46 protein-coding genes and 1 riboswitch are annotated in these 57,671 nt (G+C 40.4%); of the genes, 38 read left to right on the top strand and 8 right to left on the bottom strand.

Annotation, left to right across the window (positions count from 1 at the left end; all coding sequences use genetic code 11):
• Window positions 1-30 precede the first annotated feature (30 nt).
• From V7161_RS00330 to V7161_RS00295, 8 genes are all read left to right on the top strand, one after another.
• On the top strand, window positions 31-930 hold the full coding sequence (locus V7161_RS00330) for an ROK family protein (RefSeq protein ID WP_335441770.1): 900 nt from the start codon (window positions 31-33) through the stop codon (window positions 928-930).
• Between the two features lie 25 nt (window positions 931-955).
• Complete coding sequence (locus V7161_RS00325; protein WP_335441769.1) at window positions 956-2,122, top strand: SIS domain-containing protein; 1,167 nt, start codon at window positions 956-958, stop codon at window positions 2,120-2,122.
• A 52-nt stretch (window positions 2,123-2,174) separates the two neighbouring features.
• Entirely contained in the window at window positions 2,175-3,353 is a 1,179-nt protein-coding gene (gene nagA / locus V7161_RS00320; protein WP_335441768.1) for an N-acetylglucosamine-6-phosphate deacetylase, read from the top strand.
• Window positions 3,350-4,285, top strand: a complete 936-nt coding sequence (gene lacC, locus V7161_RS00315; protein ID WP_335441767.1) for a tagatose-6-phosphate kinase — start codon at window positions 3,350-3,352, stop codon at window positions 4,283-4,285. The genes nagA and lacC overlap by 4 nt, the downstream gene beginning before the upstream one ends.
• 15 nt (window positions 4,286-4,300) lie before the next feature.
• Window positions 4,301-5,287 (top strand): tagatose-bisphosphate aldolase, encoded by a 987-nt coding sequence (gene lacD, locus V7161_RS00310; protein ID WP_335441766.1) that lies wholly within the window; start codon window positions 4,301-4,303, stop codon window positions 5,285-5,287.
• A 235-nt stretch (window positions 5,288-5,522) separates the two neighbouring features.
• Window positions 5,523-9,881, top strand: coding sequence for an endo-alpha-N-acetylgalactosaminidase family protein (locus V7161_RS00305; protein ID WP_335441765.1), 4,359 nt, complete (start codon window positions 5,523-5,525; stop codon window positions 9,879-9,881).
• A gap of 345 nt (window positions 9,882-10,226) precedes the next feature.
• Complete coding sequence (locus V7161_RS00300; RefSeq protein WP_335441764.1) at window positions 10,227-12,983, top strand: dynamin family protein; 2,757 nt, start codon at window positions 10,227-10,229, stop codon at window positions 12,981-12,983.
• A 357-nt stretch (window positions 12,984-13,340) separates the two neighbouring features.
• Window positions 13,341-14,567 (top strand): RtcB family protein, encoded by a 1,227-nt coding sequence (locus tag V7161_RS00295; RefSeq protein WP_335441763.1) that lies wholly within the window; start codon window positions 13,341-13,343, stop codon window positions 14,565-14,567.
• Window positions 14,568-14,601: 34 nt separating this feature from the next.
• Here the strand turns inward: V7161_RS00295 and V7161_RS00290 are convergent, their stop codons facing one another.
• Together V7161_RS00290 and V7161_RS00285 are read right to left on the bottom strand one after the other, a co-directional pair.
• Complete coding sequence (locus tag V7161_RS00290) at window positions 14,602-15,534, bottom strand: glycerophosphodiester phosphodiesterase (RefSeq protein ID WP_335441762.1); 933 nt, start codon at window positions 15,532-15,534, stop codon at window positions 14,602-14,604.
• A 15-nt stretch (window positions 15,535-15,549) separates the two neighbouring features.
• Window positions 15,550-16,512 (bottom strand): D-2-hydroxyacid dehydrogenase, encoded by a 963-nt coding sequence (locus V7161_RS00285; RefSeq protein WP_335441782.1) that lies wholly within the window; start codon window positions 16,510-16,512, stop codon window positions 15,550-15,552.
• A gap of 199 nt (window positions 16,513-16,711) precedes the next feature.
• On the opposite strand from V7161_RS00285, the gene V7161_RS00280 reads away from it, so the two are divergent.
• The 12 genes from V7161_RS00280 (at window position 16,712) to V7161_RS00225 (ending at window position 33,788) form a co-directional block, all read left to right on the top strand.
• Complete coding sequence (locus V7161_RS00280; RefSeq protein WP_335441761.1) at window positions 16,712-17,479, top strand: 3-hydroxyacyl-CoA dehydrogenase; 768 nt, start codon at window positions 16,712-16,714, stop codon at window positions 17,477-17,479.
• A 308-nt stretch (window positions 17,480-17,787) separates the two neighbouring features.
• Window positions 17,788-19,533 (top strand): sigma 54-interacting transcriptional regulator, encoded by a 1,746-nt coding sequence (locus V7161_RS00275; protein WP_335441760.1) that lies wholly within the window; start codon window positions 17,788-17,790, stop codon window positions 19,531-19,533.
• Window positions 19,534-19,686: 153 nt separating this feature from the next.
• Window positions 19,687-21,210, top strand: a complete 1,524-nt coding sequence (locus V7161_RS00270) for an acyl-CoA synthetase (RefSeq protein ID WP_335441759.1) — start codon at window positions 19,687-19,689, stop codon at window positions 21,208-21,210.
• 38 nt (window positions 21,211-21,248) lie between these two features.
• Complete coding sequence (locus V7161_RS00265; RefSeq protein WP_335441758.1) at window positions 21,249-22,394, top strand: acyl-CoA dehydrogenase family protein; 1,146 nt, start codon at window positions 21,249-21,251, stop codon at window positions 22,392-22,394.
• Window positions 22,395-22,412: 18 nt separating this feature from the next.
• Entirely contained in the window at window positions 22,413-23,570 is a 1,158-nt protein-coding gene (locus V7161_RS00260; protein ID WP_335441757.1) for a thiolase family protein, read from the top strand.
• Window positions 23,571-23,698: 128 nt separating this feature from the next.
• On the top strand, window positions 23,699-25,273 hold the full coding sequence (locus V7161_RS00255; RefSeq protein ID WP_335441756.1) for a fatty acid--CoA ligase: 1,575 nt from the start codon (window positions 23,699-23,701) through the stop codon (window positions 25,271-25,273).
• 15 nt (window positions 25,274-25,288) lie between these two features.
• Window positions 25,289-26,383, top strand: a complete 1,095-nt coding sequence (locus V7161_RS00250; protein ID WP_335441755.1) for a CaiB/BaiF CoA transferase family protein — start codon at window positions 25,289-25,291, stop codon at window positions 26,381-26,383.
• Between the two features lie 322 nt (window positions 26,384-26,705).
• Window positions 26,706-28,835 (top strand): DNA helicase RecQ, encoded by a 2,130-nt coding sequence (recQ, locus tag V7161_RS00245; RefSeq protein ID WP_335441754.1) that lies wholly within the window; start codon window positions 26,706-26,708, stop codon window positions 28,833-28,835.
• 107 nt (window positions 28,836-28,942) lie between these two features.
• Complete coding sequence (locus tag V7161_RS00240) at window positions 28,943-29,737, top strand: ABC transporter ATP-binding protein (protein WP_335441753.1); 795 nt, start codon at window positions 28,943-28,945, stop codon at window positions 29,735-29,737.
• Window positions 29,738-29,739: 2 nt separating this feature from the next.
• Window positions 29,740-31,374: a hypothetical protein gene (locus V7161_RS00235; RefSeq protein ID WP_335441752.1), complete on the top strand. Its 1,635-nt coding sequence runs from the start codon at window positions 29,740-29,742 to the stop codon at window positions 31,372-31,374.
• Between the two features lie 294 nt (window positions 31,375-31,668).
• Window positions 31,669-32,787 carry a radical SAM/CxCxxxxC motif protein YfkAB gene (gene yfkAB, locus V7161_RS00230; RefSeq protein ID WP_335441751.1) on the top strand — a complete coding sequence of 373 codons (1,119 nt, stop codon included), beginning with the start codon at window positions 31,669-31,671 and terminating at the stop codon, window positions 32,785-32,787.
• Between the two features lie 83 nt (window positions 32,788-32,870).
• Window positions 32,871-33,788 (top strand): ketopantoate reductase family protein, encoded by a 918-nt coding sequence (locus V7161_RS00225; protein ID WP_335441750.1) that lies wholly within the window; start codon window positions 32,871-32,873, stop codon window positions 33,786-33,788.
• A 42-nt stretch (window positions 33,789-33,830) separates the two neighbouring features.
• Here V7161_RS00225 and V7161_RS00220 read toward each other — a convergent pair whose 3' ends face one another.
• Complete coding sequence (locus V7161_RS00220; protein ID WP_335441749.1) at window positions 33,831-35,045, bottom strand: MFS transporter; 1,215 nt, start codon at window positions 35,043-35,045, stop codon at window positions 33,831-33,833.
• Window positions 35,046-35,239: 194 nt separating this feature from the next.
• A riboswitch (SAM riboswitch) is annotated at window positions 35,240-35,347 on the top strand.
• Window positions 35,348-35,469: 122 nt separating this feature from the next.
• Between V7161_RS00220 and V7161_RS00215 the strand changes: the two genes are divergently transcribed.
• The 8 genes from V7161_RS00215 to V7161_RS00180 all read left to right on the top strand — a co-directional run bounded on the left by V7161_RS00215 (window position 35,470) and on the right by V7161_RS00180 (window position 42,136).
• Window positions 35,470-36,585 carry a sugar ABC transporter substrate-binding protein gene (locus V7161_RS00215; RefSeq protein ID WP_335441748.1) on the top strand — a complete coding sequence of 372 codons (1,116 nt, stop codon included), beginning with the start codon at window positions 35,470-35,472 and terminating at the stop codon, window positions 36,583-36,585.
• An 83-nt stretch (window positions 36,586-36,668) separates the two neighbouring features.
• Window positions 36,669-38,153 carry a sugar ABC transporter ATP-binding protein gene (locus V7161_RS00210; protein ID WP_335441781.1) on the top strand — a complete coding sequence of 495 codons (1,485 nt, stop codon included), beginning with the start codon at window positions 36,669-36,671 and terminating at the stop codon, window positions 38,151-38,153.
• Window position 38,154: 1 nt separating this feature from the next.
• Window positions 38,155-39,156 (top strand): ABC transporter permease, encoded by a 1,002-nt coding sequence (locus V7161_RS00205; protein ID WP_335441747.1) that lies wholly within the window; start codon window positions 38,155-38,157, stop codon window positions 39,154-39,156.
• A gap of 106 nt (window positions 39,157-39,262) precedes the next feature.
• Window positions 39,263-40,006 (top strand): alpha/beta hydrolase, encoded by a 744-nt coding sequence (locus V7161_RS00200; protein WP_335441746.1) that lies wholly within the window; start codon window positions 39,263-39,265, stop codon window positions 40,004-40,006.
• 64 nt (window positions 40,007-40,070) lie between these two features.
• Window positions 40,071-40,301 (top strand): hypothetical protein, encoded by a 231-nt coding sequence (locus V7161_RS00195; RefSeq protein WP_335441745.1) that lies wholly within the window; start codon window positions 40,071-40,073, stop codon window positions 40,299-40,301.
• A 152-nt stretch (window positions 40,302-40,453) separates the two neighbouring features.
• Window positions 40,454-41,059 carry a TetR/AcrR family transcriptional regulator gene (locus tag V7161_RS00190; protein WP_335441744.1) on the top strand — a complete coding sequence of 202 codons (606 nt, stop codon included), beginning with the start codon at window positions 40,454-40,456 and terminating at the stop codon, window positions 41,057-41,059.
• A 14-nt stretch (window positions 41,060-41,073) separates the two neighbouring features.
• Window positions 41,074-41,733 (top strand): DUF2306 domain-containing protein, encoded by a 660-nt coding sequence (locus V7161_RS00185; protein ID WP_335441743.1) that lies wholly within the window; start codon window positions 41,074-41,076, stop codon window positions 41,731-41,733.
• A 64-nt stretch (window positions 41,734-41,797) separates the two neighbouring features.
• Complete coding sequence (locus V7161_RS00180) at window positions 41,798-42,136, top strand: YrdB family protein (RefSeq protein ID WP_335441742.1); 339 nt, start codon at window positions 41,798-41,800, stop codon at window positions 42,134-42,136.
• A 210-nt stretch (window positions 42,137-42,346) separates the two neighbouring features.
• On the opposite strand, the gene V7161_RS00175 is transcribed toward V7161_RS00180, so the two are convergent.
• Both V7161_RS00175 and V7161_RS00170 read right to left on the bottom strand, forming a co-directional pair.
• Entirely contained in the window at window positions 42,347-42,550 is a 204-nt protein-coding gene (locus V7161_RS00175) for a YbdD/YjiX family protein (RefSeq protein WP_335441741.1), read from the bottom strand.
• Entirely contained in the window at window positions 42,543-44,618 is a 2,076-nt protein-coding gene (locus V7161_RS00170; RefSeq protein WP_335441740.1) for a carbon starvation CstA family protein, read from the bottom strand. Before V7161_RS00170 ends, V7161_RS00175 begins: the two co-directional genes overlap by 8 nt.
• A gap of 179 nt (window positions 44,619-44,797) precedes the next feature.
• Here V7161_RS00170 and V7161_RS00165 point away from each other — a divergent pair, with 179 nt between their 5' ends.
• The 5 genes from V7161_RS00165 (at window position 44,798) to V7161_RS00145 (ending at window position 49,100) form a co-directional block, all read left to right on the top strand.
• A complete protein-coding gene (locus V7161_RS00165; RefSeq protein ID WP_335441739.1) occupies window positions 44,798-45,559 on the top strand; it encodes a threonine/serine exporter family protein in 762 nt (253 codons plus the stop codon).
• A gap of 12 nt (window positions 45,560-45,571) precedes the next feature.
• Window positions 45,572-46,018 carry a threonine/serine exporter family protein gene (locus V7161_RS00160; protein WP_289986678.1) on the top strand — a complete coding sequence of 149 codons (447 nt, stop codon included), beginning with the start codon at window positions 45,572-45,574 and terminating at the stop codon, window positions 46,016-46,018.
• A gap of 188 nt (window positions 46,019-46,206) precedes the next feature.
• Window positions 46,207-46,953, top strand: a complete 747-nt coding sequence (locus V7161_RS00155) for a C39 family peptidase (protein ID WP_335441738.1) — start codon at window positions 46,207-46,209, stop codon at window positions 46,951-46,953.
• Window positions 46,954-47,820: 867 nt separating this feature from the next.
• Entirely contained in the window at window positions 47,821-48,072 is a 252-nt protein-coding gene (locus tag V7161_RS00150; RefSeq protein WP_335441737.1) for a hypothetical protein, read from the top strand.
• Complete coding sequence (locus V7161_RS00145) at window positions 48,072-49,100, top strand: potassium channel family protein (protein WP_335441780.1); 1,029 nt, start codon at window positions 48,072-48,074, stop codon at window positions 49,098-49,100. Before V7161_RS00150 ends, V7161_RS00145 begins: the two co-directional genes overlap by 1 nt.
• A 27-nt stretch (window positions 49,101-49,127) precedes the next feature.
• On the opposite strand, the gene V7161_RS00140 is transcribed toward V7161_RS00145, so the two are convergent.
• From V7161_RS00140 to V7161_RS00130, 3 genes are read right to left on the bottom strand one after another with little or no spacing between them, the layout of a single operon-like run.
• On the bottom strand, window positions 49,128-49,514 hold the full coding sequence (locus tag V7161_RS00140) for a DUF350 domain-containing protein (protein ID WP_335441736.1): 387 nt from the start codon (window positions 49,512-49,514) through the stop codon (window positions 49,128-49,130).
• Between the two features lie 12 nt (window positions 49,515-49,526).
• On the bottom strand, window positions 49,527-50,747 hold the full coding sequence (locus tag V7161_RS00135; RefSeq protein ID WP_335441735.1) for a glutathionylspermidine synthase family protein: 1,221 nt from the start codon (window positions 50,745-50,747) through the stop codon (window positions 49,527-49,529).
• 2 nt (window positions 50,748-50,749) lie between these two features.
• Window positions 50,750-51,016 carry a hypothetical protein gene (locus tag V7161_RS00130; protein WP_263297723.1) on the bottom strand — a complete coding sequence of 89 codons (267 nt, stop codon included), beginning with the start codon at window positions 51,014-51,016 and terminating at the stop codon, window positions 50,750-50,752.
• Between the two features lie 137 nt (window positions 51,017-51,153).
• On the opposite strand from V7161_RS00130, the gene V7161_RS00125 reads away from it, so the two are divergent.
• The 5 genes from V7161_RS00125 (at window position 51,154) to cstA (ending at window position 57,487) form a co-directional block, all read left to right on the top strand.
• The gene (locus V7161_RS00125; protein WP_335441734.1) at window positions 51,154-51,600 is read left to right on the top strand and encodes a hypothetical protein; all 447 of its coding nucleotides are present in this window, start codon (window positions 51,154-51,156) and stop codon (window positions 51,598-51,600) included.
• Between the two features lie 93 nt (window positions 51,601-51,693).
• The gene (locus V7161_RS00120) at window positions 51,694-52,965 is read left to right on the top strand and encodes an ATP-binding protein (protein WP_335441733.1); all 1,272 of its coding nucleotides are present in this window, start codon (window positions 51,694-51,696) and stop codon (window positions 52,963-52,965) included.
• A 90-nt stretch (window positions 52,966-53,055) separates the two neighbouring features.
• Window positions 53,056-54,831, top strand: coding sequence for a sensor histidine kinase (locus V7161_RS00115; protein ID WP_335441732.1), 1,776 nt, complete (start codon window positions 53,056-53,058; stop codon window positions 54,829-54,831).
• Window positions 54,809-55,555: a LytR/AlgR family response regulator transcription factor gene (locus tag V7161_RS00110; protein WP_335441731.1), complete on the top strand. Its 747-nt coding sequence runs from the start codon at window positions 54,809-54,811 to the stop codon at window positions 55,553-55,555. The genes V7161_RS00115 and V7161_RS00110 overlap by 23 nt, the downstream gene beginning before the upstream one ends.
• Window positions 55,556-55,693: 138 nt before the next feature.
• On the top strand, window positions 55,694-57,487 hold the full coding sequence (gene cstA, locus V7161_RS00105; protein ID WP_335441730.1) for a carbon starvation protein CstA: 1,794 nt from the start codon (window positions 55,694-55,696) through the stop codon (window positions 57,485-57,487).
• Window positions 57,488-57,671: the final 184 nt, after the last annotated feature.

Here is a 57,671-nt window from a genome sequence, read left to right as displayed (position 1 = left end):
ACCCATCTATATAAATTTGGAGGAGTACAATTGAAAAAGGCAATTGGTATAGATATTGGCGGAACAAAGATTGCAGCGGGCATTATTTCTGAAACAGGGGAATTACTGAAACGTACAGAGGTAAAAAGTGATCCTTCTGACAAAGAAAAGATGTTTGCTAAAGTGGTAGAAGCGATAGAGCGAGTTCTTGAGGATTCTACTTATTCGTTAGCGGACATTGAAGGCATTGGTGCCGGGGTACCGGGCAAGGTGGATCGACAAAAGGGCATTGCGATTTTTCAAAATAATTTACCTTGGGCCCAGTTTCCTGTCACTGCCAGGTTACAGGAGCAATTTGGACTCGAGCGGATCACGATCGACAATGATGTTTACATGGCGGCTTATGCCGAATGGAAGGCGTCCCAGGCAAAAACCGATGAGACGTTTGTCTACGTGACGATTAGTACGGGCATCTCCTGCTCTATTATTCATAATGGTTCATTTTTCAGAGGGGCTGGATTTGCAGGAGAACTTGGATTAATTCCTGTTCTTTCGGCGTGGAAGAAATTAGAGCGGCTGGAAAAGATGTCTGCCGGACCAGCAATCGAAAAATTAGCACAAAAGGAAATGCAATCGGCATCTTTGTCGACTAAAGATGTCTTTGAACGCTATAACGAAGGGGCAAGCGGGTTTCAGCCCATTATTGATGAAATAACGGACAATTGGGTACATGGCTTGTATTCGATTTCCTGTTTACTAGACCCACATAAAGTTGTTTTCGGGGGCAGTGTGATCGTAAACAACCCTTTTCTGCTTGACATCATTAAAGAAAAACTGAAATCAATCCAAATCCCTGAACAACAGCATCTTTTAAGTCAAATGTCAATTAGTACAATGAGGCAGAATAATGGAGTGATTGGTGCTGGGTTACGGGTATTTGAAGGAATTTAACAAATTTTAAGAGGAGTGACACCATTTGTTTACTTTAAGCATGGAAAATTTAATGCCATTGGGAGCATCATTCACAACACAGGAAATCAAGCAGCAGCCTGAATTATGGGGCGAAACATTTGCATTGTATTCGAAGAAGAGACCTGAAATTGAAGCATTTTTACGGAACCTGACAGAAAAGCACAATTCTATCCGGGTCATTTTTACAGGGGCCGGAACTTCCGCGTATGTCGGTGACACCATTACCCCATATTTAAAAGAAAGAGTCGATGAGAAAAAGTGGAATCTGATAAGTGTTCCAACAACAGCAATTGTGTCAAATCCTTACCAATTTTTAAAGGCAGACATCCCAACACTATTGATTTCCTTTGCGAGAAGCGGTAACAGTCCGGAAAGCGTTGCAGCAGTGGAATTAGCAGAACAAGTGATAACGGACCTCTACCAAATTACCATTACCTGCTCAAAGGAAGGCAAGTTAGCACAACGGGCAATAGGGGATGAAAGCAACCTCTTACTGTTGATGCCAGAAAGATCTAATGATCAAGGATTTGCGATGACAGGAAGCTATACCTGTATGACCCTAACAGCGCTGCTCATCTTTGATTCCATATCTGTGGAAGAAAAATTGACCATTGTTGAAACCATCCGCCGCATGGGTGAAAGTGTAATTAACAGGGGAGCAGATATTGAAGGAATGATTGCTTCCGATTTTGAAAGGATTATTTATCTTGGCTCAGGTGGTTTTGAGGGCTTGGCAAGAGAGGCACAATTAAAAATTTTGGAGTTAACTGCCGGTGAAATTTCCACTTCCTTCGATTCATCACTTGGATTCCGCCATGGCCCTAAATCATTTGTGAACGAAAAAGCCATTGTGTTTGTGTTCGTTTCGAACCATCCGTATACACGCCAATATGATTTGGATATGTTAAATGAATTGAGACAGGATCATATCGCAGGCTATATTTGTGCAATCGCCGTGGACGGAGAGACCAATTATGCCGGTGATACGTTCTTATTCGACAGCAAGGCCCGCATCATACCGGATGCCTACTTGTCACTGCCGTATGTCATGGTTGGACAAACGCTTGCTCTATTAGCTTCGATTAAGGTCGGAAATACACCGGATACTCCTTCACCTAGTGGAACGGTTAATCGTGTTGTACAGGGTGTAACGATATACGAATACAAGTAAATCAAGGGAATAGGAATGCATGTTATTCTCATTCCTAAACAGAGGTGCAGCTATGGAACGATTTGTGTTTGCAGACAGATTTTTTCTTGAGGATGGGGTGTCAGGCCCCGGTTATTTGGAAATTAAAGAGGGGAAGTTCGGTTCTTTTTTTGTGACTTTGCCGACTGAATCGGCTGATGTCATCGATTATGCGGGAAAATGGATTGCCCCGGGTTTAGTCGACACTCACATTCATGGCTTTAAAAATCACGATATTATGAACAACGACCTTGAGGGTTTGATGGAAATTTCTGAGGGGCTGCTTTCGTGCGGCGTGACTTCTTTTTTGCCCACCACGTTAACTTCTTCTCCCCATTTATTAAACAAAGTAGTGGCGATGATTGGGGAAAATTATACAAAGGTAAAAGGTGCCAAAATAAAAGGAATCTTTTTAGAAGGTCCATTTTTTACCGAAAAACACAAAGGTGCCCAAAACACGAAGTATTTTTGTGATCCTTCAATAGAAATGCTGGAATCGTGGCAGAAGTATTCCAATCATTTTATCAAAAAGATTGCGCTTGCTCCGGAAAGGAAAGGGGCAATGGAATTTATTGAGTACGCCGTTAAGGATCAGGTTACGGTGGCACTGGCCCATAGTGATGCGACGTATGCTGTGGCGAAAGATGCAGTTGAGAAGGGGGCTTCAATTTTTGTCCATACATTCAATGGCATGAGCGGGCTGCATCATCGTGAGCCCGGTATGGTTGGCGCCGCGATGAGCCTGCCGGAAGTGTTTGCCGAAATCATTTGTGATGGCCACCATGTTCATCCTGCTGCAGCTAACATTTTAATGAATACCCGCGGCAGGAAGGAGACGGTTATGGTAACAGATTGCATGATGGCCGGCGGTATGCCGGAAGGCCGCTATCAGCTCGGAGAATTCCCTGTCGAAGTGAAGAACGGGGCTGCCCGGTTGGAGACTGGCAGTTTAGCAGGGAGTATTTTGCAATTAAAACAGGCAGTCAAAAATGCCGTTGATTGGGGAATTGCGACACCTGAGGAAGCCATCTATATGGCCAGTACAGCTCCAGCCCAAAGTATTGGGATTGATGGGGAATGCGGCATGATTGCGACCGGTTATGATGCAGACTTTATCGTTCTTACACCTGAACTCGAATTAACGGCCACGTATCTTGATGGAGTTTGCCGGTTTCAAGCTGAAAACTTTATAGGGAAAGAGGGAGTTCGATGATTTTAGCAGTCACGATGAATCCTTCCGTTGATATTTCCTATCCCATTCAAGATTTCAAACTGGATGATGTTAATCGTGTGGAAAATGTTCGTAAAACCGCAGGCGGAAAAGGATTAAATGTGGCCAGGGTCATCGAGCAGATGGGGGAAGATGTCTTGGCAACAGGTGTAATTGGCGGAACCATTGGCGATTACATTATTCAGGAATTGACGAAAAGTGATATCGAGAATCACTTTTTTAAAATTAATCAAGAATCAAGAAACTGTATCGCGATCCTCCATGATGGAAAGCAGACAGAAATCCTTGAATCCGGGCCAATCTTATCGGCGGAAGAAGGAGCAGCTTTTTTGGGAAAATATCAGGAATTGCTGTCCGAAGTTTCCCTTGTTACCATTTCGGGAAGCTTGCCATTAGGACTTGAATCAGGATTTTACCGGCAGATGGTTGAAATTGCCTGGGAGAAGGGTATTTCCGTGATTGTTGATACCTCGGGGGAGCCACTCCGCCAAGTTTTGACTCATGATGTAAAACCCTTCGCTATCAAGCCCAATATCTCTGAGTTATCCCAGCTTCTTGGCATAGAAGTAGAAGAGAGCATAAGCAGCTTAAAGCAATTGCTAAACAATGAGTTATTTCATGGAATTGAATGGATTGTCGTTTCGATGGGCGGGACCGGCGCTTTTATCAAGAATGGTGGAGACTTTTACAAGGTTACCATTCCTGCTATAAATGTCGTGAACCCTGTTGGCTCCGGTGATGCCACTGTTGCAGGATTAGCGGTTGCCCTGAAACGAAAGCAATCCGTTCAGGACATCCTGAAAACAGCTATGACGACAGGCATGCTCAATGCGATGGAAACGGAAACCGGTTATATAGATCGTGAGAAGTTCGGTCAATTATTTGAAATGGTAGAAGTTATTAAAATAGATTAATAGAGGTGATTGTCGATGTTAGAATTAACGGAAAATAAAGTGGCAGCTCTCAAGCGTTTGTCGGATGAAAATGGGATTATCGGAGCTTTGGCAATTGATCAACGCGGTTCGTTAAAGAAAATGATTGCAGCAGGAAGTTCAAGTTCCATTGGGGATGAAGGCATCATCCGCTTTAAAGAATTGGTTTCCAAAGAATTGACACCCTATTCAACTGCTATTCTATTAGATCCAGAATATGGACTGCCTGCTGCAAAGGTTCGCAGCAAGGACGCTGGTTTATTGGTTGCTTATGAAAAGACCGGATACGATGCAAAAGCAGCGGGCCGTTTACCTGATCTATTGCCAGAGTGGTCCGTTAAACGATTGAAGGACGCCGGTGCAGATGCGGTTAAATTTTTACTGTACTATGATGTGGATGAAGACAAGAAAATTAACGAATATAAGCATGTTTATATGGAACGAGTCGGGTCCGAGTGTGTGGCAGAAGACATTCCATTCTTCCTTGAAATTGTGTCTTACGATGCCAAAAATGATGATGTGAAAAGTAAAGAGTATGCAGAAGTGAAGCCGCGTAAAGTAATTGAAGCAATGAAGGAATTCTCCAAACCAAAGTATCATGTCGATGTATTAAAAGTAGAAGTTCCAGTGGATATGAAATTTGTTGAAGGCTACACGGAAGGCGAAATAGTCTATAGTAAGGAAGAGGCAGCTTCCTTCTTCAAAGAGCAAAGTGAAGCTACTGAGCTGCCGTTTATCTTCTTGAGTGCCGGAGTAAGCGCGAAACTATTCCAAGAAACACTGAAGTTTGCCAAAGAATCTGGCTCTACCTTTAATGGCGTGTTATGTGGCAGGGCAACTTGGAAAGACGGCGTCGCACCTTTTGCTGAAAATGGGGAACAAGCTGGTCGAGACTGGTTAAAAGATACCGGTATAAGGAATATTGAAGAATTGAATGTCGTGTTGAAAGAGACTGCCAGCTCTTGGTTCGCTAAAGCGAATTGACTAGAGTGCTATTTATGAAAATTGTCCAAATTGGATAGGCTTTTTAAGCGAACAGTGCCGGGTACTGTTCGTTTTTTTATGCAATTCTCTAAAAAACAATATTTCTAAAAATTTGGACAATATCTTTGTTGTGGAAGCGTTTTAATAAAAGTAAGCTAGATTACAAGTAGAGGGTGGTATTTGATGGTCAGGCATCGTCTTCTATTAAAATAGTACATTCAAAGGAGGAGAGGAATTGAGTAGGAACAATTACAGGAGATTTAGCCATACCCTGCTTGCAATTGTGTTATTTTTGCCAACGTTCTTGACGGGATTTATTCCGCCGTTACGTGCAAATGCAGAGGTGACGAATCCATGGGTTACGATTTCAGCTGGCGGAAATGAAGTAAATGAAATGGTCACCCAGCATGGGAAGGTCTATGCAAAGCTTGGAGCAGGAGCAGGAAATGACAATGGGGCCAAAGCTGCTATTTTTCAAGAAGAAAAGGCAGCAGCAAAAGAATCAGGAACGATGGAATATACCTTTATTCCAGAATTGAATGGGGCTGATACCAGATTTGGTTTCTATCCCCATTATATTGATCCTAATAACTTCGTATTTGTAGGTTATGACTCATTTGGGTGGTTCTATGAATACAAATATAAAGGCACTGGAACCTGGTTAAACACTAGACCAAGCGTATCACTACCAGAAGCAGGATCTAAACATTCTATTAAAATCGAGTATAGCGGAACCACTTTCAATGTTACATTAGATGGCCAAGATTTATTTGGGCCGGTTACTTTATCCAATGATGTAAATAACCTGCTTACAGGTAAGGAAGCGGTTAAACTTGGCGCTTTTGGAGGTAAAAACAGTCAAGTACTCATTGAATTGGGGGATGCTCTAGGAGATGTAGGACCAAACCCAGGTGATAGGGAACCTGTCGACATTACGGATAACCAACTGACAGAAGGGGATTTTAAAATTATCTCAGGTGACGGCAGCTTAACCTATAATCAAGATGGTTCAGCAACCTTCAAGGTTACTTCCACTCAAAAGAATCGAATTGTCTACAATAAAATGAATACAATTAAAAATGGTATTTTTGAAGCGGATATTACTCCAGGAACGAGCGCGATGAACCGCTTCGGTCTAATCTATCGTGTTCAAAGTCCATCTGCCTATACGTATGTGGGAACGGGAGATCAAAACAATCAGTATTTCGGAGAGATCTTTGGTCCGGCAAACAATTGGACAGCGATGACCTCAGATGTGCCATTGGAAGCCAATAAAACTTATCATCTACGCCTAAAATTCATAGATGATTCAGCAACCCTCTACATTAATGATAAAAAGGTAAATACTTTGACATTGGCAGGCGGTGTCGATAAAGCAGGTTTACTTGGATTTGAAAAAAGCCGCGGGGCTGCTAACATTACGATTTCAAACATTAAAATTAAGGAATATGCTCCACCTAAAGCGCCAAGTAATCCACCAGTTGAAGATACAATAAAATCAGACTATATGGATGTCATAATTGACCAAATATTCCCACGTGTCATCGAATACCGGGTTGGCAATAAGGTTATGGGGGGACAGAAATCTCCTGTTTACGGATTGAAAGTGAACGGTACGCTTTACTATCCTGAAGTAAGTTTTGAAAAGCTGAGCGAAAGGGAAGCACTGTATACCTTAAAAGTGAAGGATGAAGTTGAAAACCTTGATGCTGTTCTCAAAGTTTCATTAAAAGTCAACAAAAATAAAGTAATTTATACTTTTGAGGATATTACCAATGCCGGAAGTGCAAAAATTGAAACGGTGGAATTTGCTGATCTAAACTTTATCTCTGTCAATTCTTCTCAACCGAATGCGAAAGCAAAATTAACAAATCTTAGCGGTGATGTTACGAAACCGGGGGATGTTGATGTCACTGTCGATTCATCGATGGGGGGCATTGGATCATCAGAAAGCTACTATACTGGTTTCCTATCAACGGATCAATTGAGTGCAGGTGTATGGTCCAGTTCCGAAGTCAATGGCTACCGCAACCTAGTAGCTAATCGTTATCAAAATGCAGATGGCACGAAATCGATTGGGATTGGTTCAAGTTTGCTTTATTATCAAAGAGAATTTATGCCGAAACCGCAAGTAGTAAAACCTACTGTGAAAATTGCAATTGCTGACGATTTGAATCACGACAATGAAATTGACTGGCAGGACGGTGCGATTGCTTACCGTGAAATCATGCAGGACATAAAAGGATCAGAAAATGTAAACAACCTTGTTGGCACACGCATTGCCATGAATTTTGGATCACAAGCACAGCAGCCATTCTTAAAAACATTGGATAATGTTAAAAAGGTAGCACTCGCTACAGATGGATTGGGTCAGTCCGTTCTGTTAAAAGGATATGCGAATGAAGGTCATGATAGTGGGCACCCGGATTATGGCGATGCAGGTGAACGGATTGGCGGCGCTGAAGATTTAAAAACTCTTATTAGTGAAGGCCATAAGTACAATTCTGAATTTGGTGTCCATATAAATGCCCAAGAAACGTATCCTGAAGCCAAAGCTTTTAATGAGGATTTTATTGATAGTCCAAATTCCAAGGGCTGGGGTTGGTTAGATCAATCCTATACTATTAATAAATTAAAAGATTTATATTCTGGGACGCGTGCCAAAAGGCTGGATGAATTAAAAACTGCTGCACCAGGTCTTGACTTTATTTATTTGGATGTATGGTATCAAGATCAGTGGGAATCTGATCGAATTGCAGAGCAATTTATGAATAGAGGCTGGCGAGTCTCAACTGAGTTTGGTACTTCAGTGGCCAATTATTCTACTTGGCAGCACTGGGCTACAGATAAGAACTACGGTGGACCAACAAGCAAAGGAATCAACTCTGAAGTCCTTCGCTTTATAAGTAATCACCAAAAAGATTCCTGGGTGTTGAATTGGCCTGAAGCAGGCGGAACGGCTGATCACCCACTACTTGGTGGTTTTGAATTAGCCGGTTTCGAAGGATGGCAGTCGGATAAGAACTTTGACCAGTTTATCCGCATGACCTTCGATACCAATCTGCCGACTAAATTTTTACAAAAGTATTATGTTACCGATTGGACGGATGTACAAGGTGACAAAACCAAAACCAACTTGGAAAAGGAAATTAAATTGGAAGACCCAAGTAATGGGGACGAAGTTGTTGTAACTAGAAAAGACAATTCTAGAGAACGAGTGATTACACTTAATGGAAATGTGGTCCTTGATGAACATGCTTACTTAATTCCATGGGTAGAGCAAGACTTCGAGACGCCAACATCTGATTCTGAAAAACTGTACCACTGGAATTTGGAGGGCGGTACCACGACTTGGACACTTCCAGATGAATATGCAGGTGCATCGAAGGTGTATGTATACAAATTGACCGATCAAGGTCGAACCGATGTGCAGAAAGTCAAGGTCGTTAATAATCAAGTCACATTAACTGCTGAAGCAGCCACTCCATATGTTGTCGTACCGGAAAAGAAGGAGAAGGGCTTACAAGTTAAAGATTGGAGCAACGGTTCTCATATCTATGACACCGGATTTAATTCAGGAACAGTCAAAGATGAAAATTCAAAAGTTGCTGGCGACAAGGATGCCGTCAGTGTCATCAGAACGAATCAAACTGGGAATGCCCGTAATTTAAGCAGCGGTGACTATTATCTGAATATGGAAAGTCCATCAAAGAACACAACCGTTTCCCGCACCATTACAGACCTGGTGCCAGGTAAAGATTATGTGGCAGAAGTCTACGTAGAAAACAATAGTGATGTAAAAGCCGGAATCAAAGTAACCGGCGGGGAAAAGGATGTAAGCAATTACACATTACGCAGCCTGCAAAAGAATTATGTAAAAGCAGACTCACATGCTTCAAATGATGGCTATAACAGTAAAATGCAAAGGATGCAAGTAAGCTTTACGGCTACTTCTAAAAAGGCTGAACTTATTCTCAGCCGAGAGGCCGGAGAAGGAATAACCAAATTTGACGATATCCGCATCGTTCAAAAATCTTTGAATAATCAAGTATCTTCAAAGGTATTTGAGCAGGATTTTGAATCTGTCGTGCAAGGAATTTACCCATTTGTCATTGGGAATACAGAAGGTGTAGAAGACAACCGAATTCACTTGTCTGAATTGCATGCACCTTATACACAAAAAGGATGGGCTGGCAAAAAATTGGTTGATGATGTCATCACAGGAAATTGGTCAATTAAAGTCAATACTGGAAACAAAGGCTTAGTGTATCGCACCATTCCGCAGCACTTCCGCTTTGAACCAGGAGTAACCTATAAAGTATCCTTTGACTATCAAACTACTGCTAATGCTTATCGTTTTATCTCAGGCGATCAAGAAATTGATGTTCGTGATATTGCGGTTGCTAAGGGACTGAGTTTGAATAATACACTTACAGCTTCTACCGATACCAAAAGGGCTGAGTTCACTGTTACCGGTTCTGAGAACGGCCAAACATATATTGGAGTCTTCAGTGATGGAACGAGCTTGAATGGAGATACTGGGGCAGGCACGTTTATTTTAGATAACATACGAATTGAACAGGTCAGCAACTGAAGTTTGCCTAAGATTGATAGTCTATATACTATGGAAAAATAGAAAAGATAAGAGAAACCAGCGGATTAATTTAGAGTGAATCTAAGCTGGTTTCACTTTTTTATTTTGAGGCAGCTGGAAGCAGTTGTGTAGGCAAAAATATCCATAGCAAGTGATACATCCCCAACAAATCCCCTAAAGTTGTCTCCAAACTGAAATACAATTGACATCTTATTAAAAAATTCCTTTGATAAAATTGTAACAATTGGGACTTAAATTCTAACTTATATTCGAATCGTATGAGGAATAATTATGCCTCTTTACCATATGAATGACATAGAGTGGTTGCCATTGGAGGGAATTTTAATGACGTTAGAGACGCAATTGAAACAAAAGAAATACTATGAAATGTTCATTAATGAGCATGAAACTATTCATCCGATTCAGGTCCTTGGAGAAGCCTTTCAGGAGGAAGCACAAAAGGATTTGCCTGACCTATCTTATATACGCTTTGCACAGGGGGAAGTGTATTTTCACCATAAAGATTATGAAACGGCGATTTTTAAGTGGGAAAACATTGTCAATGAACTTGAGCAGTGGGCAAAGAAAAATACGGCAGATGCCTATTATGAGCTGGGAATGTTATCAACGGCGGAAGATCTTTATAGTGCTATAGAAACAGAAGATCTTACCTTAAAAACAGAAGTAGCACTACAGTTATTTTCGCTCTATCTTGAACGCGGAAAGCTGGAGGCGGCTGTTGCGATAATCAAAAGGACGATCAACTCTAACCCTGATTATCCGAATGTGACCGAAATCGCCCGGGCATTTTTCGAAGAGCAAAGGGACTGGAACAATGCCGTTGAACTGGCGGTGAATGAAGCCAAGCGGACGGAATCGTTGGAATGGTTTGAAATTCTGCATACATATGTAGAAAATAGTGTAACGAAAAACTTTGATGCAAGTTATTTTTCGCATGCCTTAAGCATCTTGTTTAATCTGGATAAAAAAAGCTTTGAACAGCTTGTTTCTTCATTGTGGATTAGCTATCAGGATGAAGAATCTTATTTTGTTTGGTTGAGGGAAATCAATCACTTGCTCCTTAATCTTAATTTGGATCGCAATGAAAACTATCAAGAGCTTTCAAAACGCCATAAAGAAACATATTTCACCTTTATTGATGGCAGGTATTTTATAAATCAGCTTCAGGATATCATTCCAGACTTGCTGACGAATTGGCACCGTCTGGCTGACAATGCGAACAGTGTATTGGCGTCGGCAGCCGTCCTTTCTTGGAATGAACTTTTTCCAGCGAGCATAAGCCAGGCCATCGTTAGTGAAGCTGAAAAATTAATTAGTATAACCGAAACGGATATGGATGAGCTTGACGAGTGTCTGTCACTCTTTGATTCTATATTGAATTGGGCTCAGGAGCATGACATGGGCGAGAATAATCGTGTCAAATGGCTTGCCCAGCAGTTGGTTGATTTTGATACCCAGCATATCCTTCTTGCCGGATTTAAAGGAAGTGGAAAATCTTCCTTTATAAACACGGTTCTCGGTGCTGAATTACAGGATGGGTCAACATCGTCTGTTGTTCTGTTCAAAGACGCTGAGGAAATGACCATAACTGAAATCACCGACAGGGAGATTAACGATCTAAATGGTTTGGAGGAATTCAAGGAAAAAATGGATCGAAGACGAAATGCATTAGAATCCATTATAGAATTGAAGCGTCCAATGCCATTTTTTAAGGATAACAAGGTTGCGTTCCTGGATACTCCTGGGCTTACCGGGTCGCTCCATTATGACCGTTATGAAGTCCTGAAGAACTTGCAGATTGCTGACACAATTCTTTTTGTGGTAGATGCCAATGCTTCGTTTACGGATAAAGAGTGGGCAGCGCTAGGGCAAATACAAGAGATTGCACCGGATATTCCAATTCATTTCTTGATTAGCAAAATGGAGACTATTCCTAATGAACAGGAAGCACATAAAATTTATGATGACATAAAAGCAATGGTCAACTCCTATTTACATGATGCTAAGGTATTTGCATTTTCTACACAATATGAACAAAATCAGCAAATGAAAGAATTAAAAGTGTTTATTCAGTCTATTAAAAATACTAGAAATCTAGCGGATAAACGCCTTGCAAAGCTGTTGTATTTTATTCGGACAACAATCGCCAGTCTTTTGCAAAAACGAATTGATGTTGAAAATCAGTTAATAGAATCAATTCGCTGGAACGAAGAAATGCTGATCAAGCTAACTGGTGCGGTGAACCAACTAAATGATGCGGAAATACAAAGAACCAAATCAGCCATAAAATCGTATCGGGCAATTAAGGAATCCATTGAGACAGAAATCTCAGTGGCTGTGCCAAAAATGCTCCGGGAGTGCTCTTCTTTAATAAAGGAGGACAGTGATTTTAGTAAAATTCATCTTATGCTCAATGATGAGATGAATAATAGGCTGCAGGATTATTTGGAGCAAAAGGTAATGCCGAAATATTACAGCTCACTTCAAGATTGGATTGAGCGTTCACATGGCGAGTTTAAGGAAAACCAAGAATTTCTGATTGAGATGAGAGATGGATTTAATCAGATGTACGGGGAAGAGCGATTGGAGCTTGAGTGTGATTTTAGGGTGCTCGATGATTGGCGCCGCGATACAGATAGGATGACAACCAGGTTCCAGTTGGAAACAGTCAATATCCTGCTGCGCCGAACTCCTTCACAATTTATATTAAAAAGTGCAGGGAAGCTTCTGGGGGCAATTTCGCAAAATAAAGCCATGCTTTTCAACAAATATCAATCCTTTATAGAAAATGAAGACTATTCTGAAGCAATCGCTGCCGTGAATAAGCAGTTTTTCCAGCCATTTGAGATGTTTGAAAAATCATTGGAGCGTGATGTTACCTTATTTTTCAAGGGTCCCAAGGCCATTTTAAACCGTTCTGTTGAAGAAGCACGATCAGAGATTCAGAAGAAAAAAGAAATGCAAGATAAGATGAATGAGAATCCAGAAATGTTCCGCGATCCATTAACCTTATTTGACGTGAGACTGCGCCAATTCGAATGGATGACCGTCGCGGGAAAGGGAATGCAAACAATCTATTAATATGATTTAACTGGGGGATGCCTTAAGGGCATCTTCCTTTATTTATTTACGGAACTTTTTTCTGATAAATGAGTGGAAAAGTTTTCAATAAGGGGTATTGGGGACAAAACTGGCAAGAAAATAAGATAAAATGTCCTCAATAGGCGGTATTGGGGACAAAACTGGCTTGAGAACAAGATAAAATGTCCCCAATAATCGGTAGGTTCAAGCTGATGTTTTTTGAGGATTAAAAAATGAATAAAGACTGGTATTTTGTTTCCTGCACGTAATATAGATTACTTATGGAAAATCCATTGCTCATTCGGATTTCCCGTGATAGCCTATTGTTAATTGTTTTTACAAAAGGAGGGAAAACTCGTGATAAAAATAACCGGATCTCAAACAGAAGCAAAAGTATTTTCCAATTATCCTCAGGAGACGGCGCTTGAACAAATACAAGAGCTGTGTAATCAAGCTTTCTTAAAGGATACAAAGATTAGTATTATGCCAGACTATCATGCTGGAAAAGGATGTGTGATTGGAACCACCATCCAGCTAAAGGATAAGGTAGTCCCGAACCTGGTAGGGGTTGACGTAGGCTGCGGCGTATTAACAGTTAAGCTGCAAGATAAAAAGGTTGATTTTAATAAGCTGGATCAAGTTATTCGGACCTATGTGCCAAGCGGAATGGAGATACATTCTGATGAGACTGCTCAGCTTATTAACACGAGTTTTCCATCTGCGGAAGAATTTAAAGCTCAGCATATTCTTAGCCAGAATAAAAGCCGCTATAGCCTAGGAACTCTTGGCGGCGGCAACCATTTTATCGAAGTCTCAGTCGATCCCGATGGCTATCACTATTTAACCATTCATACTGGCAGCCGCTATGTGGGCGCTAAGATTGCCACCTATTATCAAAAAGTAGCGATTTCCAAGCTCAGGAACCATGATTTAACGGAGATGATTGAAAAATTAAAGGCTGCTGGGCGTCAAAAAGAAATTCAAGCTGCCATTCAGAGCTACAAAGAAATCAATCCTGTCATTCCAAATGATCTAGCTTATTTGGAGGGCGAGGATTTTGACCATTATATTCATGACATGAAATTGGCACAGGCGTTTGCGAAGGCAAACCGTGAAGAAATTGCCAGAGCAATTACGGAGAATATGGGCTTTGAGGAGCAAGACCGTTACGATACCGTCCACAACTATATTGATACAGATAACTTGATTTTACGAAAGGGAGCTGTTTCAGCGGAGAAGGGCGAACGTCTCATCATTCCAATCAACATGAGAGATGGGTCGATTTTAGCTGTCGGAAAGGGCAACGAAGATTGGAATTATTCAGCGCCGCATGGAGCGGGCCGCGTCCTTAGCCGGACAAAAGCGATGAAAACGCTGAATATGGATGATTTCCACAATACGATGAAGGGCATCTGGACGACATCTGTCTCCGAAGAAACATTGGATGAAGCGCCGATGGCTTATAAATCGATGAATGAAATTTTAGAAAAAGTAGAAGAAACAGTTGAAATTGTAAGCATGATTATACCGGTTTATAACTTTAAAGCCAGCGATAAATACAGTCCGGCAAGATATAAGAAATAACTAAAGGGCTGCTTCGATTGAAGCAGCCCTTTAGTTATTTTTCTTTAAGTAATTTCAGGAGCAAATCCGGCCGATTCGTTAAAATACCGTCCGCACCAACATCAATTAATTTCTTCATTTCCTTCGGATCATCAATCGTCCAATAATGCATTTGCATTCCCCGGCGATGCGCATCGTCAATCAGCAGTTTGTCAGTTAAGTCAAATCCGCTATCTTCGGTCGGGAGCTGGAAGGCATCTACATGGGGCTGATAAAGGTTGCGTAAAAAGAATTTATGGAAAATCACAAAGCTTTTGACCTCTTGCATGCCTGCTGACGTAGCAACACGGCCCCTTGCATATTTTTCAAACGAATTGAGGATCTCTTGATCGAAAGATGCGACCAAGATTTTATCCTCCATATGATATTTCTTTATTAATGCCCAAAGCTGGGAGGCCATTTCGTCAATCCGTTCAGGTGGATTATCATCTTTAATCTCCATCTCGATTCGCATATTGCCAAAGGTTTGGAACATTTCTTCGGCAGTCGGGATATAAACGCCTTTGCCACGGTAACGATATTGACCATTCAAATCTTTAAATTGATAGCCTGCATCAAGTTTTTGAATATCTTCAAGTGTCAGGTCAGCTACCTTACCGTGCCCATTGGTTGTTCGATCCACAGTTGGATCGTGGATGGCAACCAAATATCCATCTTTTGTAATATGGAGGTCTGTTTCAAGGGCATCCACCCCCATGTCGGCCGCGTTCGTGAATGCGGCCATCGTGTTAGAAGGGGCAAGCAGCTCACCGCCTTGATGGGCAATCACCATTGGCCGGCCATTTTTGAAAAAGCTTTTTTCTTTAATCCGGCTTACAGGCAAAAAATTTACTGCCAATAGAAAAACAAGAAGCGCAGGAAGGCCCCACTTTAAAGCGTTTAACCCGCGCTTCTTATTTTGTTTTTTTTCGAGTGTAACTTGCTGCATGAAAAACCCCCTTTGTTAATACCCTTTTGAAAAATCGACAAGATTTTTGGATGGTTTTTTACCAGAAAGATAGTCTCTTAGGTTTGGAATCAAAATATTTTCTACTACCCTCTTGTTGTAATGCTCCGTTGAGCCTGAAGTGTGAGGGGTGATAATTACATTTTCCATTTCCCATAAAGGACTATCAGGACTTAATGGTTCTTTTTCAAAAACATCCAGTCCCGCTCCTGCAATGGTACCTTCTTTAAGAGCTTGTACGAGGTCCGCTTCAACGACAATCTCACCACGGCCGATATTAATGAAAAAGGCTGATGATTTCATTTTCTTAAATTGTTTCGCTCCAAATAACTGACGAGTTTTCTTTGTAAGTGGTAAGGTTACCACCACATAATCGCAGTTTGGCAGAACGAGGTCTAATTGATCTGAACTGTACATTTCATCAACAAATTCCTCAGGCATTCCTGAGTGTCTTACACCAAGTACCTTCATTCCGAATGCTTTGGCAATTTTCGCCGCTTCTTTTCCAATCGCTCCAACCCCAATGATTCCAACGGTCTTTTCATGCAGTTCTAAATTCATATTGGCATGATGCCATGTTTTTGTTTGTTGATTTTTTACATATGTATGGATTTTTCGCGTTAATCCAAGCATTAGGGCAAAGATGGTTTCTGAAATCGGAAAGGCATGCACACCATTGGCGCTTGTTAACAAAATATCTTTAGCTTCTAATTCTTCAAGAGGCATAGAATTAACGCCTGCACTCCAGGATTGCAGCCACTTTAGTTTTGACTCTGGTGCAAGGCAATCATCTTTTAAACTCTGCTTCCACCCTGCAATGATTTCTGCATCCTTTACATGGTTTTGCCAAACTTCTTTATCTTTACCAGCAATTAGTTCCCAATCGGGAATAATCTGTTTAATTTGATCAAGCAGGTTTTGTTCAAGATTGTGAGTAACCACTAATTTTCTCATTGCCATTCCTCCGTTCAAATAGTCATTCTCTCTTTTATGATAACAGCTTTTTATTCCAAAAGGTGTACAATTATTGGTCACTATGCATGTTAAACTGTCCAGCTGAAATACAGTAAGGAATTGGAAAGGCTTTGCTCGCTATTCATTTTTAATGGCACAGAAATTGCACTTAGACTATTAGTAACTTTTATTGGAGGGATTGAATATGCAAATTCAAGATTGCCGTGCGATTGTAACTGGTGGAGCCTCTGGATTGGGAGAAGCAACGGTACGGAATATCGTTGGAAATGGAGGAAAGGCAGTCATTTTTGACCAATCAGAAGAAAATGGCCTTCATCTTCAAGAAGAATTAGGAGAAGCCGTTTTATTTTTAAAAACAGATGTTACAAAGGAAGAGGACATTCAAAGGACGGTTAGTAAAGCGGCGGATTTTATGGGGGCCGTGAATGCTGTTGTGAATTGTGCAGGTATTGGAATTGCCGAGAAAGTCCTTGGCCGAAATGGTACACACAATCTATCACTTTTTTCTAGAGTAATAAATGTAAATTTAGTAGGAACGTTTAATGTGATTCGCCTTGCTGCAGAGAAGATGATAACAAATGAAGTGAATGATAAAAATGAAAGAGGTGTAATCATTAATACCGCCTCTGTTGCAGCATTTGACGGCCAAATCGGCCAGGCGGCATATAGCGCATCTAAAGGGGGAATTGTCGGGATGACGCTGCCGATTGCGAGGGAGCTTGCCCGGTACGGTATCCGCGTTATGACCATTGCTCCAGGTCTTTTTCATACGCCGATGTTTGATACACTGCCTCAAGAAGCGCGGGATTCACTTGGAAAAATGGTGCCGTTCCCGCCAAGGCTAGGGTATCCTGCTGAATACGCACAACTGGTTCAAAGCATTATTGAAAACCCAATGCTTAATGGTGAAACGATCCGCCTCGATGGCGCGATAAGAATGCAGCCGAAATGATGATATTTTCCGAGAAGACCCTTGGGTCTTCTTTTTTTGTTGGATGTGTTAAAAGATAACTGTTGATTATTTAACCCTGTTGATTGGAGCGTAAGGAGCGAGACTCCTGCGGGAGTACGGTACAGGGGAGACCCCGCAGGCGCTGTAGCGCCGAGGAAGCTCCCCGAACCGCCCGCGGAAAGCGAAGCACCTGAAGCGGAAATCAACAGACTAGTTTAACAAAGTCTTTTTTAAAAATAGTTAAAAAATTCTAATAAATAAGTATTTTTGTTACAATATAAGTATCTGAAAAAGTGAGGAGTGAAGACATGCTCCAATTTAAAGAAATCATTACTCCAGTTGATTGTTTTGTAACGGAAAAAACAACTTTAAAAGAAGCTATCGGACTCATTGATAAAAAGAAATGGAACCTGCTTCCTGTAACAGACCCCTCCAGAAGGTTAGTGGGAATTTTTACACGGAGCAGCCTTTATCAAATGGTCGTAGAAGAATGTCCTCTATCCACTTCTATTCAAAACTACATAAAAAAGCAGGTTGAAACTGTTTCGGTCGATACTCCTTATGCAAAGATTGAAGAAATGGTTAAAAACAGCAAGGTCGGAACCGGTATTGTCGTGGATGAAATGAACCACGTTGTCGGTATTCTGACGAAAACAGATATGGTCATGTCCCTGCTTCAAACCTCACAAGAATTACAAACGATAAAAAACTTAAAAAGAACGTTAGAAACAGCATTCAAACACGCATTTGACGGAATTGTAATGACGGATGAAAAGAAAATCATTCAAATGGTCAGCCCGCCGCTGCTGGAATTATTCAATTTGTCGTTAGAGCAGGTATTGCACCAGCCAGTATTGAAAGTGCTGCCACAGCTTCAATTAGACCATATCTATGAATCGGAAACAGCTGAAGTAAGCGGCTTTTTAGAAGTAAGTGGCATTAAGTATATCGTCCACCGTATTCCGATTATTGAAGATGGAAATGTCATCGGAGTAATTGGCAAGGTGGTATTCCGGCAATTAAATGAGGTAAGCGAACTATTCAAAAAGCTGCAGAAGGCGGAAAATAAAGCAAATTTTTATCATCAAGAATACCAGAAATCTGAATCTGCTAAGTTTACCTGGGACCATCTTTTGACTATAGACCCCTATATGGAAAAACTGAAAAAAAGCGGAGCTAAAGCGGCAAAAGGGCGGTCAACGGTGCTTATCCGCGGGGAAAGCGGAACAGGGAAAGAGCTGTTTGCGCACGCTATTCACAACAGCAGTGCCAGAAGTACCGGCAAGTTCGTCATTGTCAATTGTGCAGCCATACCGGAGGATTTACTAGAATCAGAGTTTTTTGGTTATGAAGAAGGTGCCTTTACCGGTGCCAAACTAAAGGGGAAAATCGGCAAATTTGATTTAGCTAACGGTGGAACACTTTTTCTCGATGAAATTGGTGACATGTCTCTATCCTTGCAGGCAAAATTGCTGCGCGTCCTTCAAGAGAGGGAATTCTACAGGGTAGGAGGGACTGCAAGAATTCAAGTGGACGTTAGAATTATTGCAGCCACTAATCGAAATCTGGAAGAAATGGTCAAAGAGGGCCTTTTTAGGGAGGATTTATACTACCGCCTTAATGTAATTTCCTTAAATGTCCCGCCGCTTCGGGATCGTCTTTATGATACGGATTTCTTAATAGGCAAGATTATGATTGATTTCAACAAAATATTAGGAACAAGTATTACCGGAATCGAGGACCACGCTAGAGCTGCCCTGCTTGGTTACGATTGGCCCGGGAATGTCCGGGAATTACGAAATGTGATGGAGCGTGCGATGACTTTTGCAGAAAATGGAAAAATCAAATACGAGGATTTACCAGAGTATTTAATAAAGCAGGTTGGTTTACCTGAATCGGCTATAAAGGTTTCAATGGTTGAAAATGCGGAACTAGAAGCAATTAAAAAGGCATTGGTCCAGGTACAAGGAAATAAAGTCCAGGCTGCAAGATTACTAGGAATCAGCCGGTCAGGTTTGTATGAAAAAATTAAAAAGTATCAACTGACGATTTAAAAGAATGTCCAATTAATGGACACTCATTTGTTCCTGATGTATAGAAGAACAACATTCAAAGAACCATGTGGGACGATATATCTATTTTTCTGAATAATGGCACAATAATTGCATATTTAAGATGGAATACATTTTTTCTAGGGGGTCCCTAAGATGAAGATTGGCAGCCTATTATCTCAAAGTGCCCGCAAGTTTCCAGAATTATTGGCGATAGAATGTGAGGGAAGAAGCTATACATATCGCCAATTTAATGAGGAAGTGAACAGGTTTGCTCATGGCTTGATTTCCTTAGGATTTAAAAAGGGCGAAAAGCTTGCCTTGATTATGAAAAATTCGGATCACTTTGTGTTCACCTTTTTTGCCGCTGCAAAAATTGGCGCAGTGGCCGTCCCAGTTAACTTCCGTTTAACTGCTTCGGAGATCCAATACATTTTAGGGCAATCAGACGCATCCTTTGTTGTGTGTGACAAGGAGTTTGAAAAAACGATTTCTGAAGCAAAACAAGGTACGGCTGTCCGCTCAATTATCGTGGTGGGTGAACCGGAAACAGAAGATTTTTATTCCTTTGAAAAAGTGTTATCCGAAAACTTAAACGAGCCAGAAATAGAGGTTTTCGAAAAGGATGATGTAGAAATTTTGTACACCTCAGGGACAACTGGCCGCCCAAAGGGTGCCCTTTTTGATCATAGCCAAATTTTTAAAGTTGGAATCTCTGTTACCATCAATATGGGGATTAGGCAGCATGAAAGGATTCTCCATTTAGCACCATTATTTCATTCAGCCCAGTTAAATCTTTTCCTTATTTCAGGTGTCGCACTAGGCGCAACACACATTATCCATCGAGATTTTCATCCAGTCAAAACACTTCAAGCAATTCAAGAGCATAAAATTACCCATCTATTTGCGGTTCCTGCGATGTTTACCTTTCTTCTTCAAGTACCGAATGCAGCCGAATACGATTTATCCTCCATTAAGAGATGCGGGTATGGTGCTGCCCCAATGGCTCCGGAACTCGTCAAAAAAAGTATGGAGCTGTTTAAAACCGATCAATTTTATAATTTGTGCGGGTTAACGGAGGCAGGACCAGGCGGTATTCTTCTTGATCCTGAGGGGCATAAGAAACATCTAGGGAAGGGTGGAAAACCAATTTTCATGACCGAAACAAGGGTTGTTAATGAGGAAGGCAAAGATGTGCTGCCAGGCGTAGTAGGTGAATTTATTCTTCGAAGCCCAATGGTCATGAAGGAATATTATAAAAAGCCGGAAGAAACGAAGAATACCTTTAAAGATGGCTGGCTTTATACCGGTGATTTAGCAACAATTGATGAAGAAGGCTATATTACGCTAGTTGACCGGAAAAAAGACATGATTATTTCCGGCGGGGAAAATGTTTATTCAGTCGAGGTGGAAAGCGTACTTTATGAGCATCCAGCTGTTCTCGAAGCAGCAATTATCGGACTTCCAGATGAAGTCTGGGGGGAAGCTGTGTGCGCTGTCATTGTACCCAAAGAAGGGGCAGTGATTGATGAACAGGAAATACGGAGCTTCTGCCGTCAAAAGCTTGCAGGATATAAGGTCCCTAGGAGGATTTTTATCGAAAAGCAGCTGCCGAGGAATGCATCTGGGAAAATATTAAAATATCAGCTGCGTCAAAAAATGAATCAAATTAACGTTTAAAACGGAAGCGTTTTCATACCAAGAAAGGAGTTTTTTAAATGAAACATCTATACTTAAACGAAGATCACGAAATTTTCCGAGCGTCATTGAGAAAGTTTTTAGAGCGTGAAGCATATCCCTTTTATGACCAGTGGGAGGAGAACAGGATGATTCCCCGCTCCTTTTGGAGGAAGATGGGGGAGCAGGGGTTTCTTTGCCCTGATATTGATGAGAAGTATGGAGGCAGTGAGGTTGACTGGGGTTTCTCCGTTGTCATTAATGAGGAATTAGAGAAGGTCGGCACTGGTTTAGTCGGGATAGGTCTGCACAATGATATTGTTGTTCCCTACATTACCTCCTACGGAACTGAAGAGCAAAAACAGCGCTGGCTTCCGAAATGTGTCACTGGCGATATCATAACCGCGATTGCGATGACTGAGCCGGGGACGGGTTCAGACCTGGCCAACATTAAAACGACAGCTAAACTGGACGGGGACCACTATATTGTCAATGGACAAAAAACATTTATCACTAATGGAATCCAATCGGATCTAATCGTTGTTGCAGTGAAGACTGACCTCCATGCTGTTCCGAAGCATAAAGGGGTTTCCCTGCTTGTTATTGAACGGGATTCACCTGGATTTTCAAGAGGCAGAAAGCTAAACAAAGTCGGTCTGCACTCTCAGGATACAGCAGAATTAATCTTTGAGGATTGCCGAGTGCCGAAGGAGAATTTACTCGGAGAAGAGGGCAAGGGCTTTCTTTATTTAATGGAAAAACTCCAGCAGGAACGCCTGCTCACCGCAATTGGAGCGCAAACGGCTGCAGAAGTCATGCTTAAAATGACCATTGATTATGTAAAAAGTCGAGAAGCGTTTGGAAAACCGATTAGCAAGTTCCAAAATACGCAGTTTAAAATTGTTGAAATGGCTGCAGACAATCAAATGGGGCGTTCCTTTTTAGATCAGTTAATTGCTGAGCATATCGAGGGGCAAAACATCGTGACAAAAGTGTCGATGGCGAAATGGAAGCTGACGGAAAACGCTAAGAAAGTGGCGACCGAATGCATGCAGCTCCACGGTGGCTATGGGTATATGGAAGAATACGAGATTGCGAGACGATTCCGTGATATTCAGGTCGCAAGCATTTACGCCGGCACAAATGAAATTATGAAAACTATCGTTGCAAAAAATTTAGGACTATAGAAAGAGGGGACAATGAACATGCGTGAAGTAGTAATTGTAGAAGGTGTACGTACACCGGTAGGAAGAAGAAATGGCGTTTTAAAAGATATCCGTCCTGACGACTTAGCGGGGTTAACCTTAAAGGAATTAGTGAACCGTGCCGGAATAGATCCAGCCATTATTGACGATGTCATTTTAGGGTGTGTTACTCAATCCGGTGAACAGGCGGGGGATATTGCCAGAGTTGCCGCTCTAATTGCTGGCTTTCCAATTGAAGTGCCAGGCACCACGATTGACCGCCAATGCGGATCCAGCCAGCAGGCTGTCCATTTTGCAGCACAGGCTATTTTAGCAGGGGATATGGATGTAGTGATTGCCGGCGGTGTAGAGAGCATGTCCCGTGTTCCAATGGGGTCAAACTACAAAGGTGCCGAAGAGCCTTTTAGCACTAATTTAAGGTCGAAGTACGAAATGATCCATCAAGGGCTGTCTGCAGAGAGAATCGCAGAAAACTATGGTTTTACTCGTGAGGAGCTTGATCAATTTTCACTTGAAAGCCATCAAAAAGCACTAAAGGCCCAAGAGGAAGGGTATTTTGCTAGAGAAATATTTCCTATAGAAGTGACGCTTCCGGATGGAACGACGGCAGTCATCAAGGAAGATTCGGGTCCTCGAAAAGGGACTTCACTTGAAGCATTGGCAGGCCTCAAGACATCGTTCAAAGAAGACGGTGTGATTCATGCTGGAAATTCAAGCCAAATTAGCGATGGGGCTGCTGCGGTACTGCTTATGTCCCGTGAAAAAGCAGATGAACTCGGTCTTAAACCGCGTTTTCGTGTTCATACCCGAGTGGTGGTTGGTTCTGATCCAACGTTAATGCTGACAGGACCGATTCCGGCTACCAAAAAAGCGCTCGAAAAGGCAGGCTTATCAATTGACGATATTGATGTATTTGAAGTGAATGAAGCATTCGCTCCGGTTGCAATGGCATGGTTGAGGGACACGGGGGCAAATCCAGCTAAGCTTAATCCTAATGGAGGTGCTATTGCCCTTGGTCACCCTCTAGGCGGCAGCGGCGCGCGCCTAATGGTGACAATGATGCATGAGCTTGAGCGTTCAGGAGGCCGTTTCGGCTTACAAACAATGTGCGAGGGCCATGGAATGGCAAATGCGACGATAATTGAACGCTTAGCTTAATTCGTGAATATGGATTCGCAAATAGGAGCGAATTTTCGCAAATATCCCCCAATTTATAGCAAAAAAAAGTCCGTAAAAGGCAATCGGTTCCGCCGATTGCCTCAAAAATTACTGGTGGAGGCGATTGAATGAGTATTACGATTGGAAAAGTCTTCGATTTAACGGTGAAAAAGTTCCCAAACAAGGAAGCCATTTATGATGTCAGAAAAAATGTCAGGTACACCTTTAAGGAATGGAACGAACAAGTAAATCGTCTTGCTAATGCCCTTCTCAAAGAAGGAGTTAAAAAAGGCGACCGTGTTTCCACGTTCATGTTTAATACGGAAGAATTAGGAACTGCCTTTTTTGCCTGCTCCAAAATTGGAGCCATTTTTAACCCGATAAATTTCCGCCTAATGCCTGAAGAAGTAGCCTATATCCTTTCAGATGCAGCTCCTAAAGTTGTTCTTTTTGAGAAAGCCTTAGAGCCTGTTATTGCGGCGATAGAAAAGCGTTTTGAAAAAATCTCCTTCTGGTTTATTGATGACGATGCCCCGTCTTATGCAGCCTGCTACCAAGATAAACTAGCTGCTTCAACAACAGAAGACATTCAGATCGAAGTAAATGAGAACGATTTGTATGCTTTTATCTATACGAGCGGGACAACAGGCAGGCCAAAAGGTGTCATGCATAGCCACCGCAATATGCTTGAACAAAGCATCCTTTGCATAGCATCCTGCAAACTTGAAGCGAATGATGTAGGTCTAGTGACAGCACCGATGTTTCATTGTGCGGAACTTCATTGCAACTTTCTTCCAAGAGTACATGTAGGTGCAAGAAATGTCATTCTGCACCAATTTAATCCACCAAAAATTCTTCAATTAATGGAACAAGAAAAAATAACTAAGCTATTTGCGGCCCCTACGATGTGGAATATGCTGCTTCAAGAGGATTTAAGTCAGTATAACCTATCAAGTCTGAAGCTAGGTTTATATGGTGCGGCCCCAATGGCTCCATCACTCGTACATGCTCTTCATGACCGCTTAGGAATCTCCTTAGTTCAGGCCTATGGGATGACGGAGATGGGCCCGGCGATTACTTTCCTGTCGGAGACTGATCAGCTGAGAAAAGCAGGATCTGCTGGCCAGGCCGCAATCAGCCATGATATTCGGATTGTCCGGACAAGAGAGGACGGGCCATCCGACCCAGACGATGTTGTCCCAGCGGGTGAAACAGGAGAAATCATTGTTCAGGGTCCTAGTATGATGCTCGGTTATTACAATCGTGAAGAAACAACAGCAAAAGCGTTGTATAAGGGCTGGTACCATTCAGGAGATATTGGGTATCTCGATGAAGAAGGCTACCTTTATGTCAATGACCGTGTTGATGATATGATTATCAGCGGCGGTGAAAACATTTACCCGCGTGAAGTTGAGGATGTATTGCATGCCCATCCTGGCGTTCTAGATGTTGCCATTGTGGGACAGCCTGATGACAGGTGGGGGGAAACCGTAACAGCTTTTGTTGTAAAAAAGGACCCGAATGTGACTGAACAAGAGCTGGATGAATTCTGTAAAACTAGTGATAAGCTGGCGAACTACAAGCGCCCTCGGAAATATATTTTCATAGAAGTTTTGCCGCGAAATGCCAGCGGTAAAATCCAAAAATTTGTACTGCGTAAACAGCTGGAGGAGCTTTTCGCACCAGGGTCACCGAATTCGTAGGAAAGGATTTTGAGTATGCTGGAAGGAATTAGAGTCATTGATTTTACCAATTATCTGCCTGGACCCTTCGCCACATTACGGTTAGCTGACCTGGGCGCGGAAATTATCAAGGTGGAGCCCCCAGGAGGTGACCCAGCCCGCCACACTGGAATGTCCCAAAATAGAGACGGGATTGTTTTTCAAGCGAATAACCGGCAAAAGAAAAGCATCACCTTAAACTTGAAGGAGAAAGACGGGCTGGAAATAGCTTTAAAACTAATTTCCAATGCTGATGTCGTTATCGAAAGCTTTAGACCGGGGGTAATGGGAAAACTCGGACTGAGTTTTGAAGATGTTCAAAAGGTGAAGCCTGATATCGTTTACTGTTCAATTTCCGGGTATGGACAAAAGGGGCTATTAAGCGGGCTTGGAAACCACGATATCAATTATATGGCGTTAAGCGGTGTGCTTGCTCAGTTGAAAGATAAACAAGGAAGACCGGTCCACCCTTCTATCACATTCGCAGATTATTTAGGCGGGTATGCGGCAAATGAACGGATTTTAGCAGGACTTGTTTCTCGGTTTTTGACTGGGAAGGGAAGCTATCATTCTATTTCTATCACCGATCAATTAGTTTCTTTACTCGGGAATCATGTCATGGTTGAAAAAGAAGTGGGTGAGGGAACCGGCATTTCTGTTTTGAATGGCAGTATTATTGCATACGCTTTATATGAAACAATGGACGGTCGGTTTATGAGCATGGGGGCACTGGAGCCGAAATTTTGGGAGAACTTTTGTATGGCGCACGGGCGGGATGATTGGATTAGAGCCCATTTTTCAAAGACGGAGGAGTCCAACCCAATTTATCATGAAGTTAAAGCTATTTTTAAAAGCAAGCCTTTTTTCGAGTGGATTGAATTTGCCCAAAAGGTTGATTGCTGTATGGCGCCTGTACTGGAAATTGGGGAGCTTCAAAATAACCCATATTTTAAAGAAAAGGAACTTATTTTCACTTCCACTTGGGGTGACTGCCAAGTAAAAATGCATAGTGACCTTGTTCAAGAGCATGTGGCAGGTCCACCTAAGATTGGTGAGCATAAAAACGAGATTTTAAATAGTATATTAATATAGGTTGAGAATAGGCCTTCGAGAATAATGAACTCGTCGGCCTATTTAGTTTTGATAGTTTTAATCGAGGTTCAGAGTGCCCCTCAAGGTGAAAAAAGAAGGCTCTCGGTCACTGTGAAAGGTTCAGAGTGCCTGCGAAGGTGAAAAAAGAAGACCCGCGATCAGTGTGAAAGGTTCAGAGTGCCCGTCAAGGTGAAATAGGAAGACCCACGGTCACTGTGAGACCTACCAGTGTAGAACCTAGACCAAAACTTATTATTAATTTTTCAAATTTTATTAAGCCGCGTTATAATAGAGTTACAAACATTTGAAAGGAGTCACTATCTTGATTGCCCAAACTCTCCCCTTATTACAGTCTCATTTTGGCTACAACTCTTTTCGCAAAGGCCAAGAACAGGCAATCCAATCGGTGCTGGATGGCAATAATACCATTTGCGTCATGCCGACTGGCGGCGGAAAGTCAATTTGCTATCAAATTCCAGCGCTTGCTCTTCAAGGCACCACGATTGTTATATCCCCATTGATTTCCTTAATGAAGGATCAGGTCGATGCTCTCAACCAAGTCGGAATTCCTGCCACATTTATCAATAGCTCCCTTAGTTTCAATGAAGCATATGAACGGATGCGTAATGCACAGCTTGGGAAATACAAGCTACTTTACATAGCACCAGAGCGGTTAGAGTCACGAGAATTTATCGAAGATCTTATAAATATGGAAATCCCATTAGTAGCTGTCGATGAAGCCCACTGTATTTCCCAATGGGGGCACGATTTCCGTCCCAGCTATCGCCACATCCAACAAATGGTTCGAACCCTGCCCCAAAGGCCAATTGTTATGGCGCTTACAGCAACAGCAACCCCAAGGGTACGGGAGGATATTTGCCGCCTGCTGGATATCAATGAGGAAAATACCGTCATTACTGGATTTGAACGAGAAAACCTGTCTTTTTCAGTAATAAAAGGACAAGACCGGCTAAAATTCCTTTTAGATTATCTGAAAAAGAACGAAACAGAAGCGGGAATCATTTATGCTGCGACAAGGAAAAATGTTGACCAGCTTTATGAAAGACTTCGCAAAGAAAATATAAATGTTGCCAGGTACCATGCCGGGATGGGGGATGCAGAACGTGCACGTGAACAGGATCGTTTTTTAGAAGACAAAGCATCCGTCATGGTTGCAACATCAGCCTTTGGGATGGGGATTGATAAAAGCAATATTCGCTACGTTCTCCACTTTCAGATGCCGAAAAACATGGAAAGCTACTACCAAGAAGCTGGGCGTGCTGGCCGTGACGGACTCCCAAGTGAATGTACCCTATTATATTCTCCACAGGATGTGCAAATTCAGCGCTTCTTAATCGACCAATCCATTGACCGAGGACGAATTCATGCAGAGCTGGAAAAACTGCAGCAGATGGTAGATTACTGTCACACGGAGAACTGTTTGCAGGAATTTATATTAAAATATTTCGGTGAATCTGAAACAGAGCCGTGCGGAAGATGTGGAAACTGTACGGATTCACGGACCAGTATTGATGTAACCAAAGAAGCACAAATGGTAATGTCCTGTATCATTCGGATGGGCCAGCGTTTTGGAAAAACACTTATTGCACAAGTAGTAACAGGTTCAAAGAATAAAAAAGTAACAGAGCTTGGATTTGAAAGACTTCCAACCTATGGAATTATGAAGGACAAGGGAGCAAAGGAGGTCAGTGATTTTATTGAATTCCTCATTTCACAGGAGTTAATTGCCATTGAGCAGGGCCAATTCCCTACACTCTATGTTTCCTCAAAAGGTAAGGATGTCTTGCTGGGAAGAATTCAGGTTTACCGTCGTGAGACTGTCCAAGTCAAACAAGTTTCAAAGAGCGATCCATTATTCGAAGCATTGAGGGAAGTAAGGAGGCAAATTGCTGAGACTGAAAAAGTACCGCCATTTGTCATTTTTTCTGATGCTGCTCTAAAGGATATGTGCACCAAGCAGCCGAAAACGAACCAAGAGTTTTTACAGGTGAGCGGTGTAGGTGAACATAAATTGCAAAAATATGGACTTGAATTCATACAAGCAATCCGAAATTTTTTACAAGATCATACGGATTATCAAAGTGAAATTCAAGCTGAAGTGAAAGCACCGAAAAAAACAGCCAAAAAAGCAGTTGGGGAATCCCATTTGGAGACATTGACTTTAAACCAAAATAAACTATCGATAGAGGAAATTGCGGAAAAGCGTGAGCTTGCAATCAGCACAGTGGAAAGCCATTTGCTTCAATGTGCCCAGCAAGGGTTGGATGTCGACTTTACTAAGCATGTGCCAAGTGATTATATTCCTCTATTAGAAAAGGCCGTCGCTGAAGTGGGACGGGATCGATTAAAGCCGATCAAGGAGCTTCTTCCAGAAGAAGTAAGCTATTTCATGATAAAAGTGTATGTATATTTTTTAAGTAAGAATAAATAGGTTAGAGGGCCGACAAAATTTCTTTTGTCGGCTATTCCATCTTCACGCTTTTTATAAAAAAACAGGAAGAATATGTTAATATTAAGCTACCGATATATGAGAAGGTGATGAGCATCGAAACGAACCAAGACGTGGTACTTTGTTTGAAGGATTTGAAAAAGGATTATGGGACAAAAAATGTTCTAAAAGGCATTAATCTAACGGTACAGCGCGGGCAAATTATCGGATATATTGGACCAAACGGGGCCGGGAAAAGTACAACAATCAAGATATTGCTTGGGCTTGAAAGTGAATATGGCGGCAAGGTTGAGATTTTTGGAGAGGAAATCAACGAGATCAATATTAGCTACAAAAGAAAAATCGGCTATGTGCCTGAGGTAGCGGAACTCTATGATAATCTTACCGCAATGGAGTATTTAACCTTTGTGGGTGAATTATACGGGATGGATCTACAAACGGCTGATGAAAAAGCCCGGAGCCTGATGAATGTCTTTGGAATGGAAGCAGTATATCACTCGCGAATCTCGTCCTACTCAAAGGGAATGCGGCAAAAGGTATTGATCATTTCGAGCTTATTGCATAATCCTGACTTGTTATTTTTGGATGAGCCGTTAAGCGGTCTAGATGCCAATAGTGTCATGGTTTTTAAAGAAATTCTGGCTGTTCTTGCCTCTCAGGGAAAAACCATTTTCTATTCATCCCATATCATGGATGTCGTTGAGAAAATCAGCAACCGCATTATCCTCATTAACGATGGAAACATTGTAGCCGATGGCAGCTTCCATGAGTTGAAGGAGCAAAATAAGGAAGGGACACTGGAGCAGATTTTTAATCAGCTGACAGGATTTAATGAATATAAGGTTTTGGCTGAGGAATTTGTATCTATCGTTCAAAGGGTATAAAGATGAAAAACTTTCGAACGTTGAGATTCCTAGATTTATTTCGCGGTCTTTTTGAAAGCTTTGGCATCAATTACACTGTCATGAGAAGAATTTTAGCAGTCAAACTAACAATGGATGGAAGAAGGACTCCGACCATCTTTAACCAACAAACAAAGAAGAAAAAGAAACCAGAAGAAAACGGGTTCATGAAATCATTAGGGATATATGTGTTATTAAGCCTCATGCTCATCCCGTTTACCATGCTTGGAAGCAACTTTCTATATCAAATGAGCATCTTTTACGGAATTGTCATGTTTCTAGTCATGACGTCGATGATTTCTGATTTTTCAAATGTACTCCTTGATGTCCGGGACAAGGCGATTCTCTTAACAAAACCAGTTAATAAAAAGACATTAAATGTTGCGAAGACTATTCATATTTGTATTTATTTAATCTTTCTTACGACTGCACTTACTGCTATTCCCCTATTAATTGGGACATATAGACATGGGATATTATTTCTGCTCCTAGGGGTTATCGGTCTTGTTTTAGTAAATCTATTTATAGTTGTCGTAACGGCAATTATTTACTATTTCATTTTGCGATTCTTTGATGGCGAAAAACTGAAGGATATTATTAACTACGTGCAAATTGGCCTATCCGTTTCGATTGCCGTTGGATACCAGGTACTGGCAAGGTCCTTTAGTGTAGTTGATATGAACATTACCTTTACGCCAAGCTGGTGGCAATTCCTAATTCCTCCAATTTGGTTTGGGGCACCTTTTGAATTATTCCTAAAGCATCATTCAGACTTCTATATTAATTCGTTCTCACTGCTGGCTTTGTTTATTCCTATTATTGCAATCATCATTTATAGTCGAATGATGCCTTCCTTTGAAAGGAACTTGCAGAAGCTGACTAATAATAGCGGTGGAGGAAGCAGGAAGAAGCAATGGTGGATAAATGGCCTTGTCAATGTGATTTGCCGAAGCAAGGAGGAAAAAATCTTTTTTCGCTTCGCCGATAACATGATGCGAAACGAAAGAGAATTTCGCTTAAAGGTTTATCCGGCGTTAGGAATGTCTTTGATTGTTCCTTTTATCTTTATGTTTAATGAAATACAATTGAATTCATACACTCATCTAGTTACAAGTAAATGGTATTTAGCGGTTTATTTTTCTTGTTTAATGATTCCCAATGCTGTCGCAATGTTAAAATACTCGGGAAAATACAAAGGGGCGTGGATATACCAAACAGCCCCGCTTCAAAGCTTGGCTCCGTTATATAGTGCTGTTTTAAAGGTGTTTATTTCCAACCTCTTCTTGCCTATTTATCTTATCTTAAGTGCGATTTTTATTGGCATATTCGGTTTGAAGATCATAGATGATTTATTGGTCGTACTGGTGACAGCTATTTTATTCACGATCATTTGTTCAAACTATCTAAAAGGTACACTGCCATTTTCTGAATCCTTTGAGGATGCCCTGCAAAGCGGGGGATTGAAAGTAATTGTTGCTTTGCTTTGCCTGGCAGTATTTGCTGGAATTCATTTTGCTATTACTTTTATTCCATTTGGTGTGCCAATTTATCTCATCATCCTAATTATGATTACATTCTTTTCTTGGAAACAAGCTTATAGGACAGTGTGGAATTTTTAAGTGCAGATGGCTGTCATTGGGGGAGTACCTTGATGACAGCCACTTTTTTGGTGATGATAATACTTTTATTATTTTTAGAATATTCACAATACTTGTCGATATGAATCTGATCTTGTTGATATTTCCCTGGGAATTTGTCGATTGAGAGAAATAAACTAGAAAAATAGCATTGCTCAATTGAATAATCGCGTTTTCGTATACATAAGCTTTTGTAACAGTTAGAAATAGCAATTGTATTCCCAAATCAGCTATAATGAAATGGTTTTGTGAAGACTGATTGTTAAGGAGTTTAATATGTTAAAAATGAAAAAAATTACCCCATCCTATGATCCTTGGGAAGCTTATTTAGATATTGAGGAATATGGAAAAGCACAGCTTACAAATATTGAATTCACCACGACAACCCTTTGTAATATGCGCTGTGAACATTGTGCTGTCGGATATACGCTGCAGACAAAGGACCCAGATGCCTTACCTTTGGAGCTTATCTTAAAAAGATTAGATGAAATTCCAACCCTTCGCTCTTTAAGCATTACTGGCGGGGAACCGATGCTGTCATTATCCTCCGTGAAAAATTATGTTGCACCGATTTTAAAATATGCTCACGAACGTGGGGTACGGACTCAGATAAATTCAAATTTAACCCTCGATTTGGCACGATATGAATTAATCATCCCCTATTTAGATGTCTTACATATCTCACATAACTGGGGCACGGTGGATGACTTTGTTGAAGGCGGCTTTGCGAGAATGGAAAAGCAGCCTGATTACAAACAGCGGGAAAAATATTTTATGAGAATGATAGAAAATAGCCGCGGGCTTGTGAAGGCAGGAGTGATGGTGTCTGCAGAAACCATGTTAAATAAACGGACATTGCCTCATTTGGAAAAAATCCACCGCCAAATCGTTGAGGAAATGCTTTGTCAGCGCCATGAAGTGCATCCAATGTACCCAAGTGATTTCGCCAGCAATCTTGAAACACTTACCCTAGATGAGATCAGAGATGCGATTCATCACTTGCTCGATATAAGAAATGAAGAGGTTTGGATGCTGTTTGGTACACTTCCGTTCTATGCCTGCAGCAGTAAACAGGAGGATTTAAATCTATTAAAACGTTTATATAAGAGTAAAAATGTGACAGTTAGAAATGACCCTGATGGCCGATCACGCTTGAATGTTAATATTTTTAACGGTGATATCATAGTAACGGATTTTGGCGATACTCCAGCGTTAGGAAATATTCAAAAGACTAAATTGCTTGATGCGTATCACACATGGCAAGCCACTAATATTGCCAAAGAATTAAACTGTCATTGCCCGGCCGTTTCATGCCTCGGCCCGAATATCTTGGTCAAAAATAGTTACTATCAGGACACGGATTTTACTAAGCTGAAAAGCAATTTAGAAATATAGCAGGAATTTCCTGCTTATTTATTTTAAGTAAAAAAAATTTCCCTTATACTAGATATGTAGATATCGATGAAGGGAGTATTCACATGAGATTTCTAGTTGTTGGGGCAGGTGCGGTTGGCGGTTATTTTGGCGGACGGTTACAAGAAAAGGGTGAAGATGTTACCTTTTTAGTTCGTGAAGGCAGAAAAAAGCAGTTGAAAGAAACAGGGCTTGTCATTGAGAGTGTCCATGGAAATGTGACCCTAAATCCGAAAACTATCATTGCTGGGGAGGAAGCAGGTTCTTTCGATGTCATATTACTTTCAACTAAAGCCTATCACCTAGAAGGAGCTATGGAGAGCATAACACAGTATGTTGGCGAAGAAACAATCATTCTTCCTTTATTAAACGGTATTTTACATATTGATAAATTGGTAGAAATGTTCGGGGAAGAGCGCGTTATTGGTGGTCTTTGCTTTATAGAAACCACACTTGATAAAAATGGCAGGGTCATTCAAACAAGTGAAAAACACGATTTAGTATATGGAGAACGCACAGGGGAACGGTCTGGGCGAGTATTAAAAATAGAAGACTCCTTTAGTGGTTCGAGCATTGCCTATCGCTTAAGTGAAAACATCAATAAGGATTTGTGGAATAAGTATTTATTTATTTCAACGATGTCTGGTATTACCACTTTAATGAGAGCTCCAATTGGACCTATTCTAGAACAGGTAAGCGGACGAGCAACAATTACTCAGTTATTAAAAGAAATTGTTTCTGTGATGAACCAAATCGGGGCACCACTTCCAAATGCTATTGAAACACTATTATTGAATCAAATCGATGGTCTTGACTATTCGATGAAATCCTCGATGCAAAGGGATATGGAAAAATCATTACCTGTTGAAGCAGACCATTTGCACGGCTATTTACTGGAGATAGCACGGAAGGAAAAGATTTCAGTCCCAGTTTTAGAATCCGTATATGCTAATTTAAAAGTTTATGAACAACTGCTGAAATAAAGAAAAGTCCCATTTTTTGTGGGACTTTTTCTTTTGAAGTTTTTAGGCGGTATGCTTGATAAGCTTTGGATTACGCTGCATAGATACGAGTAAGATAAAGCCGCTGATAATTAATAATGCACTTGTGCTGATAAAAACGGCGGAAAATCCAAAGTAACCTGATAGGAAGCCGCCTAGCATTGGACCGATTATATTGCCGAGAAATCTTAAACTATTGTTATAGCCTAGAACCTCACCTTGCATTGCAATCGGAGCTTCCTGGCGGATGTAAGCAATTCGAACCGGAATAATTCCGCCAATCGTGACGCCGAGGGCGAACCGGATAATAACAAGCTGCCAAAGGCTCGTAACAGCTGCTCCTGGCAGGTAAACAATTCCTGCTAAGAATAAGAGGATGACAAGAATTTTGATATAACCGTATTTGTCTGCAATCTTACCCCATTTTCGAGACATCATTAGATTCCCAAGTCCAGCTGCAGAAAAAGCAATTCCTGAATAAAAGGCGACATTTGTTTTACCATGCAAATCACTAACAAATAAAGACAATATCGGCTGAATGCTAAAGTGGGCTATTTGTACTAAAGCAGAGATAAGAAGAACTGTTAATAAAACCGGATTACGTAAAATATGCTTAAAGACTTCCTTGCTTGAATAATAAGCTTTTGCTCCCTGTTTGACTTCAACACGAAATTCTTTTGCAGCAATAACCAGGATGGATGAAATGAAAATGGATATGGATGTCCACTTAAATGTCGTGGCATAGCCAAGCGAATCTGCTAATATTCCGCCGAGCATCGGTCCAAGTAAAGAACCGGTAATACTGCCTGTTTGCAATGTGCCAAGGACACGCCCAGCAATCTGTTTCGGCGTTTGTGTAGAAATAAATGCCTGAGACATCGGGATAAAACCTGAAAAGAAACCCATGAAAAAGCGTAGCAGCAATAAATGCCAGACGGAATGGACGAAGCTGATTAGGAAAATGGAGGCCGCCATTCCAATTCCTGAAATGATAAGAATTTTCTTCCTTCCATATCGGTCGCCGATTTTCCCCCAGATTGGCGAGAAAAGGAAGGCAGATACAAACGTAATTCCAAACGTTACCCCAGACCAATGCTGTACATATTTCTCTGAAAAATTTCCAAATGTCTCAATATAAAGTGAAATAAAGGGCATTACCATTGTCATACTTCCAGCAACAAAGAAGTTGGCAAACCACATGATCACTAAATTGCGTTTAGCACTTTCCAGTTGGTTCATCGTTCATAACACTTCTTTCTTGAAAGTATTTCGTTTATCTAAATATTATAATACCGAAATTAGTTGATCATTGAAATGGTGTTATTGTAATTTTTAAAAAAGTAATTTATTAAAAATATTCATAATACTATTGACAACTTGTTAATAGGAGTTTAAAGTATGTTTAATACTTAATCAATTAAATCATTTACGTTCTCTTATCAAGAGTGGCAGAGGGACTGGCCCGATGACGCCCAGCAACCGTTCCGATTGGAATTGGTGCTAAATCCTGCAAAACAAGAAATTGTTTTGAGAGATAAGAGAGGAGTAGTCCATTTATTTGCGATGAAACCTCTCTTTTCTGGAGAGGTTTTTTATTTTATATTAAATCAAACTTTTCCAATAGGAGTAAGAAGAATTACGTGAAAAAAGGGGAGCTCACATCATGAAGAGAAAGTTATTTAAAAGTACACTTGTTTCAGCATTAGCCGCCACACTCCTGCTAACTGGCTGTGCCTCAAATGGAGAAACAAAGCAAGCCAGCGGCAATAAAAATGTGTCATTAGAAGGGGTTCCAGAACGATTTGCCAAAGGAGATCCGGTTAAAATTAAGGTTATCCGTAAAATTGGCGGTGACGACCATACGGCTCAATTCTTAGCGGGTGCAAAAGAAGAAGGACAAGCATTAGGTTTTCAGGTGGATGTGTTTACTGCAAATGGGGACACAGCGAAATTCCATGATGCAATCAATCAAGCACTAGATCAGAATTATGACGGATTTGTCATTTCTCATGGAGACGATGATGCAACAGTTAATGATGTGAAGAAGATTGTAGAAAAAGGGAAAAGCGTTGTTGCTTTTGACTCTAATCCAAAGCTTGCTGACATAGATGGAGTTACTTTAACTTCTCAGGATGATGAAGCATTAGCAACCTTAGCTCTTGATCAGCTTGTAAAAGAAACAAAAGGAAAAGCCAATATTGCCTACCTTTGGGTGGACGGCTTCCCGCCAATGGTAAGAAGAAATAAAGTCTATCAGGATGCTCTCGCGAAAAACCCTGGTATTAAAGAAGTCGAGCGCTTCGGGGTAGCTGCTGCAGACACAAGTGTTCAAACTCAAAATGCTGTTGCAGCGATGCTGAATAAATATCCTAAAGGAAAATTGGATGCCATTTTTGCGACTTGGGATGCGTTTGCGATTGGTGCCGCCCGCGCTCTGAAGGAAGCAGGCCGGGAAGAAGTAAAAATCTATGGAATTGATGTTTCCAATGCTGACCTTCAGGAAATCCAAAGAAAAGGCAGTGCATGGAAATACACAGCTGCTGTTGACCCTAAGCTAATTGGTGCTGTAGATATGAGATTACTAGCGAAAAAACTGGCTGGGGAAGAGACGCCAAAAACTTACGACTTAGAAGCTTCACTCGTGACGCAGAAAAACGTTCAGGATTCTAAAGAGGCAGTTAATATGGTAAATCTAGCGACAATCATACCAGGCTGGGGCCAATCTACTGCCTTTGAAGAAGATTGGATGAAAACATTAAAGAAGCATTATAAGAAATAGATGGCATTACACTCTCTTTTTCACAAGATTAAGAGAGTGTTTGCTTAATAGGAGGTGGCATTTTGACGACTACAACATTAGAAATGAAAAACATCTCAATAGAGTTTCCAGGTGTAAAAGCATTGAATCAAGTTCATTTTTCCACGGAAACAGGAAAAATTCAGGCACTGATAGGGGCAAACGGCGCGGGGAAATCGACCTTAATGAAGGTTCTTTCAGGAGCGTATGATCACTATACTGGCGAAATAAGCTTAGCTGGACAAAGTCTAAAAGTCCGTTCCCCTAAAAATGCTCAGGACGCGGGAATACAAATCGTTTACCAAGAAGTCGATACGGCCTTGATTCCCTATTTAACTGTCGCAGAAAATATTATGCTGCTAGACACCGTTCATAACATGGGGAAAAAACAATGGGTGAAATGGAAGGAGATTCATAATCAAGCAAAAAAAATACTGGCAGAAATGAATATTCATCTTTCCACCAAAAAACTAGTAAGCGATTTGACCCTGGCTGAAAAACAAATGGTGTTAATTGCGAGGGCTATTTCTAGGCAGTGTAAGTTTCTCATTTTAGATGAACCGACTGCACCGTTAAGTCATACCGAAACAACAGAACTATTTCGAATCGTTAAGGACTTAATAAAGCAAAATGTAGGAATTATTTTTATCTCACATCGTCTGCCGGAAATCTTTGAAGTTTGTGATGAGATAACTGTAATGCGCAATGGTGAAATTGTTGTAAAAGAGAAGATTTCAGAAACCACTCCAAGCAAAGTGGTCGAGCAAATGCTTGGGCAAAAGCTGGAGGAGCAGTTTCCAGAGAAAAGGGCAAGGTTCGGGAATACAGTCCTCGAGGTAAAAGGTCTTTCCGACGAGGATAAACTTAGAAACCTGCAAATTCAGGTTAAAGCTGGAGAAATCGTTGGAATCGCTGGGCTAGTGGGAGCAGGAAAAACGGAATTATGCAAGGCTCTTTTTGGAGCAGCGAAAATTTCTGCAGGAGAAATTATCCTTAATGGTAAGAAGTTAAAAAGTAAAAGTCCATACGATGCTGTTAAAAATGGGCTTGCATTAGTTCCTGAAGAGCGGCGAAAGGAAGGAATACTCGTACTAGAATCGGTAGAATCCAATTTGACAGCGGCCAATTTAGGAGTGTTTTCAAAGGCATTGAGTTTTTTAGACCGGAAAAAGGAAAAAGAAACGGCCAAACAAATGATCCGCGCACTTGGGATTAAGACTCCATCGGAAGAAACGAAGGTTCAAAACCTATCAGGCGGAAATCAGCAGAAGGTAGCGATTGGAAAATGGCTAGTGGCTGAAGCCGATGTATACCTTTTTGATGAGCCGACAAAAGGTGTTGACGTTGGAGCAAAGAGGGATATCTTTAATTTAATTTCAGATTTAGCTAAGCAAGGTAAAGGAATTATTTATGCATCATCAGAGCTTTCCGAAATCATAGGAATAACCGATCGAGTCTATGTTTTGTATGACGGTAAGTCTGTTAAGGAATTGAAAACAAACGAAACGAATGAAGAAGAACTATTATTCTATTCAACAGGGGGCAGATAAGATGGAAGCAAATATATCAACAAACAAACAGACCCCAGCGAAAAAGCCAATTGAACTTTTTCAGATTTTTTATAAATACGGGACCATTATTACGATTGTCGCACTTATTGTTATTTTTTCTCTTGCCAATCCAACCTTTATTCAAGGAAGCAATATTGTCAATATTTTACGTTCCATCTCGATTGTGACCATTATTGCGATTGGGATCACGATATCTTTATCTGTGGATGGATTTGATCTTTCGGTTGGTTCCGTTGCCTCCCTTTCAAACGCGATTGTCATTTCCATGTTTGTTTGGTTCTCGCAAAACACCTTAATTGCAGTTATTTCAGCGATTGCGGCATCATTAGTAGTTGGCGCCATCAACTCCTTCATGATTGTAAAGCTTCGAATTCCTGATATGCTGTTAACGCTTGCTACGATGTTTATCATCCAAGGGACAGCGCTAACCTACACAAAGGGCGCAACTGTGTCACAAAACATGGTTATGCCGGATGGCTCCATGGCAGCCGGCCTCATCAGTCCATTTTTTGCAAAAATCGGCGAGGTACCATGGATTATTATCATCATGGCAGTGACGGTCATTTTGGTACATGTCTTTTTGACTTATACCAAACATGGGCGCTATATGTACGTTATTGGCGGCAATAAAGAAGCAGCAAGACTTTCCGGTATTCCGGTAAATAAGTATAAAGTGACAGCATACTTGCTTTCTGCTCTTTTTGCATCTATCGGAGGCATTGTTCTTGCATCACGGGTTATGACTTCAGAAATTAATTCAGGTGCACCTTATTTAATGGATTCTGTGGCAGCTGCATTTATTGGTTTTTCAGTCCTTGGGGCAGGAAAGCCAAATGCGTTTGGTACGTTTATAGGTGCGGTATTGATCGGAATTTTACAAAACGGTCTTGTGATGATGTCGGTACCATATTATGCGATGGACATTGTTAAAGGAGCAGTTTTGGCGTTTGCTTTAGCGATAACCTACTATAAACAGAAATAAACAATGAAAAACCTATTCCCTTGGTTGGATAGGTTTTTTGTTTTAAATATGGCAGGTAATCTAAAGGTAAAATCGAATACATATTAAATAGAAAAATTTAGGAGGAATGGGGATGAAATATCCTATTTTAGAAGGCGCAGAACCGTTTTATTTTGAAGGGAGTCATGTTGGAATTTTAATTTCACATGGATTTACCGGATCAACCCAGAGTATGTTCCCGCTCGGTGAGGCCTACGCTAGAGCTGGTTACACGGTGTGCGGACCGCGCCTTAAAGGACATGGTACCCATTATGAGGATATGGAGAAAACCACTTATCAGGATTGGATTGCGTCAATTGAAGAGGGTTTTCAATGGTTAAAAGAGCGGTGTGATACCATATTTGTCACGGGGCTTTCAATGGGCGGGACGCTGACACTTTATATGGCGGAAAATCACCCGGAAATTCGTGCGATTATCGCAATCAATGCAGCAGTGGATATTCCTGAAATGAATCCTGTCCGCCAGTTAGAAGGGGTTAGATTTTTAGATGGAGTTGGTTCAGATATTAAAAAGCCAGACGTAAAAGAGCTTGCCTATGAAAAAACACCTGTTCAATCCGTTAAGGAAGTCCTAAACTTTATGGATCAGGTTAGGGCTGACCTCCATAAGATTAACTGCCCATCATTAATATTTGTTTCCAATGAGGACCATGTCGTTCCTCCTAATAATTCGCAACTAATCTTTGATGAAATCAGTTCTGAGGAAAAAGAAATTCATCACATGAAAGACAGTTATCATGTGGCTACACTTGATAATGATCAACAGATCATAATCGAAAAAACATTACAATTTATCGAAAAAAATCTTTAGGAGACAATTTAGTTGTCTTCTTTTTTTATGTTATTGGAACAATATAGTGAAAGGAGGAAGTTGAATGGAACATTACGAAGCATTTTTGCATAGCAAGAACTGGATTGATAATGACTTAGATGCAAGGTACATAAATGTGAATCATCCCTATGCCATCTTAATTTCAGGTGATGAAGGTCAAATTACTTTAAGAGGTAACTCTGGCTTTGATAATGGTCAAAACGGCGAAGAAATTTTCTCTTTTACTTCCTTGAAAGATCTTCAGGAATGGTATGAAAACAATATTGGGGAGTAGTGCTCTACACGACGGGTTGAATGAAACTCGTCCTTTTTTTATTTTTTTCCAAAAAAAGTATTTACAAATTTTTCATCCATTATATAATTAACACTGTAATATTAGTTAACAGTGTTAACTGCATTGAAAAAGACTTGGAGTGTGAAGTAGAAATGGGCACCAAAGAAAGACGAAAACGGGAAATTGAGGAGATGAGGCTTGAGATCATTGAAGCGGCGGTCCAGTTGTTTCTAACAGACGGGTATGAAAATGTATCGATGAGAAAAATCGCCCAGCAAATCGATTATTCAGCAACAGCTATTTATAAATATTTTGCCAACAAAGAGGAAATTTTGATTCATTTATTAAAACACGGCTATGCCATCTTTCTTACATGCTTAAAAGAAGGTGTGGCTGATTGTAAATCTAGAAATCCGGGGGAAAGACTGAAAGCGTCGTTATATGCCTATATCGATTTTGGATTAAAGCATCCTGAATATTACCGGTTAATCTTCGTCGAAAATCTGCATCAGCTTCAAAAGGTGATGACAGAAGAAGATGACCGGGTAAGAGGGTTTGTATTACTAACCGAAATGGTAATGGCAGCAATGAATGAAGGAGTTCTTAAGAAACACGATGCACATATGGCTGCACAATCTTTATGGGCGTCACTTCATGGCATCACAAGTCTATTAATAACCTTCCCGGACTTTCATTGGCATGAAAAAGAAGGATTTATTGATTTTCAGGTCAATTCAATGATCAAGGGATTAACGTAAGGAGGAAGAGGTAGATGGCAAACCGGAAAATAAATTGGAAAGTTTGGTTAAGTTATTTTGTCGTCTTAGGTTTCATTGGATATATTTTGGTGATGTATGGTTTGAACGATCCGCGCAAGACTGGAATTGTTTCCGGAAAGTTAGAAAATCCTCATTTCCATTACAATACATGGAAAGTCTTATTTTTCTTTCATATTACAACAGGGTCGATTGCTCTAATTCTCGGGCCATTTCAGTTATTAAAGGCGAGCCGGAAAAATATAAAAATACATCGCACTCTTGGAAAAATATATGCAACATCGATTCTCCTAAGCGTTCCCGCGGGAATTTACCTTGCGTTTTATGCAACAGGCGGGATCGGTGCAACAATTGGGTTTCTCATTCTTGATGCATTGTGGTTTTTAACCACGTTCATTGGCCTTAAAAGAATACGGGAACGAAAGATTCAAAGCCACCAAGAATGGATGCTTCGGAGTTATGCCATTACACTTGTCTTTGTCACCTTCCGTTTCCTTGTGCCAATCTTCATGTTTATTCTCCATCTAGGATTCGCCATTAGTTTTCCACTTGCAGTCATTGTTGGGATCATCATTAATCTATTTTTGAGTGAACGATATCTAAAAAAGATACGTAAAGGAAACATAAAAACTAGTCCTATTATCATCAAGGGATAAAAATTTTTCGATTCGCTGATAAACCTATAAACTTAAAGATTACGTCATAAAAAGGGAGAAAAGGATGGAGGCATTAAAAGCAATTAATCTTGGTATTCGATTCCTTTTAGAAATCTTGGTGCTTGTGATATTAGGCTATTGGGGATTTCATGTTTCACAAGGAACAATAATCAAAATCCTGCTTGGCATCGGAACACCCCTACTTGCAGCAGTTATTTGGGGAATGTTTGGGGCACCGAAGGCACCATTCGTACTAAGTGGTTTCTCGTTTCTAGTATTAGAGATTGTCATTTTTGGATTACCAGCAGTCGCTTTGTTTTTTGCTGAAAAACAAACGCTAGCTTTCATTTATGGTTTGCTTGTAGTTGTAAATCTAGTTTTAATGAAAATTTGGCACCAATAAAAAAGGCTCTTTTCGTAAACTTTGTTGCTCTTGGGACTTATTAAGAGTCGTTTACAAAGTTTCCAGGTAATTTTCGCAAATGATTTACGAAAAGATGCCACAAAGAATCATGTTGTACGGGTTGATGAAGCTATACCAAAAACAACAATCTTTGTGAAAATAGCCATAAAAAACAGCCTGCACCTAAATAGGTGTCAGGCTGTTTTCGCTTTAACAGCATCTTGATACTTTTCCGCCCTTTGCGTTGTATCTGGCTTCCTGTGCTTCACAGAAAAATTCTTTTCGTGATTTTATGATCTCACCAGGATGATGCAATTCCATATGCTTAACGTAGGTTTCATAGCTGGGGACACCAACTAGCAGACTAATAAATTGCTTTCTGAAGGAATTAAGTTCCTTTAATTTATTAAGCATATTTTTGGAAATCTCCTTTGTCACGAGGCACATATGGCGATTCGTGCAGCGGTAATTTGTGGTTAGAGATCACTTTGAACCAAATACGAATTGCTGAGATTAATACAACAATGACAACTGCCATGAATATTCCTGTAAGGGTGGCATCAACATAATCATTAATTAAAACTTGTTTCATTTGCGCGGCAGTCGTTGCCGGAGCAAGTACCTTGCCGCCATCATATGCCTCTTTAAAAATTTTCGCATGTGCCAAGAAGCCGATTTTTGGATTGTCATGGAATAATTTTTGCCATCCTGCTGTCAACGTGACGATTAGCAGCCAGGTTGTCGGCAGCAAAGTAACCCACACATATGCTTTTTTGCCCATCTTATAAAGAATAGTTGTACCGAGAAGAAGGGCAATAGCCGCCAGCATTTGATTGGCAATACCGAATAACGGCCAAAGAGTATTGATTCCGCCGAGCGGGTCAATGACACCTTGATACAAGAAGTAACCCCAGAAGAGAACGCATAGCGCCGTGGCAATTATGTTTGGAATGAGCGCTTCAGTTTTGGCAAATGGTTTATAAGCAGATCCAATCAAGTCCTGAATCATAAAGCGTCCAACACGGGTTCCCGCATCAATGGTTGTTAAGATGAATAACGCTTCAAAAAGGATGGCGAAATGGTACCAAAACGCCATTAAGGCCTTCCCGCCAATTACTTTTGAGAAAATAACAGCCATCCCAATCGCAAGTGTTGGTGCACCGCCAGTTCTAGAGAGTATGGTTTGTTCTCCAACATTGCTGGCGATTGTTTTTAAATCATCAGGAGTGACCGTAAAACCCCAGCTTGATACGGTAGTGGCAGCTTGAACAACATCTGTCCCGATTAAGGCAGCTGGACTGTTTATTGCAAAATAAACCCCAGGATGGAGCACACATGCTGCAATCATCGCCATGACGGCTACAAACGATTCTGTCAGCATGGCCCCATAGCCAATCGGGCGGGCATGTGATTCAGTTTCAATCATTTTTGGCGTAGTACCGGAAGAGACCAGTGCATGGAATCCAGAAACAGACCCACAGGCAATAGTTATAAATAAGAAAGGAAAAAGGTTTCCAGCAAACACCGGGCCTGTTCCATCAATAAACTTTGTAACGCCAGACATTTCAAGATTTGGGGCAACAATAATAATGCCCAAGGCAAGTGCAAGGATAGTCCCAACCTTTAAAAAGGTACTTAGATAATCACGAGGAGCGAGCAGCAGCCAAACAGGTAAAACCGCCGCAACAAAACCATAGATAATCATCATGATGGCAATAGTTTCACCCTTAAAGGTAAACATCGCTGCAAGTGCTGGATTTTCAGCAACTGTTTGCCCAAAGAATAAGGAAAGGAGCAAAAGCACAATACCAATCACTGATGCCTCACCCACACGGCCTGGACGAATAAAGCGCATATAAATTCCCATAAAAATGGCAATCGGAATCGTTGCGGCGATTGTGAACATTCCCCATGGACTGCCTACAAGCGCTTTCACAACTACCAATGCTAAAACCGCTAATAAAATGATCATAATGCCTAAAATACCAATCATGGAAACAATGCCTGTAAATTTACCCATCTCATCCTTGATCATTTCACCAAGAGATTTACCGTTTCGGCGCATGGATCCAAACAGAATAATAAAGTCCTGAACAGCACCAGCTAACACAACCCCCACTACTATCCAAAGGGTTCCAGGTAAATATCCCATTTGAGCTGCTAAAATTGGACCTACTAATGGACCTGCACCGGCTATCGCAGCAAAATGGTGTCCAAATAGCACCCATTTGTTGGTGGGAACATAGTCTTTACCATCGTTATGTATTTCTGCCGGTGTTTTCCTTGAATCATCAAGCTGGAAAACCTTTTGGGCAATAAACTTGCTGTAAAAACGGTAAGCAATCGCATAGACACAAACAGCAGCTGTTAACAGCCAAATGGCATTGATGCTTTCGCCATTATTTAAGGCCATCACCGCAAATCCTGCAGAACCCAAGGCTGCAATTACACCCCAGATTAAAATGGATTTTAATGCTTTCAATCATATCGCCACCTTTTGCTAAAATATGACAATAGTATAATTCATTTTTTAGAAAATTTAAATAATTATTTTTTCCTAAATTAAACATTTTGGTGAATATTTAAGTCAAAGATAATTGCTTCAAATCTTTGTTTTGATTAAACTAAGAAACAAATGTTGAAATATGTGGTGAAAAATTAATGGAAAAACAAGTTGAACAAACCTATGACATTATGGAGGTCTGCCTGCTAGCTGGAAAAGTCATGCTTCAAAGCGGCGGGGAAACGTATCGGGTTGAGGATACAATGATGCGGATTGCGGCCTCCTTTGGCATTGAAAAAACACATAGTTATGTTACTCCGACCGGTATCATTTTTTCTGCTGAAGGAGCGGAGCCGACAAAGACTAAGCTAATCAGGATTTCCGAACGGTCCACTGATTTGAAGAAGGTCGCTATGGTAAACAGCATTTCGCGAAGAATTAGCAGCGGCGAATTGAAACTTAAAGAAGCATTAGATCAATTAAAAGAAATTGATTCCTTAAATCTTACTTTTCCTTTTATGGTGCAAGTGGCTGCGGCATCCTTGGCAAGCGGCTGTTTTATGATTATGTTTAATGGGGGCTGGAATGATTTTATCCCCTCGCTCATTTCTGGTGGGATTGGGTATCTTAGTTTTATTTATTTTCACCGGTTCGTCCCAATTAAGTTTTTCTCGGAATTTTTAGCTTCGTTCATAATTGGATTGATGTCTTTTATTTTTGTAATAATCGGTATTGGCCACCAATTGGATAAAATCATTATCGGTTCGGTCATGACCTTAGTTCCGGGGCTTTTAGTAACGAATGCAATCCGGGATTTAATGGCAGGACATTTGGTTTCCGGACTGTCAAAAGGGGCAGAAGCATTTTTGACAGCCTTTGCCATCGGTGCAGGAATTGCAGTAGTCCTATCATTTTTGTAAGGGTGGATAAAATTGGCTATACTAGCACAGTTAATCACGAGTTTTATTGCAACAGGTGCATTTGGGATAATTTTTAATGCACCAAAAGAATCTTTAGTAAAATGTGGACTTATAGGCATGGGTGGCTGGCTCATTTACTATCTTCTCGAGGATTTTTCAGGTGATGCCGTTTTTGCAACTTTGGCTGCGACTGTTTTTGTTGCAGTCATTAGTCAGGAGCTGGCAAAGTTTTATAAAATGCCTGTCATCATTTTTAGTGTAGCCGGGATTATTCCTTTAGTGCCTGGCGGTCTAGCTTATGATGCGATGAGGAATTTTGTTGAAAACGATTATAATTCTGCTTTGGGCTCTGCGGCAAAAGTACTCATGCTTGCCGGATCGATTGCCTTCGGTTTAGTTTTTTCTGAAGTAATTAACCAGTTATTAAAAAAGCTTCATCTAAATAAAACACGAACTTAAAAAAAATGCTCTTTTGCTCGTTCTGCAAAAGAGCATTTCTTTTAAGGAAAACTTAAGGTAATCCGGTTATTATCTAATTGGAAATGATTTTCCTTTATCGTTTAGAGATTTTTTGGTATGGTAATTAGTAGTATATTACTAGTATGAATTTTCAGCCAAGTCTATAACAAGGATGGAATTAATCGGATATGAAAAAAATGTTGATTATCGGTATCATTTTATTAATAACCTTTTTTAGCGCAAAAAGTATTTTGGCGGTGAAGTCGAGCGTGGCTTTACCAGAATTTAAGGCTGTTAATACTCCACTGATTACGAGAGAGGTAGCTTTACAGAAAGAAAGCCCCATTTTACCTGATAGTAAACTATTAGATGTACCCTTGTTAAATCAAATGGATAAACCGCTTTTATATAATGGGTGCGAGGTTACTAGCCTAGCCATGTTGTTGAATTACAGTGGGGTAAAAGTGACGAAAAACGAATTGGCGAAAAATATTAAAACGGTTCCGTTAACCTACAGTAATGGCAAGAAAGGAAATCCAAATGCAGGGTTTGTTGGAGATATGGCACACGGTCCTGGGTTAGGTGTGTATAATGGTCCTGTCTATGAGCTGGCGCAGAAATATGCAGGTGATAAAGCAGTCAATTTAACTGGCAGTCCGTTTACGGATTTATTAAAGAAGATAAGCCAGGGTCATCCAGTTTGGATTATTACTACAGCTAGCTTCGCTCCCGTTTCTGTCTTTCAAACATGGGATACCCCGCAAGGAAAAATCGACATTACCTTTAGTGAACACAGCGTCGTTATCACAGGCTACGATGAAAATTATATTTATATTAACGATCCATATGGCACCAAAAATAAAAAATTGGATCGAGACAATTTTATTAAAGCTTGGGAGCAAATGGGAAAACAAGCAATTATTATAGAAAACTAAAGTGCATGGCCTGAATGGAAAATCAGGTCATTTTTATTCTGAAGGCAATGTAAAGTATTCTATTGGGGAGCTTTGATTTACATTTCATTTACCGTATGAGCTGGTAATATTGCTTTTGGGTAAATGAACTGCACTTTCATTTACCATTTAAGCTCAATATAATACTTTTGGGTAAATGAACCGTACTTTCATTTACCGTATAAGCTCGTAATATTGCATTTGGGTAAATGAACCGCACTTTCATTTACTGTGGAAGCCACTATTTTCTTTTTTCGGGCAACGAACTGCTTCTTATTTAATTGGAAACCTTATTTGTGCTTTAGAAACAAAAACATTCCATTATTGACACAAAGCTATCTAAACTAATTCTTCCCAAGAAATTGGCGAAGGCAGAGGAATGATCATCCCTCTGCCTTCTTTTTGGCTTGGTTCTTAATTTGAACCGATATTGTAACTTGTGAATGGTTGTGTTTTTCCAAGTCAGCCATCGCAAGGTAAAAATTTATATATAATAGTTGTTTATAAAAAACAAGCTTGCCGCGGTTATTCTTCCACCCGATGGTTTTATACCTAAACGACGTAAGCCCTACCTCTCTTACATCCTAACGGCTCCGAAGCCGATCCAGTGTGAATAAGTTTTTTATTTTAAAACATAAGCAGAATGCCAGAAAAATTCTTACATTGCGTTCTTTTTTCTATTACAAGTTACTAATTGTAAAGCACAAAAATTAATATTAAAGGAATTACGTTGTTTTGTCAATAGATTTCCAAAAATTATCCTGAACATTAATCTTATCGCTTAATATTCTTATCATTGAAAAATAACAGTATAATACAAATAGAAAAATAAGGTATAGGGGAAATTTTATGGATATTTTGATAATAGTGTCAGGTGCTATTTTCAGCCTATTAGTCGTTCAGGTACCTTTCTATATATTACAAGGGAAACATGATTTAACGGCAAATTATTTGTCAGCGAAGCAATTTTTTGAAAAATTAAATGCCCCATTAGGCAAGGAGTTTATCACTCTCGAAAACTCAGCCCATATTCCAAATGAAGTAGATTTTAAGAAAATCATTTCATTTTTTTCCAATTTAAAAAGGGGAGTGGGGCATTGATGATATTTTTTCGGAAATTATTTTTAACGGCGTCCAGGTACCGCTACAGAACGGTGTTGTTGATTACAATCCTTTATATTGTTATAAATGCCGAAATTATAAGGATTCTAGAGCCGAAGACCTTTGAAAATACCTTCCATGCTGTATGGTGGATTTTAACGACCATGACAACGGTAGGTTATGGGGATGTTTTTCCTACCACACCGCTAGGAAGAATTTGGGCTATGCTCATTGTTTATACACTGGGGATTGGAGTGTTTGGTACGGTGATTGGCATGATTGTCGATGGTGTTTCCCAGTATAAACGGATGAAGGAGGAAGGTAAAATGACTTTTAGAGGAGAAAATCATTTTGTTATTGTCGGGTGGACGGCTAAAAGTAAGAATACCATAAAGGAATTGTTTATAGCAGAACCTAAAACTGAAATTGTTCTAATAGATGAATTGGAGAAGACCCCCTATGAACATGAACGGTTTCTTTATATTCAAGGGAGTCCGACTGATGAAGACATTTTGAGAAAAGCTAAGATTGAAAAAGCAAAAGCGGTTCTTTTGTTTGCTCCAGATGGTATCGACAATCCGGATCTGGCGGATGGAAAAACACTTTTAGTAGCTTCCTCGATTGAACGGTACGATGACGGCACGGAAAAAGAAATTTATACGATTGCAGAGATATTAAATGAAAAGCATGTTGGTAATTTTAAGCATGTTAAAATTGATGAATTTATCCTTTCGCACGAATCTGTATCTAATCTGATGGCAAAATCTGCTCAGACGAAAGGAGCCAGCCACCTCTTCACACAATTATTAAGCCGCAAAGACGGTGAGGATGGAAGTGATTTATGGGAGGTTGAAGTTAACCCTGAATGGAAAACTTATGGGGAGGCATATGAAAGTCTTAAGCAAAAAGGGGCACAATTAATTGCAGACCGAAGCGATTTGAACATTTTGAAAAAATGGCAAGAACCTATTCCTAAGGACGCAAGGTTATTTGTCATTTGCGACAAGAAAACCTACCAGGCCATCTAAAAAAACGCATCCACGGGATGCGTTTTTTCAATAGGTTAAACAGCCGGCAATCACAACCCCGATTGAAATCGATAAAAACATAAGAAAAAGTCCGACTGCCTGGTTATCTTCCTCGATGCTTTGGTTGACATTAAATCGTGGTGTCAGCCATTCTGCTAGGTAAAAAACTATAATCTGCGCTAGAATGCCAATCGCTCCCCAAATTACCATGTCTATGAGAGAAATCGAATTGGCAGCGGTTGAATACAAAACGATTCCAAGACCAAGGAGACGGCCGCCTAGTACATAGCTCGCTGCTTTATTTCCTTTCGCCATTAAAGAAAATTCCTTAACCTTTGTTGTTACTTCCATAAGAAAAAGTCCCGCTAGTAAAAGCCCAAGCGATACGGCCAAGTATAATAAGAAATTTGCCATTTACGTTCCCCCTTATTTTTTTATTCCCACCGGTAAAAAGTAAGATTCATTCCCTGTGATTTTCCCGCCTGCACGAATTCCAATGCTGCTAGGCTTGCCGGCAATAAGAAATGAACCGAACACGTAGGAGAGTTCCTCCATTCCTTTTTCTGTTTCCAGTGAAACAGTTGGAAGAGGTACATAGGACTGAAAGACAGGAAGTTCTTGTTCATAGGTTTGAAATGAATTTTGCTCAGTGATTTCGGAATGTTGATTCCAAATTTTAATAGAATCTCCTTCTCTGCCAAACGATGGTTTTTGGACAAAGGCACAAGTGCCTAAAAATGAATCTGGCTCAAGATAGGTAGGAAGCATATATTCCTTAATCCATTTTTGTTCTTCTGCTGAGTAAAAGGCTCCTTGCTCAGCTAATCCCCAAATTAGACTTTGAATGGATTTAGGCTGGAGAAGAAAAGCGGAAACAGGATTTACAATCGAGATTTTCCCTTCCTTTGCAAGCTTTAGTAATTCGATTCCAACAAGATCGCCTGATTCAGAGTCCTTGTCTTCGATAAGATGCTCAAGTGGATAGGTTTGGCGGTACAAAACATCTATGACCTCGCCGTCTGGATCGAATAAAGCATGATTTGTGATGCGAAGATCACTTAAAGGAACCGTTTTATTTTTCACCTGACAAAGCTCACTTAAATATAGAGTGGTGTTCCAATCCTCCATATGATCCTCATGGGCAGTGAACACCACGTTCGGTGACATTTTTCCGGCTGACGCCTCTATTACGGCTTTTGTAAGACCAGAGGAAAGGAGCCTTTCCCCGTCATTATTCGGATTTAGAATATCGAATTCCCCACAAACCAGTCCGTTCATTTGAAAACATTCCACAATAAAGGTTGGTGTGTCGCTATTGAATTCGAGTAATTTAACGCCATTTTTCGTCAGCGCGAAATCGAAACGGGAAATAACAGATTCCGGAAAAAGAGTTTTTTCTCTAATAAATGGAAGGCTCCCTTTTGGATATCCGAATTCAAGCAGCTGTTCATCCGTCAGATTTCGAAGCAGAACGGCTGTCTTAAAAAAAATCTGTCCCATTCGTTCTGTTGCTTGTTTAATTCTAAGGTGGATTTCCTGCGTTATTGTAAATACGTGAAAAAGACTGTACTCGCTCCCGTATAAATCTGACCAAAAGAATGGATATCGTGCATAAAAGTCTTTGCGTTTTTCAACATAATCAGACATTTCTATCCTCCAAATCCACCTTTCGACCCGCTCCCAAATCCTCCCTTAAAGCTTGAGGAAGATTTATAGGATTTATAGGAGGAGGATTTCAAGAGGGAGGATTTATTCCTATAATAGCTTCCCCCGTAAAAATAATGTCCATAATGACTTGAATGGCTGTCATCGCATTGCCACACACCTTGATCATCGTCCCATTCCCAATCTCTGCAGCTGCTGTCATTGGGCTTTGGCGGAAGATCATCTGAACAGCCTGAAAGCGTTCCGGCCATAAGAGAAGTAAGAACACCAGTTATTAACCATTGTGTTTTCTTCACCTTACCACTCTCCTTCTTTGTTATATATTTTAATTATAAAAGTAAAATTGAGGAAAACAATGGTAAAATTAGTAGAAAAGGAGTGATAACCTGTGAGACTGGAATATCGGCTTGATGATGACCACCAGTACCCTGCCCTTTGGAATTACATGAATCTTTCTGCTTCAGAAACAGTGGCAAGGATGTCCTGTGAATTTTTTGTGAAAGAAGGAGAGACATATGTTGTCACTGCAACTGCCATGGACCCGGATGGGACTGCAGTAATATACATCAAAAAAGAAAGTTTTACGAATGATTCAGCGGAAATCCACTATTCTCATATTGGCTTTGAGATAAGAGAACTTAATAGAAGCGGTTCAAGCCTAATAGAGCATAAGGATGTTTGGGATCATGAGGAAGTGCTCCCTGCCCTCCACTCAGAGTATATTTATATACAAAAGAATGGGAAATTTGTTGAGTTCGCTATGGATTCCAGGGAAATTGACGAAGATAGGAAATGTTATGTATACTATGGTAATTTTACGGGAAAAAGCCGATGATTTTTTTTTAGTATAATTTTTTGAAAATTGAAGGAATATGACGATTTTCGTCGTATTGTTATCCTTATATATGGTTAACTGTGGGGGAATACAATGCTGGCAGAAAAACTTCTTTTGAATTTATTAATCACCATCGCACCTGTCCTTTTTTGTAGCGCGCTTTTAGATCATAAGAACAAATTAAATAATCCCTACCTTGTAGGAATATTGCACAGTATTGCGGCGCTTGCTTGCATGACTTTTTCATATGCCAACTATGGATTCTATTGGGACCTCCGATATGTTCCTGTTATTGTAGCCTTTTTATACGCAGGGAGGGCTGCAGGAGGTACGGTTTTACTAACCATTATTATTGCCCGTATATTAATGGGAGGAGATACAGTTTTATTTGGAATTGTAAACAGTTTATTTACTGCTCTTATTCCATTTCTCATGATCAAAAAGTTTTGGAACTGCCCGCCAAATAAACGTGTAATTCTAACTATCTTAGCCGGTGGCTGGTCTCTTGTTGTTTGCTATCTATCACTTAGAGTTTCCCGCTATTTTGAGGGAGATTTATTTAAATTAGACTTCAATATTCCAGACCTACTCCTTGTTGGTTTAATTGAAACCATTTCTATTGCTTTAGCCGCAAAGCTCTATGAAGGAATGATTGAAAGAAATAAAATGAAGGAGGAGATCCAGCGTGCCGAAAAGCTTAATACGCTTGGAGAACTTGCTGCTTCCATTGCACATGAGGTCCGCAATCCATTAACAGTTGTCAAGGGATTTCTTCAGTTGATGCAGCAGCAAGAGGCAGGGAAGAATTATGAATATCTTACGCTAGTATTAAGTGAATTAGCTCGTGCGGAATCGATTATCAATGACTACCTGAATTTTGCAAAACCAAAATTTGAAAAAATAGAAGAATTTCTGTTGACCGAGGTTTTATCAGAGGTAATGATGCTTCTAGCTCCTTTGGCAGCAAAACAGGGTGTTCAGTTAGAAAGTCAGCTTGATTATGCGGAATTTATTCTTTTTACTGACCGTAACCAATTAAAACAAGCGCTCGTTAATTTAATTAAAAATGCGATTGAAGCAACCCCAGAAGGCGGTAAAGTAACCATACATAACAAATCAGATCAAACCTCGGCCTCCATATTAATCTCTGATACTGGAAAAGGAATGACCCCTGAACAATTATCACGGATAGGAACGTTATTTTATACGACAAAAGATAAAGGTACTGGTCTAGGCACGTCTGTTTCTTTAAGAATTATAGAAACAATGCGTGGAAAAGTTTCCTATCAAAGCGAACCAGGGCTAGGGACCATCGTGACGATGGTACTTCCGTCAGGGAGAAAAGAGGAACTAGTAAATATTTAACAAGCAAAACTAACCGCTCGTTTGACCGGTTAGTTTATTTTTTTGATATAGTTATATTATCAAAGAAAGTCTTTTAAAAAGGAGAGTACTATGATTGAATTATTGCCGCTTATGTTAGAGCGTGTTGGAATCCTAATCATTGTTGCATTCCTTCTCTCGAGAATGAAATCTTTTCGTGAGATTATCCATAATGAGCATGGCATTCGGGCAAAGATAGTCATGATTGCCATTTTTGGTGTATTTGGAATTATTAGTAATTATACAGGAGTAAAGATTGGACACGGTACCATTACCTCCCAGGAATGGCTGTCAGATATGGATAGTGAAAGTGCCATTGCAAATACGAGAATAATGGGTGTAACGATGGGAGGATTGCTGGGCGGTCCAATAGTTGGTGTTGGCGTAGGGTTAATCGCCGGTTTGCATAGATTGACATTGGGTGGTTTTACAGGATTTGCTTGTGCATTGTCCACCATTTTGGCTGGAATAGTTACTGGCAGTTTAAGCAAACGCTTTAAAATTCAAGATGGAAATTCCCATTGGAAAGCAGTCATCATGGGAGTTTTAATGGAATGTGTCCAAATGGGAATTATTCTTCTTTTAGCAAAGCCATATGAGGAAGCGCTGCATCTTGTCGAATTAATTGCTTTCCCGATGATTGTAATTAACGGATTTGGTACATTATTATTCCTGCTCATTATACAGGAAATTCTTCAAGAGCAGGAGCGGACACGCGCACTTCAAACGCATAAAGCTTTATATATTGCGAACCAAACACTTCCGTTCTTTCGTCAAGGCTTGAATGTTGATTCGTGCAAGAAAGCAGCTGAAATTATTCTGAAATGGACACATGCAGATGCGATTTCGATCACTGACCAAACACAGGTATTAGCCCATGTCGGGGCTGCTTCCGATCATCATGTCCCGCTTGGAAATATGTCAACAGAATTAACGAAAAAAGTATTGGACGAGGGCAGGATTATTATTGCAAAATCCCCAGAAGAAATTAAGTGCTTTGACTCAAACTGCCCTTTAAAGGCGGCCATCGTCTTACCATTAAAGGTCCACGAAAAAACCGTTGGTACGTTAAAGCTTTATTTTACGGATGTCAGTAAGCTTGATCTTGTTGAACAAGAACTTGCGGGTGGATTAGGCCAATTGTTTTCAGGACAGCTGGAAATGGGTGAGCTCGAAATGCAAAGAAGGTTATTAAAGGATGCTGAGATAAAGGCTTTACAAGCTCAAGTTCATCCTCATTTTTTGTTTAATGCTATAAATACAATCTCCAGCCTAATACGTACGGATGCAGATAAAGCACGGAGCCTTCTGATTAAATTAAGTACTTTCTTTCGCAGCAATCTTCAGGGCTCGAGGCAAATGCTAATACCCCTTGAAAAAGAGCTTGAACATGTTGATGCCTATTTAACGATCGAGCAGGCGCGTTTTCCGAACCGTTATAAGGTTGAATTAGATATAGATGAATCATTAGAAAAGGTGCTGATTCCTCCTTTTACCTTACAGCCGCTTGTCGAAAACGCCATTCGTTATGCATTCCCTAAAGCTCAAAATGGTACAGTAAAGGTCCGATGCTTTAGAGAAGGGGAGAAAATAGTTCTGCTAACGGAGGACGACGGAAAAGGAATCTCGCAAGAATTACTCTCTTCACTAGGAAATCAGACGGTGGATTCAGTGGGTGGAACTGGTACGGCCTTATGGAATATCAAAAAACGGATTGAAGAAATCTACGGGCAAACCGCCTCTTTTCAAATAAACAGTTGGCCTAATAAAGGAACCAAGGTTTTCATAACATTACCTGAAAATCAACAAAAATGGGGTGAGGTTGTTGCTAAAGGCATTTATCGTTGATGATGAACCGCTTGCAAGGGATGAACTGGTCTTTCTCCTTAAAAGGAGCAAACAGGTTGAAATAGCCGGTGAGGCAGATTCTGTTGAGGCGGCTTTTGAAAAATTAGCGAACCTTGAAATTGATGTTATTTTTTTAGATATCCAGCTTGCAGATGAAAGCGGAATGGAAATTGCCGCGCGAATTAATGAATTGGAATATCCTCCATTAATAGTATTTGCAACAGCTTTTGATGAGTATGCTTTAAAGGCTTTTGAATTAAATGCGGCTGATTATATTCTTAAACCTTTTGATGAGAAGAGAGTCCAGCAGACGATTGAAAAACTTTATAGGGTTGTTGGAAACAAGGAACCAAACATTACTCTTTCATCAAGAAAAAAATCTCTTTCTCATGAGAGGACAGAAAAGCTGGCTGTTACTGTTGATGAAAAAATTGTCTTGATAAATCTTAATGAAATTCATTATATTGGTTCAATCGAGGGGAAAACTGTCATAGCCGCATATAAACAGAAACACATTGTAAATGACCCACTTGTCATGTTTGAAAGGAAGCTTCACCATTCTTCCATCCTTCGAGTTCATAGGGCTTATCTAGTAAATATTGATGCGATTAACGAGATTGAGCCGTGGTTTAATTCAACCTATAATTTAATCATGAAGGATGGAGAAAAAGTTCCGGTCAGCAGAACTTATACAAAAGAGCTAAAACAGCTGCTCGGTTTTTGAGCAGTTGTTTTTGTATTTCATACTATTATTCTTGTTTTTCATCCGAAAATTCTTGCATTTCAGCCTGAAAACCTAATGGTAACGTTTTCTTTCGATATGATAGAGATAAGAAAAAAGGAATCAGGGGGTTGAAATAAAATGAATGCGGTTTCAATTGTAATAGGTTCAATTTGTATTTTGATGATTGCTTATCGCTTATATGGAACATTCATGGCTGTAAAGGTGTTGAAATTAGATGATTCAAAACCGACACCAGCTCATGAATTAAATGATGGAAAGGATTATGTGCCAACTAATAAGTGGGTAACATTTGGTCATCATTTTGCTGCAATCGCAGCAGCAGGGCCTCTTGTAGGTCCTATTCTTGCAGCACAATTTGGCTATTTGCCAGGATTATTATGGCTGCTGATTGGAGCGGTAATAGGCGGAGCGGTTCATGATGCAGTAGTTCTCTTTGCATCTATGCGAAAAAAAGGAAAATCCTTATCCGAAGTTGCAAAAGAGGAACTTGGACCAGTTGCAGGTTTTTGTACGGGTCTAGCGATGCTGTTCATAATAACGATAACGATGGCAGGTCTATCCATGGTTGTACTTCATGCTCTCGAAAACAATCCATGGGGAACGTTTTCGGTAGGAATCACGATTCCAATTGCAATGTTTGTAGGAATTGCTTATAAAAAAACGGGCAACTTGAAATTAACCTCAACAATTGGCTTTATTCTTGTCATGGTTGGAGTTTTTGTTGGTCCTTCTATCCAAGATACGGCTTTAGGTGATTGGTTGACATTAGACACAAAAACATTGGCTATTATTCTGCCAATCTATGCATTTTTTGCAGCAGCCCTACCAGTTTGGCTTTTACTTGCGCCACGCGATTATTTAAGCAGCTTTATGAAAATAGGGGTATTTATTGCTTTAATTATTGGAGTATTTATTATTAATCCTACTATTGAGATGCCGGCTTTTACAAAATTCACTCAAGGGGGCGGGCCGGTTTTAGGTGGACCAGTATGGCCGTTTATCTCCATAACCATTGCCTGCGGTGCAATTTCCGGCTTCCATGCATTTGTTGGCTCAGGTACAACGCCAAAAATGCTAGATCGTTGGTCAGATATTAAGGTTGTTGGTTTTGGAGCAATGTTAGTTGAATGTGTTGTGGGAATCATGGCGTTAATTGCTGCAACTGCTCTCCAGCCTGCAGATTACTTTGCTATTAACTCAACACCTGAAGTATTCAAGACTTTAGGCATGAATGTGGTGGAGTTACCGAAACTTGCTAAGGAAATTGGGATTGATCTAGAAGGCAGAACCGGTGGCGCAGTTACCTTAGCTGTCGGGATGACCTACATTTTTACTGGTATTCCTTGGTTTGCGAAGCTATCATCTTATTTCTTCCAATTTGTCATTATGTTTGAAGCGGTGTTTATCCTCACGGCGATTGACTCCGGAACGCGTGTAGCGCGTTATTTAATACAAGACTTTTTTGGTGAATTTTATAAACCTTTGAAAAAAACTGATTGGCTTCCAGGGTCAATTATTGCAAGTGCTTTAGCATGCTTTATGTGGGGATATTTATTATTCTCAGGCGACATTGGTTCTGTATGGGCTCTGTTTGGAGTTTCAAACCAATTAATGGCTTCGATTGGTCTAATAGTTGGTGCCACTGTTATTCTCAAATTTGCAGATAAACGACGCTATATGCTTACTTGCCTTGTCCCGCTTTCGTATTTGTTCGTGACGGTAAACTATGCAGGATACTGGATGGTAAAAAACGTTTATCTCAATACCGCTTCAACTGGCTATAGTGTTCTTAATGGAATATTATCAATCATCATGTTAATACTTGGAATGGTAATTATGGTGAGTGCAATTAAGAAATGGATTAGTATGTGGAATTCACCACGAGTTCAGCTGGAATCAAAAGTAGCATAAATAAAAACTAATAAAAAGATGACATCAATCTCCCTTGTGATGTCATCTTTTTTTGTTTGATAAACAGAATTATAAAATAATTTTACTTTATTGATATAGTATAAAGTGCATTTATATTTTATGTGTATTTATATATATTCTAGAAGAATGTCTAATTCCCAGTATTTATCCATTGGTATTATTT

It is taken from the genome of Neobacillus drentensis, from assembly GCF_036965425.1.
Lineage (GTDB): Bacteria > Bacillota > Bacilli > Bacillales > Cytobacillaceae > Neobacillus > Neobacillus drentensis_F.
Note: the sequence above shows the minus strand (reverse complement) of the source record. Positions and strands in the feature narration are given on the sequence as shown.

Bases quoted from the DNA above. Each gene is read 5' to 3' on its own strand.
- nagA (WP_335441768.1), top strand. From the start codon at position 2,175: ATGGAACGATTTGTGTTTGCAGACAGATTTTTTCTTGAGGATGGGGTG.
- lacC (WP_335441767.1), top strand. From the start codon at position 3,350: ATGATTTTAGCAGTCACGATGAATCCTTCCGTTGATATTTCCTATCCC.
- lacD (WP_335441766.1), top strand. From the start codon at position 4,301: ATGTTAGAATTAACGGAAAATAAAGTGGCAGCTCTCAAGCGTTTGTCG.
- V7161_RS00300 (WP_335441764.1), top strand. From the start codon at position 10,227: ATGACGTTAGAGACGCAATTGAAACAAAAGAAATACTATGAAATGTTC.
- V7161_RS00290 (WP_335441762.1), bottom strand. From the start codon at position 15,534: ATGCAGCAAGTTACACTCGAAAAAAAACAAAATAAGAAGCGCGGGTTA.
- V7161_RS00285 (WP_335441782.1), bottom strand. From the start codon at position 16,512: ATGGCAATGAGAAAATTAGTGGTTACTCACAATCTTGAACAAAACCTG.
- V7161_RS00280 (WP_335441761.1), top strand. From the start codon at position 16,712: ATGCAAATTCAAGATTGCCGTGCGATTGTAACTGGTGGAGCCTCTGGA.
- V7161_RS00275 (WP_335441760.1), top strand. From the start codon at position 17,788: ATGCTCCAATTTAAAGAAATCATTACTCCAGTTGATTGTTTTGTAACG.
- V7161_RS00270 (WP_335441759.1), top strand. From the start codon at position 19,687: ATGAAGATTGGCAGCCTATTATCTCAAAGTGCCCGCAAGTTTCCAGAA.
- V7161_RS00265 (WP_335441758.1), top strand. From the start codon at position 21,249: ATGAAACATCTATACTTAAACGAAGATCACGAAATTTTCCGAGCGTCA.
- V7161_RS00260 (WP_335441757.1), top strand. From the start codon at position 22,413: ATGCGTGAAGTAGTAATTGTAGAAGGTGTACGTACACCGGTAGGAAGA.
- V7161_RS00255 (WP_335441756.1), top strand. From the start codon at position 23,699: ATGAGTATTACGATTGGAAAAGTCTTCGATTTAACGGTGAAAAAGTTC.
- V7161_RS00250 (WP_335441755.1), top strand. From the start codon at position 25,289: ATGCTGGAAGGAATTAGAGTCATTGATTTTACCAATTATCTGCCTGGA.
- V7161_RS00240 (WP_335441753.1), top strand. From the start codon at position 28,943: ATGAGCATCGAAACGAACCAAGACGTGGTACTTTGTTTGAAGGATTTG.
- V7161_RS00235 (WP_335441752.1), top strand. From the start codon at position 29,740: ATGAAAAACTTTCGAACGTTGAGATTCCTAGATTTATTTCGCGGTCTT.
- yfkAB (WP_335441751.1), top strand. From the start codon at position 31,669: ATGTTAAAAATGAAAAAAATTACCCCATCCTATGATCCTTGGGAAGCT.
- V7161_RS00225 (WP_335441750.1), top strand. From the start codon at position 32,871: ATGAGATTTCTAGTTGTTGGGGCAGGTGCGGTTGGCGGTTATTTTGGC.
- V7161_RS00220 (WP_335441749.1), bottom strand. From the start codon at position 35,045: ATGAACCAACTGGAAAGTGCTAAACGCAATTTAGTGATCATGTGGTTT.
- V7161_RS00215 (WP_335441748.1), top strand. From the start codon at position 35,470: ATGAAGAGAAAGTTATTTAAAAGTACACTTGTTTCAGCATTAGCCGCC.
- V7161_RS00210 (WP_335441781.1), top strand. From the start codon at position 36,669: ATGAAAAACATCTCAATAGAGTTTCCAGGTGTAAAAGCATTGAATCAA.
- V7161_RS00205 (WP_335441747.1), top strand. From the start codon at position 38,155: ATGGAAGCAAATATATCAACAAACAAACAGACCCCAGCGAAAAAGCCA.
- V7161_RS00200 (WP_335441746.1), top strand. From the start codon at position 39,263: ATGGGGATGAAATATCCTATTTTAGAAGGCGCAGAACCGTTTTATTTT.
- V7161_RS00195 (WP_335441745.1), top strand. From the start codon at position 40,071: ATGGAACATTACGAAGCATTTTTGCATAGCAAGAACTGGATTGATAAT.
- V7161_RS00190 (WP_335441744.1), top strand. From the start codon at position 40,454: ATGGGCACCAAAGAAAGACGAAAACGGGAAATTGAGGAGATGAGGCTT.
- V7161_RS00185 (WP_335441743.1), top strand. From the start codon at position 41,074: ATGGCAAACCGGAAAATAAATTGGAAAGTTTGGTTAAGTTATTTTGTC.
- V7161_RS00180 (WP_335441742.1), top strand. From the start codon at position 41,798: ATGGAGGCATTAAAAGCAATTAATCTTGGTATTCGATTCCTTTTAGAA.
- V7161_RS00175 (WP_335441741.1), bottom strand. From the start codon at position 42,550: ATGCTTAATAAATTAAAGGAACTTAATTCCTTCAGAAAGCAATTTATT.
- V7161_RS00165 (WP_335441739.1), top strand. From the start codon at position 44,798: ATGGAAAAACAAGTTGAACAAACCTATGACATTATGGAGGTCTGCCTG.
- V7161_RS00155 (WP_335441738.1), top strand. From the start codon at position 46,207: ATGAAAAAAATGTTGATTATCGGTATCATTTTATTAATAACCTTTTTT.
- V7161_RS00150 (WP_335441737.1), top strand. From the start codon at position 47,821: ATGGATATTTTGATAATAGTGTCAGGTGCTATTTTCAGCCTATTAGTC.
- V7161_RS00145 (WP_335441780.1), top strand. From the start codon at position 48,072: ATGATATTTTTTCGGAAATTATTTTTAACGGCGTCCAGGTACCGCTAC.
- V7161_RS00140 (WP_335441736.1), bottom strand. From the start codon at position 49,514: ATGGCAAATTTCTTATTATACTTGGCCGTATCGCTTGGGCTTTTACTA.
- V7161_RS00135 (WP_335441735.1), bottom strand. From the start codon at position 50,747: ATGTCTGATTATGTTGAAAAACGCAAAGACTTTTATGCACGATATCCA.
- V7161_RS00130 (WP_263297723.1), bottom strand. From the start codon at position 51,016: ATGGCCGGAACGCTTTCAGGCTGTTCAGATGATCTTCCGCCAAAGCCC.
- V7161_RS00120 (WP_335441733.1), top strand. From the start codon at position 51,694: ATGCTGGCAGAAAAACTTCTTTTGAATTTATTAATCACCATCGCACCT.
- V7161_RS00115 (WP_335441732.1), top strand. From the start codon at position 53,056: ATGATTGAATTATTGCCGCTTATGTTAGAGCGTGTTGGAATCCTAATC.
- cstA (WP_335441730.1), top strand. From the start codon at position 55,694: ATGAATGCGGTTTCAATTGTAATAGGTTCAATTTGTATTTTGATGATT.